This is a genomic window from Acidovorax sp. FW305-C-20-28 (genome assembly GCF_058783375.1).
In genome coordinates this window covers 56227-113897 of sequence record NZ_JBYSYM010000022.1, presented here as the reverse complement: position 1 = coordinate 113897, position 57671 = coordinate 56227, and the positions used below count along the sequence as shown (strand labels likewise).

Below are 57671 nucleotides of genomic sequence, written 5' to 3'. Positions count from 1 at the left end.
CGAGGCCGGCGACCTGCTGAGCCTGCGCATGCTGGCCACCGTGGCGGCGCTGGCCGCGCCACCCCTGCTGTGGCTGCTGCGCACGCCGGTGCGGCGCCTGCCACCGCTGCGCCAGGCGGTGCACAACGGGCTGCTGCTGCTGGCGGCCATCGCGGTCATCGTGGGCAGCCTGCTGGCGGTGTTCCAGGATTTCTCGTCCACCATGCGCAACCACACCAAGCTGCGCTATCTGATCAACCCGCTCAACAGCGTGTACGCGCTGGGCAACGTGGCCACCAAGCCTTTGCGCATGGACCAGCGCACCCTGGTGCCCGTGGGCCGCGACGCCCACCTGGGCGCCAGCTATGCGGGCCAGGCCAAGCCGCCGCTCTTGGTGCTGGTGCTGGGTGAGACGGGGCGCAGCGGCAACTTCGGGCTCAACGGCTATGCGCGCGACACCACGCCGCTGCTGTCGGCCCGCGCCAAGGAGCTGGTGAGCGCGGGCAACGCCTGGTCGTGCGGCACGAGCACGGCGGCATCGGTGCCGTGCATGTTCTCGCACCTGGGCAAGAGCGGCTACGAGGGCCGGTCGGCCAACTTCGAGAGCCTGGTCGATGTGCTGCACCACGCCGGCCTGGCCGTGCTGTGGCTGGACAACCAATCGGGCTGCAAGGGCGTGTGCGACCGCCTGGGCGATACCAACACCGCCAACCTGAAAGACCCTGCGCTGTGCGCCCACAAGGGCGAATGCCTGGACCGCATCATGCTCAAGGACCTGGACGCGCGCATCGCCGCCCTGCCCGCCGAGCAACGCCAGCGCGGCACGGTGGTGGTGATGCACCAGCTGGGCAGCCATGGGCCGGCGTACTACAAGCGCTCGGCCCCGGATGCCAAGAAGTTTGGACCCGAGTGCACATCCACCGCGCTGCAGGAGTGCAGCCGCCAGCAGGTGGTGAACGCGTATGACAACAGCATCGTGGAGACCGACCGTTTTCTGGACGGCGTGATCCAGTGGCTGGGCACGCAGAACGCGAGCGCCCAGACGGCGATGGTGTACGTGGCCGACCACGGCGAGTCGCTGGGGGAGAACAACATTTACCTGCACGGCCTGCCCTATTCGATTGCGTCCGATGTGCAAAAGCACGTGCCCTGGATCACCTGGCTGTCGCCCGCGATGCAGGCGCGTGTGGGGGCGAGCACGGGCTGCCTGCAGAAGGACCTGCGCGAGCGGCGCATCACGCATGACTACTACTTCCACTCGGTGCTGGGGCTGATGGATGTGCAGACGGGGGCTTACCAGCCGGAGCAGGATGTGTTCACGCCGTGCAGGGATGCGGGGGCGGCGCAGGCGAAGGCAGATGGGCCGGTGGCGGCGCCGCGCAAGTCCTGATGGTTGCGCGGCACGGGCTGGCTGACACCGATGTAGAGAGCCATCAGTTCTGAAGTTGGGAAGCATGCCGCATGCCTCTGCCAAGGGCGGGAGCCGGGATGTGCGCCCGGCGGCGCAGTAACTTTCTCTTGGCCCGCCAAGAGAAAGTCACCAAAGAGAAGGCGTCCCCGCTGCCCGTGTCCCCCTCGCACTTCGTACGAGGGGGCAGCCTGCGATGCTCGGTCCTGGGGTGTGCCGCAGAACTCGCTGCGTTCTTCGAACTCCGCTCAAACAGCTGCGGCAAGCTTGACAACGAGGCGCGTGTCCTTCGGCACGCGCTCACCCCAGGCCCTGCGCTTCTCGGCACGGTCAGAAGGGGGTGGATACCAACACGGGCCATTGCTTCGCTCGGCCCGATCTGCCTCGCTGCGCTTGGCCTGGACTGGGCCGCCGTGCCAGTTGCGTCGGCAGCGCGCAGCGCGTAACCGACACCCGGCGCAGCTGCCATAGCAGCAGCCGCGTGGAGCCCGCTCCCCACCCCTTCTGGCTGCGCCGAGAAGCGCAGGGGCTGGGGTGGGCGTGTGTGCCGAAGGACACACACGCTTCGTCGTCTAGCTCGTCGATGCTGTTTGAGCGGAGTTCGAAGAACGAAGCGAGTTCATCGACGCCCACCCCAGCTCCGAGCACCGCAGGTTGCCCGCAGCGAAGCGAAGGGACGCAGACTGCGGGGCGCTGTTTCTTTGCCTACTTTCTTTTTGCGCAAAAAGAAAGTAGGTGCGCCGCCGGGCGCACATCCCGGCCTCCGCCCTCAAAAAAAGAACAGTAGCCACAACAGCCAAAAAAATCTAAAACAAGCACCCCTGATTCCGGGCATACGCAGCCCGGTACTGCGTCAAATCCAACTCCGTCCGCTGCCGATTGAGCCCCAACCTCCGGCAGGTCGCCGCAAACCGCTGCCGCAGCAGATCAGCCCACAACCCCGAGCCCTTCATGCGCGTGGCGAAGTCGCTGCCATAGACCTTGCCCGCAGCCCGCTGCGCAGGGTCGAGGTTGTGCAAGTCCTGCACGCGCGCCAGCACACGGGCCGCGCGTTGGGGATAGTGCAGCTCCAGCCACTCGCGGAACAGCGCATTGAGCTCCCACGGCAAGCGCAGCACCGTGTAGAAGGCACTCCTCGCGCCAGCCTCGTGCGCGGCGTGCAGCACCTGTTCCATGTCTTCGGTGATGAAGGGGATCTGCGGCGCCACGCTCACGCCCACGGGGATGCCTGCCTCGGCCAGGGTGCGGATGGTGCGCAGGCGCCGGTGGGGGGCTGCGGCGCGCGGCTCCATGCGGCGGGCCAGGGTGGGGTCGAGCGTGGTGATGGTGACGTAGACGGCGGTGAGCCGCTGTGCGGCCAGCGGTGCCAGCAGGTCCAGGTCGCGCTCCACCCCCGCGGACTTGGTGATGATGGAGAAGGGGTGGCGCATGTCACGCATCACCTCGATCAGGCCGCGCGTGAGTTTCAATTCGCGCTCCACGGGCTGATAACAGTCGGTGGCCGAGCCGATGTTGATCAGCTGCGGCACATGGCTGGGCCGGCCCAATTCGCCCCGCAGCAGTTGGGCGATGTTGTGCTTGGCGATGATCTGCGTTTCGAAATCGAGCCCCGGCGACAGGTTGAGATAACTGTGCGTGGGCCGCGCATAGCAGTACACGCAGCCGGTCCTTAACTTGATGGATGAAACTGCACAGCAATGTGTGGAAATCGCTTACGACCTCGCCAAGCTATGACACGGACTTGGTCTCTAGCACTTGAGCATAGATGTTCCCGGGGAGGCGCTACACATGGAACGGGGGCGCTTGTTTCTTTAGTCCACTCGAGATGCTTCATGACTGGGGCAAAAATCCCGGGAATGGCTAGTTGGCTGCATTCCCCACCCCTGCTGACCAAGCGTGTCATGGCCGGGTCCGCATAACCCTGTTCTGCATGCCAGCGCGCCAGGGCCGATAGCCGTTACCTCAAAGTGCTGACCTTGTGCGTGCTCGCGTAGGCCACGAGGTAGCGGGCAACAGTATCGCTGGTGGCCGACAGCAGGCCTTTCCAGTTTTAGTCGAGGTGCTTGATCGCTGCAGTACAGCTCCGAACCGTGGTTTCAGGGTAGGCAGCCTGCGGACAATTCACCCACCACTCCTCCTTTCGGGCCTGGTGTTAGCCGCATCTCAACGAAAACAAAGCCGCCTGCAGCCACTATAGGCGTTCAAGCCACTTGCACAACAACCCGCGGGCCGGATTTTGCCTTGTCGCGCAGGCTTGTTACTGGGCCTCTCGGGTCTGCAACGCCGGCTACCAAAAAGCCCGCTTGTCAATACGCGAGAGAAGCGACGCGAGCACAACCAGCGATTGGCCGTCAATGTTCGTCGGTGTGCTGCCCGGCCCCATCGGCACAGAGCCATTGGAGTGTTCCATCGCTCGCCCCATCACTTGATCAACCAAACTGATCCTGGGGACCAGCACATATCGCACGTCGCAGTTCAACCCATCTGCAATCTTGGCCAGCGTGTTGAGGGAAATCGAGCCCTCGGCTTCCGACTGCTCCAGTCTCCTGACCCCCTGCTGAGAGATGCCGATGCGACGGCCCAAGGTCTCAGAGTTCATGCCCAGCGCCAGGCGCACAGTCTTCACCCAGCCGCTCCTGGGCGTGCCTGCGCCTTGCTGCTTCGCCAGTTCGCGAAGCTGGCTGTCGAGTTCAACCAAGCGGGAAAGATCCAATCGACTCGTCAAGGGCGGGTGGCTGAGAAGGTTCAAGACAACGCGTTGGTTGCGCACACGTCACTGCAAGGCAACCGGGAACTTTCCATTTGCACATGACCGGTTTCAAACGGCATTTGCGCGTAGAAAGTTCAGCTATCTTCGCACGCTCAGTCCCAAATGGGACCAACTAGTCCCACAAATATTTGACGAGCATGTTGCAGTTAGACAGAGAACAGATTGGCCATTTCAGTGAGATGGACCTCGCAGGAATTCTTGACGCCGGTGGCTGGAGCGCAATCCTTCCGAAGAGCCTCAGCGACAGCCAGTTGGTCTGCGTTTCCGATCAGCTTCGGGCCATGTTGTGGGGTGAAGGCACCCAAGGGCCTGATGGCACACCTAATGCTGCGATTGCCATGGCATTGCTGCTGATGGCAAAGAGCCATCCCTCGCCCCCAGCAAATGGCGAGCTTTTTGAAGGCAGCATGCAGCAGCTGCGCGACGTGATGATGGTCTTGAGCGTGGCTGCAGACAGAGAGATAGTGAACCGGCTGCTCAATCGTCCGAACGACGAAGAGTCGCTGACTATGTTGACAGGCATCGAAGCCATCATGGACGAAGCAAGCCACCCACAGCGGGCAAAGAAGTCTAGGACGCGTCCTCGGGCAGCAGCGTAGAGAGGTCGGCTCTCACGGACTTCAGCACTTTTTCAACCGATGCTGCATCGAATCGGCGTGCATATGCAACCGCCAAGAGAGTCATTGGATGGACCTGCAGGCCTTCAGCGAGGTGTTCCACCATACCAATGCTGGGAAGCTGTTCGCCTTGCTCTAGACGCCCAATATGCCGTCGGCTGATCGCCGGTATCAGATCCTCCTGCGTGAAGCCACGTGTGGTACGCAACTCCCTGAGCGCGCGACCGACGGCAGCTTTTGGCGGATCTGACTTTCGAGTTGGCATTCACTCGATTTCCGCCGATAGGGACTAAAAAGACCACGTCTAACTAGTCGCATTTTGGTGGAAATCTGATGCATTCCACTTTGAATGAAGGCCGCAGAGCCTTCGAACCCGCGCCTGTTCAGCCTTGAACTGATCCCCGATCCATACAAGACTCACATCTGCATCCCGCCGCAGCAAACCCAACGAAACGGGTGCCTCAGCCTGTTCGCCCATCTGATCAAAACAAGGTCTTGCATCGTGCAGATCCAATTTCTCAACGAGCGTCCCGCCCCGGATGTTGAAGTGCAGCCCGAGGTCCAACTGAACCATTGGCGAATCCTTCAACGTAGAACCGGCACGCTGCATATCGTCGCGATGCTGGGTCCTTTGACACTCCGGGTCACTTCGCCATTGGCAGCGATCGATCTCGCGCGAGCAAGGGTCAAGACGGAATCAAGGCGCTGCTATCACCTTGCGATGCCGCCCGAAGAGGACGAGGACCTGGGGATGTTGATGGAGCTTCACGGCAAGCGTTCCATGGGGACGATCTCAGCCGATGTGAGCGATGTCGTCTGGCAGGCAGTGTCTGGCGGCGCCTGGCCAGACCATGGCGCCAGCTTGCTGCCTCCTTCGCAGTAGTTTCACTTCCTCGATACGCACTATGGATTTCAGCAACGCCCAGACCCTACTTCAGCCAATGCCGACTGCAGAGAGGGATGTAGCCAGGCCTGACGCCAAGTTTGCGAGCGACAACCCTGCGAACATAGCCCCTCCGTTTCGGTCGCGCTTGAGCTACCACGGCCACCTGCATCGCGACGGGTTGCCCCCCACAGAGGGTGCCCTTTCTGCGAACGTGGGCTGTGATGCGCCGCGGGGAATGCTATGCCTCTGAACCCTCAATCCGTCAGGAAGCGATCCGAGCCCGAGCGCAGGGTGCAAATCGACAGTCGCAACCGCATCCCTTTGCCGTCTTGGACGGGGTGGAAGGTGGGGGCCCGCGTGTACTTCTCGCTTGCCCGAAGTCGCAGTGATGAGCACGGGGCACGAGAGTTTGTGATCACGACTGAACCAGGGAGACTGATGAAAGGGAGATTCGTTTCAGGCCGCATTCAACGCGCTGGCTTCGCTCCGCTGGTCAGGATGCGAAAGAGGCCTCGCCGCAGTTGGCCATGAGTCCTCGCTACGCCTCCAACGGAGCCTCCATGAAACGGCTCGTGAGCTTGGACCTGCACCTGTCTCCCTTCAAGCTGCGGATCAAGGTCACTCGGCCGCCGGAGATGCACTGGCAGGAACGTAGCCACCATGTGGAGTTGGCGATGGCCGGGCATCGCTCCAGCTCCAGACAGTTCAAATAGTGGCTCCTTGGCGAGCCGCATGCCAGACATCTAGATGTTGGTCCTATTCCTTGATTTCGACGGGGTGCTGCACCCCGAATTCTGTAGAGAGTCAAAGCACTTTGTATGCGAGCCATATCTCGTATCCGCCCTTGAAGGGATGGACGTAGAAATTGTGGTGAGCAGTACTTGGCGAACTCTTCGGCCGCCAGATGAGATCATGGCCCTGCTGTCCGCATCAGTTGCAACCCGCATAGTCGGGACCACGGCTCGATTCTCACAGCTGTCAGACGTTCCCAGTAGGCTTGCCCTCTATGAGAGGGAGGCTGAGTGTGTGGCCTGGCTAAAGGCCAATCGGCCCGCATGGACCCGCTGGTTGGCAGTCGACGACCGTCCCTGGCTGTTCACGCCGTTCTGTGCGAACCTGTTCCTCGTAGACGGGAAGCAAGGGTTGACGGAGGGCTCTTCCTCGCTGTTGCGCGCAAAGCTGAATGATCTTGCCCGATAGCGAGTGGCCTCCCCAATTTCAATATGGCCGCTAGCCTTTGACGGAGGGTTCTAAGGCGCTTATTTGGTCTTTTGCTTGCCGGGAGGGTTGTAGTGCTGCTCATATGCTCTGAGCACGCTGAGGCCGGAAGCCTTCCACACCAGTTCGCCCTCGCATCGCTCCATCATCTTCATATAGCGCCGCAATGATGCGAGATCTTCATCGCTGACCTTCGCGGATTCAAAATAATAATACTTTTTCTCATACGCTGGATCGGCATCACACTTTGAAACTCGGGTTTGAGACCATGGCGATGAATGTACCCCAATCGCCTCAATATCCTGCTGATTAAGCATGTACAGTTCTTTCGAGGTCCGCGACATCATTTTTTCGATGAGATATTGATTCACGCCAAAGCCCGCCAAGGTCTGCTTCACCCTCCCAGCATCCGTGGTCATGGCTCGCTCCAACTCAGCTGCAGACTTGGATTGTGCATACTCCTTTGCATAGTATGGGTTGTGAAGACCGACCTGTCCCAGGGTTAATCGGGTGACGCCAGCGGCATAAATTAAGAAGCATGCGCTATGGCAGTCTTTTATAACTGTTACCTTGAAGTAGGCCTCCCGAATGAGGTTGGCAATTTTGGTTGCCTCCTCAATGGATCCGCCTGGCGAAGTGATGGTTATGCTGCGTCCCTCCCTGATCCACTTCCCATCGTTGCTGTTGGCATCCATAACCAACGCATAGAGCAACTTGCCGTAGTCTCCATTCTCTATGGTTCCGTCGATAACCATGGTTCCCGCCAATTCGGGGGATTTTCTACTCATCCAGATGTCTGCTGCAATAGACGAGCCAAAGGAAGCTGCCAGGATCATTGTGCAAATTACTTTTTTCATTGACTCGAATGGTGGAAAAATAATGCAAACGCCCGCTCCACTTGCTGGAGTTTGACGCCCTCTCGTAACCCAAAGATACACCATACGTTCCGCGATAGAAAGTGGCTTGTTAGGGAGGGTCTGCAAAACCCCTGAAATTCCGGAAAAAGGCCTTGTTAGACGTTGATTTCGTTGGGCTTGGATTTCGGAAAATGAGGTTTTGCAGAGGACCCTTAGCTGGCAAGGCTCCGCCCCTGATTTCGGAGGCCATCGATTCAATCGCTACAATTGAGGGAAGACGGTTCGAAAGCGAGTGAGTAGACGGACCAGCTGCCTGTCCATCAGGTCCTGCATACCAGCAGGGGCAACAGAACCTCGCATGGATCTTCCTATGGGGTGATCCGGAGAAGGGCCTTCGGGCCATTTTTTCTTTTGTGGGCCTGCCTAGCTGGCGGATTTGGGACAATCTTCCATCCCGACCGCCCACCGATGAAGCACTTCCAATTCAAATGGGTCCTGCGCGACCAGCAGTACGAGTTCACCGGCCTAGCCCAAACCAGCCGCGCCCAGCAATCCGAAGTCGAAGCCGAACTCGTTGAGATCTGGGCCTGGCTGCAGCGCCAGAAGCTGCGCCCCGGCAAGTTCGGCTGGGAAGCAACCCGCAAAACCGCGACCACCAAGGTCGATACCCTCACCGTGAACTATGGCGCGGTGCAGAGCGACGGCGAGACGATCTTTCATCCCCAGGAAACCCGCCTGGTGTTGACGCTGCCAGACACAGCTGCGGTCAATTTCCGGTTCGAGTTCAACGTGGTGGACGACAGGCGGTGACACTACAGGCATGGATTCGGTTTCCCCCTCACCCAGAAACTTCTGCGGCGTCTGCGGCGCAACCAGCTACCGCAAGGTGATCGCGCGCGACGAAAGCGGCGTAATGCGCCCCACGAGTCGCCTACGCTGCATTGGCTGCGAGCGTGAGTTTCTTGACGTGCAATCGTGGCGCCGAGGTGTTCCTTGGGTGCCCGACCTACCCGAGGCGGGCCCATGAGCGGCACCTATCTCACTCATCGTTTCGCGACAAAGACCGGGTCAAGGCGCTGGGGGGCTGTTGGGATCCAGCGAGCGGCAGTGGTATGTCCCGGATGGCCTGGCGCTCCCCCCCTTCTCTGAGTGGCTGCCCGCTGACGGAGTGGAGCCGCCTTCACCGTCTACTGAACTTATCACCGCTGAGCTGGACCTTGGCGGCTCCAGGAGCCTGTCCGCTGCCCCTCGTGGCACTCCCCTCTCAAATGCTGGGAGGCGTCGCTGCGACTGTTTCCAGGCCTTCTGTGTCGGCGCATGGACCCTCGTCGAGGTGGTGGACACCAGAGTACACAACGGTCACGGCCACTTGCCAAGTCGCCAAGTCGCACCGTGGCTGGATTGCTCAGGTTCCACGACAGCTGCAGGCAATGGATACACATCGTGATCTCGATGGCGTACGAGGGCGATCATCAGTGGGTGCACGCCCTGTGAGACACACCCTGTAGGCGAACGCCTACCGAAACAGTGCTGGCGGTCTTGCAAATCCATATTGCAGTGCAGCACAACATGGAGGCCAACACTCTCTCGCCATGAACGCCGCCGCGCACTCAATATCCCTTGTAGCCTCTGCGGCGGCGGCCTCGTCTCACTTCGCGCAACACGAAGTGCTTGGGGCGCACATCGTCCCTTCTGGCACCAGCTTCACCGTGTGGGCGCCCAACGCCCGGCAGGTGCAGGTCATCGGTAGTTTCAGCGACTGGACGCCCCGTGCCATGCTGAACATGGACGATGGATCGGGGCGCTGGACTACCACGGTAGAACGTGCTGGCCATGGCGACCTGTACAAGTACAGGATCGAAGACGCCGAGGGCCACTGGATTGAAAAGGCCGACCCCTACGCCACTCGGCAGGAACCCCCGCCGGGCACGGCTTCGCAGATCTGGAAGCTCGACTACGAATGGAACGACCGTGCCTGGATGGCGGAGCGTGGCGAGCGCCAGGCGCTGGCGGCGCCCATGTCCATCTACGAGGTGCACCTGGGTTCCTGGCAGCGCCAGGAAGACGGCCGCGTGCTGAACTACCGCGACATCGCCCAGCGCTTGGCCGCGCACTGCAATGCGCTGGGTTTCACCCATGTGGAGCTGATGCCGGTGGCCGAGCACCCGTTCTACGGTTCCTGGGGCTACCAGAGCACCGGCTACTTTGCCCCCACGGCCCGCTACGGCAACCCGCAAGACCTGATGGCCCTGGTGGACACGCTGCACCAGCACGGCATCGGCGTGCTGCTGGACTGGGTGGCCTCGCATTTTCCCGCGGATGCACATGGCCTGGCGCGCTTCGACGGCACAGCGCTTTACGAGCACGAAGACCTGCGCAAGGGCTTCCACCCTGAGTGGAACAGCCTGATCTTCAACTACGGCCGCTATGAGGTGCGTGATTTCCTCATCAGCAATGCGCTGTTCTGGTTGGGCAAGTACCACTTCGACGGTATCCGCGTGGATGCGGTGTCGTCCATGCTCTACCTGGACTTCGCGCGCAAGCCGGGCGAATGGGTGCCCAACCCCGATGGCGGGCACCAGAACTGGGAGGCCGTGCGCTTTCTGCAGGACCTCAACTGCGCCGTGTATGCCGAGTTCCCGGACGTGCATGTGATCGCCGAGGAGTCCACGGCCTGGGCTGGGGTGTCGCGCCCGGTGCATGCGAACGGCCTGGGCTTCGGCATGAAGTGGAACATGGGCTGGATGAACGACGCGCTGCGCTACATGCGGCGTGACCACGTGCACCGCCAATGGCACGAGGGCGACCTCCGCTTCTCCATGGTCTACGCCTTCCACGAGAACTTCGTGCTGGCGCTCTCGCACGACGAGGTGGTCTATGGCAAGCGCAGCCTGCTATCGCGCCAGCCGGGCGATGCCTGGCAGCGCTTTGCCGGCCTGCGCACCCTGTACGGAATGATGTGGTCGCACCCGGGCAAGAAGCTCTTGTTCATGGGCGGCGAGTTCGCCCAGGTCGAGGAATGGCACCACGAGCGCACGCTGGACTGGCACCTGTGGGCCAAGGCGCGGCACAGCGGCATGGCGCGTTGGGTGACCGACCTGAACCGCACCTACCGCGAACGCCCGGAGCTGCACGTGCACGATTTTGATGCCGAGGGCTTCGCCTGGATGCCGGTGGAGCCGCACCAGACCACGGTGCTAGCCTTCATCCGCCGCGCGGGCGACGACTTCGTGCTGGCCGTGCACAACCTCACACCGCAGCCGATTGCGGCACTGCGCGTGGGTGTGCCCGCCGCCGGCCACTGGTTCGAACTGCTCAACAGCGATGCCGAAGCCTATGGCGGCAGCGGCATGGGCAACCTCGGCGGCGTGGATGCCACGCCCGCCCCGCTGGACGGCCAACCGGCCCACCTGCACCTCACGGTGCCGCCCCTTTCCACCCTTCTGCTTTCCAACCGCCCATCCCGGGCCTGATCCTCTGGAGCTACTGCTATGTCACGCACTGCAAACGTATTGGCGATCGTGATGGCCGGAGGTGAAGGCTCGCGCCTGCACCCCCTGACAGCCGAACGCTGCAAACCCGCCGTCCCGTTCAACGGCAAGCACCGCATCGTGGATTTCGTGCTGTCCAACCTGGTCAACTCGGAGATCTATTCCATCTACCTGCTGGTGCAATACAAGTCGCAGTCGCTGATCGAGCACATCCGCAGTTCATGGACGATGACGCGCTTCATCCCCCAGCACTTCGTGACCGTGGTGCCGCCGCAGATGCGCAACGGCCCCGAGTGGTTCCAGGGCACAGCCGACTCGGTGTACCAGAACATCCACCTGATCGAGTCCTTCCAGCCCGACATCGTGGCCGTGTTCGGCGCCGACCACATCTACCGCATGGACGTGCGACAGATGGTGGACTTCCACCGTGCCAGCCAAGCCCATGTGAGTGTGGCCACCCTGCCTGTGCCCTTGCAGCAATGCAACCAGTTCGGCATCGTGGAGGTGGACGCCCAGCACCGCATCGCCAACTTCGTGGAAAAGCCCAAGGCGATACCCAATCCCATGCCGGGGAGCAGCACCCACGCCCTGGCGTCCATGGGCAACTACCTGTTCAACGCCGACGTGCTGCTGGAAGCCCTGAAAAAGGCCCACGCCACAGGCCACAGCGACTTCGGCCGCGACATCCTGCCCACCATGCTGCAATCGCACCGCCTGATGGCCTACGATTTCACGGCCAACGAGATCCCTGGCACGGCGCCCTACGAAGAGCACGCCTACTGGCGCGACGTGGGTACCATCGACGCGTATTTCGACGCGCACTTCGACACGCTGGGCGCCACGCCGCGCTTTCGCATGACCAACCGCGAGTGGCCGATCTATGCCAGCCCCGACCAGGCCGAGTCGGCCCAGATCGAGAATGGGCTGATCCACCGCTCGGTGGTGGGCTCGGGCAGCATCGTCGACGGTGCCGCCCTCGACCACGCCATGCTGCGCCGCTCCGTGATGGTGGAGCGCGAGGCCCGGCTGGAGCACTGCATCGTGATGGAGCGCTCGCGCATCGGCCAGGGTGCGCACATCCGCCGCGCCATCATCGACCAGGACAATGACATCCCGCCGGGCGAGCGCATCGGCTTCGACCTGGAGCAGGACCGCAAGCGCTTCCATGTGACGGAAAGCGGCATCGTGGTGGTGCCACGCCAGTTTTTTCCCGCGCGCGGCAGCGTGGTGAGCAGCAGCCTCAAGGTGGACCGGGTGCGCCCGCCGGTGGCGCTGGCGGTGGATGACTTCCGCGCCGCCGCATGAAGCCGGCCGTCCATTCCGCAGGCCCCCTGCCCGCCCTCACCCGCCCGCGCGCACAGACAAGGCCCATGAAGCAGGTCGGCAACGGCCGCCCTTGGCCCCTGGGGGCTACGGTGGACAAGCTCGGCGTGAACTTCGCGGTGTATTCGTCCGTGGCCACGCGGGTGGAGGTGTGCCTGTACTCGGAGAACGACCGCGAACTCGACCGTATCGCCCTGCCCTGCCTGACCGACAATGTCTGGCATGGCCATGTGGTCGGCGTGAAAGCCGGCCAGAAGTACGGCCTGCGCGTGCACGGCCCCTACGAACCCGAACAGGGGCTGCGCTGCAACAGTGCCAAGCTGCTGCTGGACCCCTATGCCAGGGCGCTGGATCGGCCGGTGCGTGGGGCGCCCGACCAGTTCGGCTACGAACTGGACCAGCCCGAGCAGGACTTGGTGCCCGGCACCCGCGACAACGGCCGCACGGCGGTGAAGGCGCGCGTGGTGCGCTCGCGCTTCGATTGGGGCGACGATGCGCCGCCCCGCATCCCGGCGCGTGACACGGTGTTCTACGAGGTGCATGCCAAGGGCTTCACGCAGACCCACCCTGGGATCCCGGAGCACCAGCGCGGTACCTATGCCGGCCTGGCCTCGCCGGCCGCCATCGCCCACTTCAAGCAACTGGGCGTGACCAGCATCGAGCTGCTGCCCGTGCAGGCCTTCATCGACGACCACAGGCTGGTGGAGATGCAGCTGGCCAACTACTGGGGCTACAACACCGTGGCCTTCTTCGCCCCGGAGCCGCGCTACGCGGCGCGTGCTGGCCATGACGGAGGCGTGGATGAGTTCAAAGCCATGGTCAAGGCGCTGCACGCGGCGGGGCTGGAGGTGATCCTGGATGTGGTCTACAACCACACGGGCGAAGGCAACCACCTGGGGCCTACGCTCAGCCTCAAGGGCATAGACCACGCCGCCTACTACCGGCTGGCTGAAGATCGGCGCATGTGCATGGACTACACCGGTACCGGCAACACCGTGGACACCAGCAGCCCGCCCGCGCTGCAGCTGGTGATGGACAGCCTGCGCTACTGGGTGCAGGAGATGCACGTGGACGGCTTTCGCTTCGACCTGGCCTCGGCGCTCGGGCGCGACGCCGCGGGCGCCTACACCCTGCGCGCACCATTCTTTGCCGCGCTGGCGCAGGACCCGGTGCTCGCGCGCACCAAGCTGATCGCCGAGCCCTGGGACCTGGGGCCCTACGGCTACCAGCTGGGCGGCTTTCCAGTGGGCTGGATGGAGTGGAATGGTCGCTACCGCGATGCCGTGCGCGACTACTGGGCCAATGCCGACGGCAGTCTGCAGGCCTTTGCGGCCTGCCTGTGCGGCTCGGCCGACATGTACCAACCGCGCCGGCGCCGGCCCACGGCCAGCGTGAATATGGTCACGGTGCACGACGGTTTCACCCTGGCAGACCTGGTGGCATACACCGAAAAGCACAACGAGGCCAACGGCGAAGGCGGGCAGGACGGCGAGCCGCACAACCGCAGCTGGAACTGCGGCGCCGAAGGCGATACCGACGATGCCGGCGTGCTGGCGCTGCGCGCTCGGCAGGTGCGCAACTTTCTGACCACCCTGTTCATGTCGCACGGCACGCCGCTGCTGCTGGGCGGCGACGAGCTCGGGCGCACCCAGCAAGGCAACAACAACGGCTACTGCCAGGACAATGCCCTGTCGTGGTACGACTGGCAGCGCGCCGAAGAACACGCCGAACTGCAGGCCTACACGCAGGCGCTGCTGGCCCTGCGCCAGGCACTGCCCGTGGTGCGCCCCCACGTGTGGCCGGTGGATGAAGCCGGACTTGCGCACCACGTCACCGTGGCCTGGCACAGCGTCTGGGGCATGGACATGACCGCAGAAGAATGGAACGACCCGGCCGTGCGCTGCGTGGCCGCGGTCATGGAGGGCGTGGCCGAGTCCGAACTGTCGGTGATGCTGCTGTTCAATGCGAGCGATGCCGATGCGATTTTCACCCTGCCCGCGCAGGAAGCCGGCAGGACCTGGACGCTGCGCGTGGACACGCGCGACGCGCACGTGGTGGCCGTGGGCGGTGAAGCAGGTGCGACCACCGTGGAGGCCGGGGGGCAACACACGCTGCTGCCACGGTCGATGGCGATACTGACTGCGCCATTCGCCGCCACCCCACCGGCGGCCGCCGCCTGATGCGCTCGCACACCATGCCCTTCGGCGCACGGCTGCTGGCCGGCGGCGGCGCGCGCTTCTCATTGTGGGCGCCCCTGGCACAGGAAGCCTCCCTGTGGTACCGGCCTGCCCCCAAGGCCGCCGCCCGCACCCTGCCTGCGACCCGTTCCGACAGCGGCTGGTGGCAGGCGAGCGCGGCCGACGCCGGAGCGGGAACGCCGTACCGCTGGGTCATCGACGGCAAGCTCACGGTGCCCGACCCCGCCTCGCGCAGCAATCCCTGGGGGCCGCACGAGCCCAGCGTGCTCACCGACCCGGGCGCCTATGCCTGGAAGACGCCGGACTGGCGAGGTCGGCCCTGGAACGAACTGGTGTTCTACGAGCTGCATCTGGGCAGCTTCACACCATCGGGCACCTGTGACTGCGCCATCCGCAGGCTGCCCGAGCTGGCTGCCCTGGGCTTCACGGCCATCGAGCTGATGCCGCTGGCCAGCTTTGGCGGGCAGTGGGGCTGGGGCTACGATGGCGTGCTGCCGTTTGCGCCGCACGCCGCCTACGGCAGCCCCGAGGAACTCAAGCGCTTCATCGATGAGGCGCATGCCCTGGGACTGTGCGTGTTCCTCGATGTGGTCTACAACCATTTCGGACCCGACGGCAACTACCTGCACGCCTATGCGCCCCAGTTCTTTTCGAGCAACCACGCCAGCCCCTGGGGCGCGGCCATCAACTTCGACCAAGAGGGCAGCGCGACGGTGCGCGAGTTCTTCGTGCACAACGCGCTGTACTGGATCGAGGAGTTCGGCCTGGACGGCCTGCGCCTGGATGCCGTGCACGCCATTGCCGACGACAGCCGGCCCGACATACTGCAGGAGCTCAGTGCGCGCGTGCGCACACTGGCCGCGGCAGAGGGTCGCCAGGTCCACCTGGTGCTGGAGAACGAACGCAACCAGCCTGCGCGCCTGTCCCCGTCCCCCGAACCCGGCCTGTACGACGCCCAGTGGAACGACGATTTCCACCATGCGGTGCACGTGGCGCTGACGGACGAATCCCAGGGCTACTACGCCAAGTTCGCGCGCCACCCGCTGGCCCTGCTGGCGCGGGTGCTGACCCATGGCTTCGCCTTTCCCGGGGCAACCAGCGTGGCCGGGGGCGAGCCAGTGCCGCTGACGTGCATGGTCAACTTCATCGGCAACCACGACCAGATCGGCAACCGCGCCTTCGGCGAACGGCTGGGGCAGCTGGCGCCGGCCGAGGGGGCGGAGCTGGCGCTGCTGCTGGCGCTCCTGACCCCGGCGACGCCCATGGTCTTCATGGGCGATGAATTTGCCGCATCCACGCCATTCCTGTACTTTGCCAACTGGGATGGCAGTTTGCGCGATGCCGTGCGCGACGGGCGGGCACGCGAGTTCGGCCATGCCGTGACCGGTGAGGCGGTGCTTCCCGACCCCTGCGACGTGGCCACCCTGCAGGCCAGCCAGCTGCAATGGGATGAATCGGCCACTGCCACCGGCCAGGCGCGCAAGGCCTTGCTGCAGCATGCCCTGGCGGCACGGCGCACCTGGCTGCAGCCCCGGGCGCAGAAACTGGCTGCCCATGGGCATGTGGCGGAATTCGTGGGGGAAAGCGGATTGCGGGTGGCCTGGCATTACCAGGGCGGAACGACGCTGGGGATGGAAATGAACCTGGGACCGGACGCTGTGGAGGCCACGCCTTCGGCTGCCGCCGTGGAGGTGTTCAGCCACCGCTGGGCGGGTGATGCGCGGCTGTGGGCCCCCTGGTCGGCGCGCTGGACCTGCAGCGAGGGTGCGCCATGAGCCAGGGCACCCCTGCCCCGGACCTGCTCGGCGCGGACGAATTGCACCGCCGCGCCGAACGCGCCGGCATTGCCACCGAATACGCCAGCTTCTGGGGCGAGCGCCTTACGGTGCCGCCCGAAGTGCTGGCCAAGGCGCTCAGCGCCATGGGCGAGCATGCCGATGGTGGCGCGCCGCCACCCATCGTCGTGGAGCACGCCCAGCCGGCGCAGGTGCGACTGGACAATGACGGTGCCTGGCGCCTGCTGCCCGAGGATGCGGGCGCAGCCCCGCTGCTGGAAGGGCATGGTGCCATCGTCGAGCTTCCGGCCACCCTGGCCAGCGGCTACTACCTGCTGCAGACGCCCGAGGCCGAGCGCCTGCTCATCGTCGCACCGCGGCGCTGCTGGCTGCCAAAGGGCCTGCAGGCCGGCGAGCGCTGGTGGGGCATCACGGCACAGATGTACGCGCTGCGTTCCGAGCGCAACTGGGGCATCGGCGACTTCACCGACCTGTGCGCCCTGGTGCAGCTGGCAGCGGCGCGCGGTGCGGCCTTCGTGGGCGTGAGCCCGTTGCACGCGCTGCGCACGGAGCACCCCGAGCAGGCCAGCCCCTACAGCCCGAGCAGCCGGCTGGCGCTGAACGTGATGCACATCGACGCCACGGCGGTGCCCGAATATGCGCACTGCGCAGCGGCGCAGGCCCTGGTGGCGGACAACAGTTTTCAGCAGCGCCTGCACGGGGTGCGGGCCAGCGCCACCGTGCGCTATGGCGAGGTGGCCGCGCTCAAGGAGCCGGTGCTGGCCCTGCTCTGGCAGGACTTCGCCGCCCGGCATTGGCGCGCCAACACCGAACGGGGCCGGGCCTTCGATGCCTTCATGGCCGAGCACCAGGCCACCCTGGGCCAGCACGCCCGCTATGAAGCCATCCAGCTGGCGCTGGGCGCCAGCGACCCCTCGATCTGGGGCTGGCCTGCCTGGCCCGAGGAACTGCAGGACCCGCAGGGCGCCGCGGCCCAGGCCTTTGCCCGCGAGCATGCCGATGCCGTGGCCTACCGCTACTGGCTGCAGTGGCTGGCCCATGGCCAACTGGCCGGCGCCTTCGAGCAGGCGCGCGGCTGCATGGCGCTGGGGCTGTACTGCGACCTGGCCGTGGGTGCGAGCGATGGCGGCTCCGAGACCTGGATGTCGCCGGGCCTGTATGCCCGCGGCATGAACGTGGGTGCCCCGCCCGACCCGCTGAGCACCCAGGGCCAGGACTGGGGCCTGCCGCCGGTCAACCCGCTGGCCCTGACCGCGGCACGCTTCACGCCCTTTCGGCAACTGCTGGCGAGCGTGATGCGCCATGCCGGAGCGCTGCGCATGGACCACGCCATGGCGCTCATGCGCCTGTACTGGAACAGCCCCGCCGGCGGCACCTATGTGCGCTACCCGCTGGAAGCCCTGGTCGCGGTGATGGCCATCGAGAGCCACCGACACCAGTGCATGGTGATCGGCGAGGACCTGGGCAACGTGGCGCCGCGCATGCGCAAGGCCATGGCCGAGCATGCGCTGCTGTCGTACAAGCCGCTGATCTTCGAGCGCCTGGAGGGCGGCGCCTTCCGCCCGCCGGCCGATTGGCAACCCCAGGCGCTGGCCGTGGTCAGCACGCACGACCTGCCCACGCTCAAGGGCTTCTGGAGCGGCGACGACATTGCCATCCAGCAGGCATTGGGCTGGCTTGGGGATACCGATGCCCTGGTGCGTGCCCAGCTGGCACGCGCGCAGGACCGCACCCATCTGCTGGCTGCGCTCGACGCCGAGCAGTTGCTGCCACCGGGCGTCACGCTGGACGCCCAGACCGCCCCTGAGATGACGCCTGCGCTGGCTGCCGCCGTGCATGCCTTCCTGGCGCGCACGCCCTGCTGGTTGCTGGGCGTGCAGCTCGAAGACCTGGTCGGGCAGCGCGAGCAGCTCAACGTGCCGGGCACCACCGAGGACCGCTACCCCAATTGGCGCCAGCGCATGGCCGTGCCGCTGGAGGATCTGGCCGGCGATCCCTGCTTCGAGGCCATCGGCCAGGCGGTGGGGGGCGTGCGCCGCCCGGCGCTGGCGGCCCGGTCCGCCGAGCTGCCCCCGCTGGCGTCGGCCGACGTGCCGGGCGCCACCTACCGGATGCAGCTCAACAAGGGCTTCACCTTCGCGCAAGCCACCGCGGTCGTGCCCTACCTGCACGAACTGGGCGTGAGCCACCTGTACACCTCGCCCTACCTCAAGGCCGCCGCCGGCAGCATGCATGGCTACGACGTGGTGGACCCGACGCTGCTCAACCCGGAAATCGGCAGCGAGGCAGAGCATGCCGCGCTGTGCCAGGCGCTGACCGAGCGCGGCATGGGCCACATGCTGGACATCGTGCCCAACCACATGGGCGTGGAAGACCCGGCCAACCGCTGGTGGCAGGACATGCTGGAACACGGCGAGGCCTCGCCGCATGCCGCCACCTTCGACATCGAATGGCAGCCCGCCAACCCGCAGACCGGCCGGCGCGTGCTGCTGCCGGTGCTGGGCGACCACTACGGCAAGCTGCTGGAGGCCGGCGAGTTGCAACTGCGCTTCGACGCCGCGCAGGGCCGCCTGCAGGTGGGCTACTGGGACCATGTGTTTCCGCTCGATCCGCGCAGCTATGCCCAGGTGCTGGGGGCTGTGGCCATGCCGGCGGCCGCACCGGCCGGCGAGCTGGCCGAAATGGCCTCGCTCGTGGACGCCCTGGGCCAGTTGCCGCCCCAGGGCAGCGACGACCCGCAGCAGCGCGCCGCGCGCCTGCGCGATGCCCCCCTGTACCAGCGCCGGCTGGCCGACCTGGCGCAGGCCCACCCCTGGGTGCCCGACTGGGTGCAGGCCTGCCTGGCCCGCGCCAATGGGCACAAGGGGGATGCGGCGAGCTTCGACCTGCTCGACGCCGTGCTCCAGGCCCAGGCCTACCGGCTGGCCGACTGGCGCGTGGCGGGCGACGACATCAACTACCGGCGCTTCTTCGACATCAACGCGCTGGCAGCCATCCGCATGGAGGAGCCCGAGGTCTTCGAGGCCGTGCACGCCCTGCCCCTGCGCTGGCTGGCCGAGGGCAAGGTCACGGGCCTGCGCATCGACCACCCCGATGGCCTGGCCGACCCGGCCCGGTACTTCGAACGCCTGCAGCAGCGCCATGCCGCGCAGCGCCAGGCCCGGGGCCAGCCGCCGCAGGCGCTGTACCTCGTGGTCGAGAAGATCATGGCCGACCACGAGCCCCTGCCCGCCGACTGGCAGGTGCATGGCGGCACGGGCTACCGCTTCAGCACCCTGGTCAACGGCCTGTTCATCGCGGCGGACGCGCAGGAGCGCTTCGACGCCATCTACGGCGAATTCACCGGGGACACCCAGCCCTTCGAGGAGGCCACCTACGAGTGCAAGCGCCTGATCATCGAGACGGCGCTGTTTTCCGACATGGCCTGGCTGGTGGCCACGCTGAGCAAGATCACGCGGGCCGACCGCGCGGTGTGCGACTTCACGCGCAACCAGTTGCGCGTGGCCCTGGTGGAGGTGGCCGCCCAGTTCCCCGTGTACCGCACCTACGTCGTGCCTGGCGGAGCCCCGCCCAGCGAGGCCGACCGGCAGCACATCGCCTGGGCCATCAGCGCTGCGCGCCGGCGTCTGGGTTCGGCCGAAGGCGGCGTGCTGGCCTACCTGCAGGCGGTGCTGCAGGGCGAGCCCGGGGCCGAGCCCGGGCTGCGCGCGCGCTTCATCCGGCGCTGGCAGCAGTTCACGGCGCCGGTGATGGCCAAGTCGGTGGAGGACACGCTGTTCTACCGCTATGTGCGGCTGGTTTCGCTCAACGACGTGGGGGCGGAGCCGCGGCGCTTCGGCGTCTCGGTCGCAGCCTTTCACCAGGCCAACCTGCAGCGCGCGCGGCATCTGCCGCACGAACTGCTGGCCACGTCCACACACGACAGCAAGCGCTCGGAAGACGTGCGTGCCCGGCTCAACGTGCTTTCCGAGATGCCTGATGCCTGGCAGGAGACGGTCCAGGCCCTGCAGGCGGCCGGCCAACGCTTCGAGGTGGAGGTCGACGGCCAGGTGGTGCCGCTGCCGCACGACCTGTGGGGCCTGTACCAGGCCATGGTCGGCATCTGGCCAGCCCATGCCACGGATGCGCAGGAGCGCCAGGAGCTGGTGCAGCGCATCCAGCGCTACAAGGAAAAGGCCATGCGCGAGGCCAAGCTGGTGAGCAACTGGCTGTTCCCGAACGAGGCCTACGAGGCCGCCGTGCGCGACTACATCGACAAGGCCCTGTCCACGGAACGCTTCGTTGCCGTGCTCGAGGACTTCGTGCAGCGCATCGCGCCGCATGGCTTTCGCAACAGCCTGGGCCAGCTCGCGCTCAAGCTCACCACGCCGGGCGTGCCGGACATCTACCAGGGCTGCGAGGTCTGGAACTTTGCGCTGGTCGACCCGGACAACCGCCGCCCGGTGGACCTGGCGGAACTGGCCGCTGCGCTGCAACCCTTGCGGGCGCTGTACCAGGGTGAGGGGCAGTTCCCCGGCGCTGCCGACTGGCGTGCGCTGCTGGGCGATGGCCCGGCCATGCATCCCGGTGCCAAGCAATTGGTCACCTGGCGCCTGCTGCAGCTGCGTGGGCAGATGGCTGCGCTGTTCCGCGATGCGCTGTACCTGCCTCTGGCCGTGGAGGGCCCGGCCGAGGCCCATGCGCTGGCCTTCGCCCGCATCGGCGGCGACCAAGCCGTCGTGGTGGTCTGTGCGCGCCTTCTGGTGGGCCTGGGCGAGATCGGCTGGGGCGGCACACGCATGGCCCTGGCCTCGGCCCACCCGGCCTTGGCGCGCCCGGGCCGCTGGCTGGACTGGTTAACCGGCTGCACGGTGGCCAATGCCGCGCAGCTACCGCTGGACCAGGTGCTGGGTGAGACAGGCCATAACCAAGCCCGCCTGCCCTTTGCTGTCCTGGTCGCACAAGAGAGTCCCCTTCCATGAAGATCCTGTTCGCCACGCCGGAATGTGCGCCCCTGGTCAAGACCGGGGGCCTCGGCGACGTCAGCGCAGCCCTGCCACGCGCCCTGCGCAAACGCGGTCACGAGGTGACCATCCTCATGCCGGCGTATGGCGGCATGGCCGCAGAGGGCAGCCTGCAGGCCATCGTGCCCCTGCCCGCTCAGGGACACTGGCCCGCAGCCCAGCTGTTGCAGATGACAGCGCCGGATGGCATGCCATTCTTGCTGCTGTCGTGTCCAGCCCTCTATGCCAGCGCCGGCACACCGTATGGCCACCCCGCTTACACGCCCATGCACGAACAGGCACTGCGCTTTGGCCTGCTCAGCCGGGTCGCCGCTTCGCTGGGTACCGAACAAAGTCCCTCAGGTTGGCGCGCCGACATCGTGCATGCCAACGATTGGCCCTGCGGCTTGGCGCCCCTTTACCTGCACCAGGCAAGGGCTGCCGGACAACAAGGCGTGGCGCGGAGCCTGATCACCATCCACAACCTGGCGTTCCAGGGGCTGTTCCCTATGGATGCCTGCGAGGTGTTGGACATTCCGCCGGCCTGCCGTGGCATGGAAGGGGTGGAATACTGGGGCCAGTTGTCGATGCTCAAGGCCGGCCTGCAGTTCGCAGATGCCATCACCACGGTAAGCCCGACCTACGCGCGCGAGATCCAGCAGCCGGCGCTGGGCTTCGGACTCGACGGCGTTCTGCGCGCACGATCCGGACGGCTGCATGGTCTGCTCAACGGCATCGACACGGCGGTCTGGAACCCGGCCACCGATCCCTTGATTGCAGCTCCCTACGACGCCGACCGGCTGGGCGCGAAGGCTCTCAACAAGGCCGCATTGCGCCAGCGCTGCGGGCTGGCCGAGGCCTCTGGGCCGCTGCTTGGGCTGGTGGGACGGCTCACCTCCCAAAAAGGGGTGGACTTGGTGCTCTCGGGTGTTCCGGCCCTGCTCGCGCGCGGCGTCCAACTGGTGGTTCTGGGCCGGGGCGAGGAACCGCTGGAGGCTGGCCTGCGCGCGCTGGCAAAGTCACACCCTGGCCAGGTCCACGCCACGCTGGACTTCGACGAATCCCTGGCCCACCAGATCGAGGCGGGGGCCGACTGCTTTCTGATGCCTTCACGCTTCGAGCCTTGCGGCCTCAATCAGATGTACAGCCAGGCCTACGGTACGCTGCCCGTCGTAACGGCAACCGGCGGACTGGCCGACACCGTCGTGGACGCAGGCAATGCTGCACAGGGAACTGGGTTTGTCATGGCGGCACCGACCCAGGCGGAATTCGATCGGACCATGCAGCGTGTCCTGCAGGTCTGGCTGGAGCCGGCACGCTGGCACAAGATTCAGTTGCAGGCAATGCGCCAGGACTTTGGCTGGGACAAGGCCGCATCGCAGTATGAACACGTAATGGCCGAACTTGGACAATGAGATCGCGTTGCGCCCAGGCTATGCGGGCGTTCACCGCTCGCTTCAACCACGCCAGGTCCCGACCGAGGAGATTCCAGGGCTGCAGCCGGTCTCGGCACCGGTCACCCGTGCAGAGAATGGACCCGGCGTGCAAACAGATCTGGGTCAGCAAGTATTTCCGATGCATCCACAGTGCCCGCGCAGACGTGCTCGTACCACACGAGGAAGTAGCGGACATCTTCGATGGACTGGCTCGAACACTCTTTCAGGACAGCGCCCAGATTTTTACCCGCGAATTTCCACACGGTATCCCTCCCCAGGGAGACCACCGCTTCATAAAGGTCGGAGCGTGGTCGTTCAATGGACAGTGTAAAAACCATGGATGCGTCTCCGTTGAAAATTCCCCCGGATGGAGGGCATGCTTGCACTTGGTGTGCAGTGCTGCGGGCCACCCGCAGCCGGCAGCGCAAGCCTGCGTCGGCGGTGCACAGACTGGTGTAGGACTTCAGGCTGACCGCCGTCCCGGCTTGCAACGTTGGACGCGGCGAAGTTGAAGGGCAGGATGCGGCGCTCCAACTGCGAGGCACCGGAAATACCAAGTAAATCGGATGAACGGACTACCCGGCGACGGTAGATCCACCGTGCCGGGGTTGGAGCGTGCTCCGCAGTCCGACAGACAACTACGCCCACAGCCTGCCGTGCCATGCCAAGGCACTGGCCATCATGGGGCCATTCTTGCTGCTCCGTCTGACTGCACCCTCGCACCTCCATGCCGCCCCATCCCACCACCTCTTTTACCGCACCGTCCCGCAAAGCTGCGGAACAACTGCTGCGCAAGATCTTTGGCTTCAAGCACCTGCGTCCCGGCCAATGGGACGTGGTGCAGCGCGTGCTGCAAGGCCACAACACACTGGCCGTAATGCCCACGGGCGCCGGCAAGTCCCTGTGCTACCAGCTGCCTGCGCTGATGCTGCCGGGCACCACCATCGTGGTCTCGCCCCTGGTGGCCCTGATGAAAGACCAGTGCGACGCACTGCGCGCCCGGGGCATTGCTGCCGTGCAGTTCAACAGCGCCATCGATCGCGACGAACTCACGGCTGCGCGCGAAGCCATCGACCAGGGAAACGCCCGCATCGTGCTCACCACCCCCGAGCAGATGGCTGACCCGGTCCTTCAGCAGGCCCTGGCGCGCCACCCGGTGAGCATGTTGGTGGTTGACGAGGCGCATTGCCTTTCGCACTGGGGCCATGACTTTCGCCCGGCCTTTCTGGAGATCGCACCTGCTGTTCGCGCGCTGGGCTCGCCGCCGGTGCTGGCCCTGACGGCCACCGCGAAGCCGGCGGTGATGAAAGAGATCACCGCGGGCTTTGGCATTGCTGCCGGCAACGTGGTCACAACAGGCGCCTACCGGTCCAACCTCGATCTGCGCGCGGAGCAACTGGCTCGCACAGCTGACCGCCTGCCGCGCACGCTGGAGCTGGTGGCGGCCAGCAGTGGCACGGGCATCGTCTATACCGCCACAGTGAAATGTGCCGAGGAGCTGCACGCCAAGCTGCTTGCCGCAGGGGAAAGCGTGGGCCTGTACCACGGTCGGCTGCCGGCGGAAGGCCGCATGCAAGCGCAAGACGCCTTCATGCAAGGCCGGGCGCGCGTCATGGTGGCGACCAATGCCTTCGGACTTGGCATCGACAAGCCGGACATCCGCTTTGTGCTGCACTACCAGCTCCCCTCCAGCGTGGATGCCTACTACCAGGAGGCGGGCCGGGCCGGCCGCGATGGCCAGCCCGCCTGCTGCACCCTGCTCTACGTGCGACGCGACCGGGCGCTGCAGCAATTCTTCATGGCGGGCCGATACCCCGGGCTGGGCGACCTGCAGGCCTTGCAGGGGTTGCTGCACCAACCCGCGCCCCAAGGCGGGTGGACGGTGGACACGCTCCTGCAGGCCACGGACCGCCCCCGCGCCAAGGCCCTGGTGGCCTTGAGCGTGCTGCGCAGCCGCAAGGCCGTGCGCCGCGATCGCGCAGGGCGCCTCGCCCTGGTTCGCGACTTGGACGACGATGCCCTCAGCGCCCTGCTCCAGGGCTATCAGCAGCGCCGGGAGCAGGACGGTGCCACGCTGGAAGCCATGGTGGCCTATGCCCAGGGCGGGCGATGCCGCTGGCATGGCGTGCTATCGGCGCTGGGCGAGCGACCCACCTCCGACACCTGCGGCCACTGCGACAACTGCCGGCGTATCGCAGCGCTTGAGCGCGTCGCGCCCGCCGTCGCCAGGCCCGAGGAACCCATCGAAGTGCGATGCGACCAGACTCCAACAGCTGGAAAGCCCCGCTTCATGGGCGGTGAAGCGGTGCGCGCCAAGCGCTATGGCGCAGGTCAGGTCGTACGTGCCGACGCGCATTCCGTCACGGTGCAGTTTCCCAACGGGGCCGAACGCACCTTCCTGCCTGAATATGTGCGCATGGCGCGGCAGCGGGCGCAGGCGTGCGATGCATCTAGTCCCGCCCCACACGCTTGAGGCAGCCCCTCTTCTGCATCAGAAAGCGTCTCGCCGGCCATTGGGCTTGCGTGTCGGCATTCCAGGCATACGAAAGCGGCACGCAAGCCTGCGAGAAAGTCAGGCGCACTTCCTACACAGGGCCCCATGTGCAAGGCAGATAGTGCAGCCACGCAACGCGCCAACGAAAGCCGACCGTGAGCCATGTGAACGACCACATCTCCAGCATCACTCGCGAGAACATCGAGGAAATCCTGTGTGCGGAGGCTCGGCGACGTGCACTCAACCCATGGCGCTACCGTGCCATCGCAATGATCACCCGGGCGTGCGGCACGGTGGGCTTCCTCGTGGCCAACGTACTGTTTTTCGCTTTGTGGGTGGTGACCAATGAGCTGGTGGTCGAGTTCGATCCCTACCCGTATACCTTCCTGCTGTTCGGCGTGTCGCTCGAAGCCATCTTCCTGTCCATCTTCATCCTGATCAGCCAGAACATGGACGCGGCCGAAAGTGAGCGCCGCCACCATCTGGACCTGCAGGTGAACCTGCTGGCCGAGCGTGAAATCACGGCGTTGATGCGCTTGGTCGTGGAGATGGCGGAAAAGGCCGGCCTGTCCGAAGACAAAACCGAAGAAGTGCGAGCATTCGCGCACCGGACCGATCCCTCTGACGTGCTACAGGAAATCGTCGAGGCCGAGCACAAGCACCACCTCGAAAGCGCCGGCCAGAGGGCCTGAGCCACGGCGTCCAAGCCCGCCCCGATGTTGGTGGACACCGCCGCACCAAGCAGTCGTGTGCTGCGCCACTCGCCCGAGCCCGCCTCGTATTCTGGGGAGGCATTGTCTTACGAAGTTCCCCCGCATTCGAGCGAAGAATGGCTCGGTAACTCGACCATGCCACAGGAGCACACCATGACGACCACACCCCGTGGGCTGACAACCGACAGCCATCCCTCCTGGCCATTCCCCGCGGCCAGCCACCTCCGCAACACCGCCGCGGCACCGCCCGCGCCGGCCCCCGAGAAGGAGGACCCAGATCGCTTTGAAGGAATTGATCCCGTAGAGCAGGAATTGGTGGAGGAGCAAAGGGAGCGCGACCGCAAGGCCTCGGATGCGGTGGACCCCAACAGAAGAAGCAGCCCCGAACGCTGAGGCAAGCAATGCAGGGGCGGAATGCTCCAGCCGTGTCCCCCTGATGGACCCATAGGGGAGGCGCACGAAGCGGGGATGCGGGCCATCGCGCAGTCGACCGAAACGCCACCCACGCGACGAGCAGCCGTCACCCGACCGCAACTGCCCTACCGTGCCGTGCGCGCTGCCACCAATACCTCGGCGGTAGCAGCCCATGCCCAGCGACGACGGGTACGCAAGCAGTCGCGACCAGCGCGACGTGCCGCTGGTGCGCGCCGCAAACCGCGGTGGCATGGTGGACGCCGGAGGCACAAGGTCTTGGCGCAAACCCTCGACCTCGCGGACGACCTTCCGTGCACACGCGCACTGTTCTCAAGGCGCACGCAGGACGCTCTTCCTACACCACAGGCTTGGGCTTGCCTACTTCGCTTTTCACGGCGCAGGCGAAACATCGAGTCTTCCAACAACCCCCAGGAGCCCACGATGCCCACCCCAAAACGTGAAAGAGACGCCTGCGACCTGCTGGACGCAGACCATCGCGCAGTGAAGAAGATGTTCAAGGAGTACGAGGAACTCACCTCGTCGCAAGCACGTACGGTCAAGGAAAAGCGGCGACAACTGGCTTTGCAAATCTGCAAGGAACTCACTGTCCATGCACAGATCGAGGAGGAGATCTTCTACCCGGCCCTGCGCGCCGCCATCAAGGAAACCGACCTGCTGGCCGAGGCGGAGGTAGAGCATCAATCGGCCAAGGACCTCATTGCACAGATCGAGGGCGCATCCGAGGTCAATGAGGAGTTCGACGCCAAGGTCATCGTGCTGGGCGAGTACATCGACCACCACGTGAAGGAGGAACGCAATGAGATGTTTCCCAAGGCACGGGCGGCCAGGAAGATCGATCTGGTGGCCATGCGCGAGAACCTTGAGGCACGCAAGGCCGAACTGATGGAAACAGATATGGCCATGGTCTGAAGTGACACGCACGCGACTTGCCAAGCCCGCACCCAGGCTCCCGAGCCCTTGTGCGGGCTGGCTGCGGGCGAGTAACCTCAGTGGGTGACCGACGCCTCGGAATCACCCGTGCCGACATGCGAGCAGAATGCCAGGAAGCTCTCAAGCTCGCGGGACTTGTCGAACAGCGCGACAGCCCCAAGGGCCCGGCAACGCTCGCGAATATCGGCCGTTGCATAGTTCGTGAGCACGATGACGGGTAGTCCAATGTGCTCGCGTGCCACCTCGCAAAGCACCCCAATACCGGACCCCTCGGCAAGAAACAAGTCCAGTATCACCATGTCGGCCAAGGCTTCGTTGCGGCACAGCCATTTGACCGCCTCGCGCTGTCCTTCGGCCGTGGCCACTACCTCCACATCGGCGATTTCCGCCAACGTGGGAATCAGGTTCTCCCGGATGGTGGGGTTGTCTTCAACCAAAAATGCGTGTCGCGCAGGCATGCCAGCTCCATTTCGACACGACCAGCCGCGTCCAATTTTCAAAGCTTGCCATTTGCGCCATCGGTCCCCTGTGGGATATCGCCTACTGTGGCGTCGATGCACCACCCGCGCTCCATCCGATGTCTCGCCGACCATGCGCATTCGGCGCAGCAGCGGGGCGCAGAGTCGCCAGCTTTCGCGTGCAGCTTGCTTCACCATGGTTGGGCTGGCATCAACCTCGAGCCGAAGCCATCGATTGAGTGGGACAACGGCATTGCGACCATCCTGGGACCGCAGTACCTCAGCCAGGCTGAGGATGAAGGTAAGACAAAGCTCACGCCAGATAGCGGAGAAATGCGGGCACCGCGACTTGGATCGGTTCCGCAAGATCACCAGCAATCCCAATGGAGTTCTGGCATGTCTGCATTTCTCTCTTCACCTACGCGTCCTCCGTCCTACGTCTTGCTGGCTGCCGAGCCCGTGCGAGCAGCCCTCGAATATGCCGCCTATCAGGTGATGAGTGAGCAGGCCCTGCCTCGCGGAGACCGGCACGCGGTGGTCATCTTTCCGGGTCTGGCAACCAACGGGCACGTCACCCGCCCGCTGCAGTCGTTTTGCGAGCGGCTGGGCTATGACTGCTTCGACTGGGGCATGGGTGTGAACGTAGGACCGCAGGGCGATGTACAGCAATGGCTCGACACCTTGACCAAGCGTGTGCTGGAGCTCACGCAGGGTCATGCGGCTTCCGTGAGCCTTGTGGGCTGGAGCCTGGGCGGTATCTATGCACGCGAAGTGGCCAAGCGCGTGCCCACGCGGGTGCGCCAGGTGGTTACCATCGGTTCGCCATTCGCGGGCTCCGCCGAGCATACGAACGTGGGCTGGCTCTACCGTCTGCTCAATGGCGGCGTGCCGCCTACCGACCCGGACCTGTGCGCTTTGCTCAGCGCCCCGCCGCCCGTTCCTACCACCTCGATCTACAGCCGCAGCGATGGCGTGGTGGCTTGGCAGGCTTGCGTTGACGATGGCCGCAACCGCCGCCGCGTGGAGAACATAGAGGTTGAAGGCAGCCATTGCGGCATGCCCTGGAACCCGGCCGTATTGCGCGTCCTGGCCGATCGCCTCGCCCAGCGGCCTGGCGAATGGCGAGCGTATGCGGGCCAGAAAGATTCCGCGGCAGCACCGCCACGGTGGGCAGTCGCATGACCCTTGGGTGACGCGACCGGACCCAGCAGGTACGCCTTTGTTCACAGGAGTTCGATGGCTACTTCCTGAGGTAAGCCACACGCCCTTAGACCACCCGCACTCTCACCGCACCTTTCCGAGCTTTCGTGCTGTGGTCTTCTACACGCGCGAGGGCACGCCCGAGTCTGAAATTGCGGAGCTTTGATTTGCCATTGCGTGCCATATGCCTATGCTCCGCGCCGACCATTGAAGCGTTCAATTTCGAGAGCGAGGCAGCGTTCCTGCAACACGACCCGGGCGCGAGTACATGACGCCCTCTATGCTGCCGCCGTGCTCTTGCCCATAATGGACGCTCGATCGAACAACAGCCCTCGCCTGGCTCTCGGGGAGATATGAAGGGGCGCGTGCACCATCCACCAAAAGGAATTTGCGTAGCCACGCGTTGTTGACTTTAGAAGTCTCTCAGCGGCTGGCCGGCGCTGCGCCTCGGTCGGCTCGTTTCGCGCCGACGGTGCGACGGCCCTGAGCGGCTAGCCTGTCGATTGGGGCCCTTCACGGATCAACGTCCCTGCAAAGCCAGCGGTTTTAGCACCCTCAGTAACCATATGTGGAAACCTCCAACCGTTCCAGAGACAGGCCGATTGAAAGCTGCAGACTCGGTGCGATGGCTGCGCCTGCTGGCCCTTCTCAGCATCGTCGTACCGCTTTTCATCTACCTGGTCGTGGGAGCGGCTCAGTACAGTTCTGCGCGAGAGGACGCAAATGTACGCGTCGGCCGTTCGCTCCGAGTCTCCCATGAACACGCTTCAAAGGTAATTGCGGCCTCGGAAGCCCTGCAGGAGAAGGTTCAGGCCTTGGTCAACGGACGCGATGCGGCCGAGCTGCGGGCTATCGAACTTGCGCTCCACGAAGCCCTGCGCGCCAGGACCGTGGATCAGCCACAGGTCCAGTCCGTCCTGATCCTCGACGCAACGGGCCAGACGGTCGCAAGCAGCCGTTTGGCGCCATTTCCAATCCGGGACTTTTCGGATGGCGAGTATTTCCGCGTGCACCAGCAAGGATTTACCGGGCCGTATCTGTCGAGGCCACTTGTGACCAGAACCTCGAACGAGCGCGTTCTCAATCTGAGCCTGCCCTTTCGCGACCGCAAGGGCAACTTTGGAGGGGTCATTAACGTCACGCTTCTCGCTTCGTACTTCGGTGAATACTATGGCGATCTTGTCGCCGACGAACCAGGCCTCACAGTGAGTTTGTTCCACGACGAAGGCCAGATCTACTCGCGCTGGCCGTCTCTCAACAAGGTGGACCGACTGGCGGGCGACGGGCCCGTCCTCGCCCGTATCCATGCAGGAGAGACGGCGGCACATGTCCGCGGCATCTCGTCGATCACCGGGGAGGACAGCTTCATCGCATACCGCAGGGTCGGCAATTACCCTTTGTATGTTGGTGCAGCGATTAGCCTTGCGGCCCTGCGCGATGACGTGCTGCATGACTTGGGTGTTCTCGCCGCCATGGGCGCGCTGCCGGTAGCGGCATTGTTTGCCTCAGCGGCCATCGCCTTGCGCAATGCACGCACCGCGCTGCTGACGATGCAGCACCTGGAAAAGGAGATCGAAACCCGGCAAAGAGCGGAGGAGGCACTGCTGCAGGCACAGAAACTGGAGGCCATGGGCCGACTTACCGGTGGTGTGGCGCATGACTTCAATAACGCGTTGATGGTGATCAGCAACAATCTTCACCTGCTCAAGCGCACCGCGCCAGGCGTAGGCACCAAGCAGATCGAGTCGATAGGCCGGGCTGTCAAATCCGCCACCAACCTGACCCGACAGTTGCTGGCGTTCTCGCGACGCCAGCCATTGGTCCCGGAGCATGTCGTGCTGCAGGAGAAGTTGCCGTCCATTCAGGATCTTCTCGCTCCGGCCCTGGGCAGCCAGATCATGCTGAAGGTGAAGGTGGACCAGGCCACGGCCCCGGTCAAACTGGATCTTGCTGAGCTTGAGCTATCGCTCCTGAACCTGGCCATCAACGCTCGGGATGCCATGCCCAGAGGTGGATTTCTCACTGTGCACGCCCGTCCCGCCAACGAGACCGAAGCAGGCCCTGGCGGACCTGAAATGGTGGCGATTGAGGTCATGGATACGGGCTCCGGCATTCCCCCCGACCTGCTGAGCAAAGTGTTCGATCCGTTTTTCACCACCAAAGCCGTTGGCGAGGGGACGGGCCTTGGACTGAGCCAGGTCTACGGCATGTGCCAACGGGCCCAGGGACGCGCAGAAATTCTCAGCGAGGTCGGCGTCGGCACGTGTGTGAAGCTGCTTCTGCCCGGTGCTTCTCCTCAACAGGCTCCAGATCCCGTGGATGAAGCTACCCTGCCGACAATCAACAAGCAACTGCTCCTCGTAGAAGACAACGAAGAGGTCGCGGCCTCCCTGGTCCCCATCCTTGAGTCGCTGGGTTGTCAAGTCCGGCACGTGGACCGGGCAGACAAGGCTCGCGTGCTGCTCGAACAGGGCGAGCGGCCGGACGTGGTCTTGTCGGACGTCGTGATGCCCGGACAGCTCGATGGCGTGGGTCTGGCCCAATACATCCGCCGCAGCTGGCCACAGCAAAGACTGCTGCTGATGACGGGGTATGCGGAACAGCTGGACCACATCCGCAGCTTGGGTTTTGATGTCCTGCCCAAACCATCCAGTCCTCAGATGCTGCATGCGGCCTTGCTCACGGCCACGAGCGCACCGTAGCGAGCGCCCATGGGCCGCAGTCGCCTTTGATGGAGGCGATCGAGCTGAGCGCATGGCCATAACCACCAAGGCGACGACATGGAGGCAGGCCGGAGCTCGCTCCACGCACAGGGTATGAAGTCCTACGCCACGCAGTGCTTGCAGAGCGCAGAGTGGTCCGTGGAGCCCATGTGCCGGGCGTCCATCGCTACTTCCAGGAAGCCCATGCGAGCCCTCATTTATCTAGGCGCCAGGGTGTGCGCGTCGAAACCGCTCCCGACCCCGTGCCGACTGCGAGGCAACCCTGCGGGATACCACTGCGGCGGCAGGAGAGTTCCATGTTCGCGTTGAACGGACCGTGGTGGGAGCTGCCCTTGCGGGCGGTCCTTGTGTACGGAGTGCTTCTGGCGCTCGTACGCGTATCCGGGCATCGCACGGTTGGCCAGTTCACGCCCTTCGATCTTCTCGTGGTGATGCTGCTCAGCGAAGCCGTTTCGAACGGGCTGAGCGGGGAGGAAAAATCGCTCACCGGGGGCCTGCTGTCGGCAGCCACCCTGATCGGCCTGAACCTGCTGGTGGCGTTTGTATCGGCGCGCAGCCACAGGGTGCAGGCTTTGGTCGAAGGCCGGGCTGTGCTGATCGGCCGCAATGGCGAGGTGTTTGACGACGTGCTGCGAAGCCACCACGTTCCCATGTGCGATATGGAGCGGGCGCTGCGCGAAGCGGATTGCGATCAGAAGGACATGCGTTACGCCTTCCTGGAGGCTGACGGGCAGATCAGCATCCTGAAGGAGTCGGGGGATGCCAAATGCGCTACCCGTGATGCGTCCATCATGTGAGGTCCCTCTCTCGTCATCCTTCGTGAACAGGCCGAAGCCTTCGCCGGCAGGACCATACAGCGAGTGGAAGGCAACACATCCATCGAAAAGCAGCGGCTTGTGGGGCAACGCATCGTAGCCCTGCGCTCCTGGGGAAAGCACTTTCTCATTGAGATGCCAAAGTTCTCGTTGCGCATCCACTTTCTGCTCTTTGGAAGCTATCGCATCAACGAACGCAAGGATGCAATGCCCCGCCTGAGCCTGCAGTTCGATGATGGCGAGCTGAACTTCTATACCTGCTCGGTGAAGTTTGTTGAAGACCCGCTGGACAGCGTGTACGACTGGCGGGCCGATGTGATGGCCGACTCCTGGGATGCAGCACTTGCGCGCAAACGCTTGAGGGCGGCCCCTGACCCCTGCCCGGGCCCGCGGCCGCCATTCCGCCCAGACCCCGGCTGTGGCAACGGCGCCTGCTGCGCTGGATCGGTGATATCGATGTCCTTGTTGCTTGCCATGAAGTGCTCCATTAACAGGCCTTACGTTGTCAACGGCTGGTATTGCCAGAGCCGCTACCAGGGGCGATGTTGGAAGATCCAGGGGCACCAGCACTCGGCGCCGAAGACCCGCTGACAGCCTGGGAAGCTGCAGTGCCACCGGGCGCCGTCCCGCCTCCTGGGGCGGTGTCATCGCTGGAGCCGCCAGGAGGGGTAGATGCTGCGCCGCTGGGAATGGTGGTTCCACTCCCGGAAGATGGCGAGGCCGAAGAACCGGCTTGATCTGACTGGGAACCATCCACCGAGCTTGAGGTGCCGTTGGCATCCGCGCCTGCGGTTCCGCTCTGCGGCCCCGTGGTTGACGAACCGGGTGCGCCAGTTCCTGCTCCAGGTGACGGCTCCTGCGATGGCGCGCCGGGCGACGAGCCTGCGGTCGAAGCCCGGTCGCGTCCCTTGCGGTCGCAAGCGGCAAGGACGATCAAAGCGGCCGATACAGCGATCAGGAGGAATGCGGTGCGATGGAAGCTGTCGTGCGGTGTGGTCATTTGTGCTCCAGAGGATGCCGGACAAGAAAATTGCCGGTGGATGGCCAGAGGCTGCAACCGCGGCTTCCAGGCAAGCGTAGGACTTCACCCCGAGCACGCTGAACCGGGGAGTTTTCAGCTTGGTGCCTGCGGTTCCCTTGGGTGCAAAAAATGCCTCTTGAAACCGGATTGGGCGACTCTATTTTTCCTTCCGAGCCGGCGGGGACGGTGTCCAGCCGGTGCTTTCAACCCAACTGGAGGACCCATCATGTATGCATCGCTGTTGACTCATCCGAGCAGCCTGTTCGGTCACTTTGAGCGTCTTCGCCGCGAGCTGGACGACGTCTTTGGAGCAGCCAACAACCTGCCGAACGCCATCCGCTCCGTGGCCGCTGGCACCCTACCTGCACTGAATGTGGGGCGCACGGCATCGAGCGTTGAGGTATACGCCTTCGTACCAGGTCTCGACCCTTCCAAGATCGATGTGGATCTCGACCGTGGGGTCCTGCGAATTTCAGGTGAGCGCGCGGCCAGCATCCCTGCCAGCGATCCTGCCGTGCAGGTCTATGCCCGCGAGCGTGGCCATGGGGCGTTCTCGCGCACAGTATCTCTGCCTGACGACATCGATCCGGAAAAGGTGAGTGCTTCGTACCGCGACGGAGTGCTTCAAGTGAGCATTGCGCGCCGCGAAGCGCCGCAGCCCACCCGCATCGCCATCCAGTGAACCCACCTGCCGAGGAAGCCATCATGACGCAACAACCAACCGCCACGACTGCTGCCAACACCGATCAGAGCAACGCCGGGAATCCCCATCTGCAGCGATCCGTTCTTCCCGCTGTGGATGTGTTCGAGAATCCGCACGGCATCACCTTGCTGGCAGACATGCCAGGCGTGCCGCGCGAGCAGCTTGAAATCAAGGTGGAGGGCGAATCCCTCCTGATCGAAGGAACTGTGCAGACGCAAATGCCCCAGGGACTCGAACCGGTCCACGCGGAGGTGCGCGTACCGCGCTACCGCCGAAGCTTCGTGCTCAGCCGTGAACTCGATACGTCCGGGATCCAGGCCAACCTCAAGGAAGGCGTGCTGTCGCTGCACATACCCAAGAAGGCGCACGCCCAGGCGAGAAAGATCCCTGTGTCGGCGGGGTGAACCAACTTCCTTCAGATCTTGGAGATGAAACATGGCAAACATTGCAGCTGAACTCAAGGACGGTGCAGCCTCAGTGTGGAACGATGTTTCCAAAGCCTGGGCCGGGCTGCTTGGAAGCGTCAGGAACGCGCTTGGCAAGAAGACCGCAGCGCCATCACCAGCACGAACCGATTCGGCGGTCCCGGAGAGCGGTCCGCTGACCAGGCTCAAAGGGTGGGCGTTCATGCCTGCGCACGTGCTCGAAGACACGAGGTCGGTCATCGTGCGCATCGACGCGCCAGGCATGCGGCGCGAGGACTTCACAATCGAGATCTCTGAGCGCTCACTGAAGGTGCGTGGAGTGCGCCGCGCGGAACAGCACGTCCGCGCTGGACGCTGGCAGGTTTCGCGAATGGTCCATGGTTCCTTCTGCCGCTACTTCGTGCTCCCCAGCCATGTGCATCCGGCACAAGGTGCGGCGGTGTACCGCGACGGCGTCCTGCGGATCGAGATCCCGAAGGCCCAACGCCAGGCAGCAACGATCCCTGTGCAATCGCTTTGAGTGGTCTTGTGCCAGGGTCTTGCGGGCCGTGCCCGCGTTCAAGACCCTGGCGCGAAAGCCCGCTTCTTGCCCTGGTTGAACTTGTGAGGCTGTGCTGGGGTTGGGCCGGAAGCGGGAAAGTCCTACAGAAATTTCGTGGGTGGGGGTACAGATTGAGGCTGTCCCGTCAACCCTGCTCAACCGCATCTCTGGAGTTTTTGATGGACCCATCCCCGCGTCCATCCCGTCCCGGCTGCGCGCTTGACCAGGAGTGGTCACCGAGCCCGTGCCAACTGAGGATGTGTGCTGGCGCGTCGGTGAACAGCAGCTCTTGAAACACTATAGGTCGCCCCTATCTCCACCAACATCAAAATTTTCGGAGGAAAAAATGCCACTCGAATTCCTTCGCACGGTCGCCGAACTTGAGCTGCCTCTGGCGGTCACTGACGAGGGCAACATCGACAAGACCAGGGTGCTTGTCGCTGCCGGAATGATCACTGCTTCGCTACCAGAGCCAGGGACAGGAGCGCCTGCCCAAATTCATTCAGTGACAGGTTTGGGACGAGCGACGCTCAAGGTGTACCGTGCAGATCGGCTGCGGCCGGCAGCCGGGCAGCTCCCTGGACTGATGCACGCACGCGTTAAGCATCGCCTTCCCGCTTGATCTTTCGATTTCTACCACGTCAAGGAGTGTGCAATGTCGGACGATCCCACAAAGACCGGCGCTGACCGAAAACTCATCAGCCTGGAACAGTCCCATGAGGTGTGGAACTGGACAAAGTCTCTTCGCTGCACAGAACAGGAGCTGCGAGCGGCCGTGACGGCTGTTGGCAACTCAGCAGACAGGGTGCGAGAGCATCTCGCAAAGCGCAAGTCCTGATCGAGGAAGAAAGGAGCGTGCCGAATGTTCCTCAAATTTCACGTGCACCCACTACCTGACTTCGAGAGCGCCTTGAGCGCTCTTGAGGCAGCGAAGGCGGTTTGTGACAGCGCAGGCGTCCCACCCCTCATCGCCTGGCGTGATCACGTCGCGCTTCAATCCTGGTTTGAAGGGGCGCACTCAGACGACATGGTAAGCGACGATGAAATCGCTGCCGCAGATGTATGGGAGAGTGCTTTGGCTGCGGCCCGGTACGCACTGCGCCTGCCGGCCCATGTTCCCATGGATATCGAAGTTGTCGCGCCCCCGAGTCTGCAACCGCTCATTCACCAGCATGGGCCGACCCGACATACGTGGCGCCGCCATTCAAACTGGGAACTCGAAGAGTGGGCCCGCACCACGTTGACGAAGGTGCACGTCGTGCCTCCCGCGCGTCAGTGACTTTGTCTCGCCAGGGCCGACCCCTGCACAGGAAGGTGACGGAGCTACCCCTGCTCTCCCGAGTTGCCGAAATCGAAAGAGTGCTGGATCTTCTGCCAAAGCGTGCGCGGCTTCTTGCTGTCGGGCGCTTCCTGCAACCCCTTTTCGGGCGTGCCAACCTGCGAACTGCTCTGATCCTCGGACGAGGTAGACCTGGCATCGGTTGCCGCGGAAGATAGTGGAGTGGTGAATGGCATGGCCATGGTGAATCCCATTTTTTAACAAGGCGTGATGAGCGGATGTGCCTTCGAGCAGCGCACGATGTCCTTGGTGGCGTCTGAACGGCACAAGGGCGCATCCTCTGCGTACGGCACAGCACCAGCTCGTCGACTGCGTGGCAGGCGTGGGCTGTGCTCGCGTGCTTTGCCACTAATTGGTAGCTGTGGCGAAGTATCGGAGTCGACCTGGGCGCAAACAGCGCCGCCCTCCTGTAGTAACAGAACTCACCCGCGACGGCTTGCGGGAGTGAGACCTGCACGAAAGCCTGCTCGCCAACGGCAGGCGCAAATGTAGGACGTTGACTGGAGTTGCTGACACAACGAAACCGACCGCGTGCTTGCATCAGCCGGATTTCCTACACGGCCCCGCCGGGCCGGGCCGCAGGATGGCGCTCCCTCAGGAGATGCCATGAACCGAACCTCCCCCCGCTTGGCGGCCCGCAGTGCCCTCGCCTTGACCCTGGCCGCCATCGCGCCGCTGGCAGCGGCGCAGCTCCCGCCAGGCGATGGCCCGGTGTCCGTCACGGTCAACGTGACCGAGCCTTCGCCGACGCGCCTCGATGAAGCGATGGTCCAGCAGCTCAAGGTGCCCTCGGGCTTTCGCATTTCCGTCTTCGCCAAGGACATGGCCAACGTGCGCTGGCTGCAGCCCATGCCCAATGGCGACGTCTACGCCAGCCGGCGCGACCAGGGCGACGTGCTGTTGCTGCGCGATGCCAACCGCGACGGCATCGTGGACGCCAGCGAGCGCAAGATCGTCGCGCAGAACCTGAAGTTCGCGCACGGCCTGGCACACCGCAACGGCCAGCTGTACATCACCTCCGACAAGAAGGTGCTGGTGGCGGACATCCAGTCCGATGGGACGTTGTCCACGCCCCGCGTGATCATCGACGACCTGCCCGATGCGGGCCAGCACCCCAACCGCACCATCGGCTTCGGGCCCGATGGCATGCTCTACATCACCGCCGGGTCCACCTGCAACGACTGCCGCGACGCCAACCCGGAGAGCGCCACCATGCTGCGTGCCCAGCCCGACGGCAGCGCTCGCAGCGTGTTCGCGCGCGGCCTGCGCAACACCATCGGCTTTGGCTGGCACCCGGTGAGCGGCGTGCTCTACGGCTTCGACAACGGCTCGGACTACCACGGCGACGATCTGCCGCCCGAGGAGCTCAATGCCATACAGGCCAACAAGCACTACGGCTGGCCCTACTGCTACGGCAACCGCCAGGTGGATGCGCAGGTTTTCAACGACCCACCCAACGCCACCAAGGCCGACTTTTGCCCCACCACCGAGGGCGCGCTGCTCACCTACACTGCGCACGCCGCGCCCATCGGCTTCACCTTCTATACCGGCAGCCAGTTTCCGTCGGCCTACCGCAACGATGCCTTCGTGGCGTTCCGCGGATCGTGGAACCGTGCACAGCCCAGCGGCTTTCGCGTGGTGCGCGTGCGCTTCGACGCCCAGGGCAAGCCCCTGGCCACCGAGGACTTCGCCACCGGCTGGCTGCTGGCCACGCCCCCATCCGCCCTCACCCAGCCCGGGCCGGCCGCCCCGGCGGCCGAGCAGGCCAAGGCGCGCCGGCCTGCGCAGTTCGGCCGCCTGGCCGGCCTGGCGGTGGCGGCCGACGGGGCGCTGCTGGTGGCCGAGGACCAGAACGGCGTGATCTACCGCATCAGCCACAGCGGCCTGTGAACGCGAAGGAAGCACCATGCCCCATTCCTCCAAGACCCTGATCGCAGCGCTCTCCCCCGCCCTGCTCGGCGCCCTGCTGGCCGGCTGCTCGGCCCCAGCCGGCCTGCCGCCCGCATCCCACGCCCATCCCCGCTCGGCCATGGCCAGCCCGGCCAGTGCCGGCAGTGCCGCGGTGGCCCAGTTGTTCACGCCTGAGGGCCAGGCCGCCGGCCGGGCCGACCTGGCCCAGACCGCTGGCGGCACGGAGATCACCGTGCACGTGCGCGGCCTGGTGCCGGGGGCGCATGGCTTTCATGTGCATGCCAATGGTGCCTGCGACCCCGGGCCCGACGCGTCCACCGGGCAGATCGTGCCCTTCGGCGCAGCGGGCGGGCATTTCGATCCCGGCCATTCGCGCAACCACGGCAGCCCCGGCCAGGCCCCGCACGAGGTGCACGCGGGCGAGCTGCCCAACATCCCCGTGCAGGCCGATGGCACCGGCGCGCTGCGCTACGTCAACCCGCATGTCACGCTGGCACCGGGCAAGACCTCGGTGCTCGGCCGCACCATCGTCGTGCACGAGAGGGCCGACGACTACGAGAGCGACCCCGCCGGCAATTCGGGCGGGCGCCTGCTGTGCGGGCTGATCGAACCCACGGCGCGCGGCGCGGTAGTGGGCCGCACCACCATCGAAGGGGCAAACGCATTCCCCGAAGGCATCGCCATCGACCCGCGCGATGGCAGCACCTATGTAGGATCGAGCAGCGAAGGTCACCTTTGGCGCATCACCCCGGGTGCGAAGCAGGCACAGATGCTGCAGGCCGGAGGCGCCGCCGGGCGCCAGGCTGCCTACGGCATGAAGGTGGACGCCGCAGGCCGGCTGTGGGTGGCCGGCGGCGCCCAGGGCAGCGTGGCCGTGGTGGACCTGGCCAGCGCCAGCACGCTGGCCGTGCTCAAGGGACCGCAGGGCTCGCACACCTTCCTCAACGACCTGGTGCTGTCTGCGGACGGCTATGCCTATGTCACCGACTCGCTGCGGCCCGTGCTGCTGCGCGCACGCCACACGGGCGGCACACCGGGCCCGCTGGAGCCCTGGCTGGACCTGACCGGGACGCCGCTGCGCTACCACCCCAACGAGCTCACCCTCAATGGCATCGTCGCCTCTCCCGACGGACGCTGGCTGCTGGCCATCCAGCTCGTCACCGGCCAGCTGTGGCGCATCGACACCGCCACCCGGGCCGTGGCCGAGGTGCGCCTGGAAGGCGTGCCGCCCGGCGGCCTGCGCAACGGCGACGGCCTGGTGCTGCAGGGCCAGGACCTGTACGTGCTGCGCAACGAGGACAACGAGATCGTGCGCTTGGCACTGGCCGAAGGCTGGGGCAGCGGCCGTGCCGTGCAGCGCATCACCGACCCGCGCCTGCGCTTCCCCACCACCGCGGCTGCCACGGGCGAAGGCCTGCTGGTGGTGAACGGCCAGCTCAAGGAGCCACCGCCGCTGTTACCCTTCGATGTGGTGACGGTGCGGCTCACGCCCTGATCGCCCTGCGCAACCTCCTTTTCCGATCATCCTTGTTTCCATGTCCGCTACTGACCACCGGCAGCTTCTTGACCAGTACGAATCCATTCTGCGCTGCGAGGGGCCTGCCGGTTTGGCCTTCCTGAACGCCAGGGTGCCTCACCGCTATACGGCTGTCTACCGCCTCTCTGGCGGCGTCTTGCACAACCTGCATGTGTTCGACAAGCAGGGAGAGGTGGTCCCCGAGTTCCTGGCAGCGGTGCCATTGGGAGACAGCTTTTGTCAGCTCGTTCTGCGCGACGGCGTTTTCCGCACAGTGGATACGGCGCATGACCAACGCCTCGATGGCCATCGATACCAGGGAGCGATCGGCTCCTATCATGGCCTGCCGCTATTGGACAACTCGGGAGACTTATCGGGCACGATTTGCCATTTCGACGTAGAGGCGCATTCAATGGAAGACCAGGAATTCGCGTTCTTCCGCGAGGCTGCGAAGCTGCTCCCGCGCTACCTCTACAAGTCCCCCCTGCGGCTGCCTTGAGCGCAGTCAGGCGCACATGCGCACACAGTGACGTTCACAGCTTGCGTGACAAGGCGCCGGTGACACGCGCGCTTGCCGCGATCCGGCACTTGAGAACCTGGGACAACTGACGCAAGGCCACCTCCTTGTGCTCCTCGCTTTCGGCAGCCGTGCAATCGCTGGGCACCCAAACCTTGAAGCCGCGCATATAGGCATCCATGGCCGTGAGGTGCACGCACATGTCGGCGGCGAGCCCGACGATGATCAACTCGCGCGCTTTGAGTTGGTGAAGCAGATGCGCTAGTACGGTAGAGTGGAAGGCGGAATGCAGAGGCTTTAACAGGGTCAGGTCACCGTCGGCGGGCGCGAGCATGGTCGCTATCTCGCCCCTGGCCCCAGGCAGCGCTTGGCACGCCGCGATCAGATCTTTAAAGTCCGATCTCCAGATGCCGTAATTGTCATTGGCATAGATGGCTGTGACGCCCTTCATTGCCAGCCGAGCCTTCAGTCGCACGGTGGCCCGGGCCGCTTCAAGCGCGCGGGGAACCAGGTTCTCCGCGCCGGGAAAGCGCATAGGGTTGATGAAGTCCACCAGGAGCAAGACGGTGCAACTGGGAGCAAGGCCAGTGCCCTTGGCGCGTTGGAAGACGGACGCTTGCCTGCTCATGGAGATTCCCTCTCAGCCTTGCCCCTGCGGCTCACACCACTCCGGCCACCAGCCCGAGTTCCATCGCCTGCCGCGCAGTAAGGTACCAGTCCTTGTCGAGGACATGCTTTTCCACCTCCTCTGCGGTCAGCTTTGCCCCTTCCACCAGTTTGGCAAAGCTCTCGCTCTGCAAGCGTTGGCCGGACTCGATCTCGGCCAGCACATCGTTGACCTTGGCACGGCAGGACCGCAGCGCCCCGTCCAGAGTGATGGTCTTCGTCATCTTGCGCTCGTGGATCAGCACCTCGGTGTCCTGGGTGAGAAAGCGTCGATGCCAGGGGATGCTGCCCATGATGGTGACACCAGCGGAGAACACGTAGGTCTTGCCCAGGAAGTAGATCTCACGGTCGGACTCCTGCCACAGGCGCAGCTCTTCTGCGATGCGTCGACCGGCTTCCGCGTCGCCCCCGGATGTGCTCAGTTCAAATACGACTGGTCCTTGCGCCTTGGTTTCGGCTTGCTGCCGGAAGAACTCGGACAGCATGGCTTCGTTGATGTTGCCGAACAGCCGGATGTCGGGCGAAAGGGTCGGAAGTTGAGGCGACGTAGAGGCGTTGGCGATGCCGTTGGAGGCTTGGTTCATAAGGGTGCTTGGTGAAAATGATCTACTGAGCGTACGACCGCTCCACGCCTTCGCTGTAGGACGTGCACCTCAATCCGCATACGCGATGGGCAATTGCACGCAGGCCCGTTGCGGGCAGAATGGAGGTGGTAGGCAGCTTCCGCATGACAGCGCCGACACCCCGTTGCGGTTCAAGGCAGCGGTCACAGCTGTCGTGGTCAACTCCAGCAAGGTGCAATGGCACGCCGACCGGTCCAGTTGCAACCTGTCAGCAGCGACCATGGGCGATGTAGAACGAACAGTGAGCTAGCACCGGCCCAGGAACAGCCGAGTGGCGTGCAGCCCGACAGGCGTCCAATGCAGCGCAGGGGCCATCCCCTGTACCAGCAACTCGCGTTTGCCGGCCGCATCCAGCGTCGGATAGCGCTTCTCAAACAATGCCAAGTCGGTATCGAGCACACTCTCCGGGGGACGGGAAACAGCCGGTGTCGGTACGCCACGCGCTGCCTTGAGACGCTCTGCTACGCGGAAACTCATCTGACGAGGCGTTACACCTTCTGGGGCTGGGACCTCGTAGTGCGCACCGTCCGCGCTGTCCGGCCCGCGGATCCAATCGTGGATCACCTGCAGCTCATAGGGAGAGAACACTCCGAACATCTCGGCCCGCTCGCCCTGCAGCAGCTGCCAAAAGCGACTCTCCCCGGCAGGTCGGTTGCGCTTGATCCAGTTGGCCTGCTCCAGCGCCGTCAGAAAGCCGGACATGTCGCCGGGGTTGGACAGCCAATCGTTCACGCTGCGGCCTGCCACCTTGCAGAAGTCCGAATGGGCACCATGGCCCGAGGGAGACTTGCGCGCCATGATGCGCACCACCTCGCGTTCGATGGTGAAGCCCTGGATCACATCCAGCGTGCTGACGCCTGTGTCGGCCAACTTGGCGCCCGCGCGAACCCTGCGCCAGTAGTCGCCGCCATCGTCGATGCGGGGCGCATTTTCCAGCGCAGCCACGCAGGCACGCAAGGCATGCCCGGTGTCAGCATTGTCCACCGTCACGTGCAAAGTGAAGTAGTAGGGATCGATCCCCAACTCATTGAGCTCGTAGGCCGTGATCAGCAGATGCAGGGGCAGTTGCTCGTAGCCGAGATTGAAACCCACGATTTCGGGCAGAAAGTCCTGCGCGTTCCAGCCCAGGGCCAGTTGCACCAGGCCCTGACGGTACAGCGAATCCGGGAGATCTTCCACAGGGTCCAGTCCGTTGGTGGCCAGCAGCGCGCGGTAGAGCTTCACGTGGTTCTTGTCGGCCAGGCCATCGCCCAGTTCTTCCACATACGTGGTGACCAAATCACTCAGGCGCGGATTGTCGGCATGTGCACACAGCCCGTACAGCCACGCTCCATCGACCAGCTTGGTAGGCGCCACGTTGCGCAAGAAATAGAGTGCGTGCGCCCGGTTCGCGAAATAGCGACGCGGCGCACCCTCCTTGCGCGACTGGAGATAGGTCTGGTACTGGGCATGCACTTTCTCCACGTTGGCCTGCATCCAACTGAGTAGATCCGCCGGGTCGCGCGGCAAGCCGTCCGCAGCGCCGGCCACCTCATCGAGCACGCCGCGCAGAAAGTCGGCAGCGCACAAGCGCTCTTGAGGTGTGGGGATGTGATGGGCCAGTCTGTCGTACAGGGGCTTATGAGCGAACGGAGCGAAGGCGGACTGTACAGCAGAGGCCGCTGGCATTTCGGAACTGGGGCGTTCCATCGGGTGGATGTACATGGGGGGTCAGCAATGATCAACGATGCGCCAAGCGTGCGCCGTGCACCTGATCGCAGCCATCGGGGCATTGCCTCCCCGGGCGTGGTCATCCTCCTACGGCGTTTCCATGCGGCGAAATGCGGCCCAGATACCCCCATCGAATCAAGCGGTCGAGCTGAGGAACAGACACGTTCACACCGATGTCATTGCGGTAGCGAAGGTTGGGGACATAGACCTTTCTGGCAGTTTCCATCGCGTGCTGCCTGGCATCCGCCACGGTGGCAGCACTTGCGGTGACCACGCCCACATAGCCGCAGGTGCCGCTGGTGACGAGCGTGCCGTGGTGCAGCTCCACTTCAGCAAATGCAATGGCCTCACGGTCCACAGGCGAAAGATCGTTGTCCAGCACCACGGGCAAGCCCTTTGAGAGTTCCGCATAGCCATGCTTGTAGGGAAAAGGGGGCACGGTAAGGACCACGCCCACGGCAAAACCAGGCGCCGTCTCGAAGTGCGTGGCCGAACGGCGCAGCATGGTGGTGAAGATCTGCTCCCATGGCGTTCGATGCAGTCGCTCGCAGATGGCGTAGCCGGGGTAGCCGAAACGGCTGGTGAATTCGAGCGGCCACAGGCCTTCTTCATTGGCCATGAGATTGACGTTGACGTAGCCGCAGTAGCCACCGTCGCGCAATACATTTTCCAACGGGCGCAGTACCAGGTCACGCAGCCGCTCGCTTCTGTCGTAGCTGACCACGGTGCCCATCTCGCCCGTAAGTTCGCCCAGGTCGCCAGGGAAGAAGCGCTTGTGCTCGAAGTCGATGCAGGCCGTGTCCAGGAACTGGACGCCGTTGAAGTACCCGCCCACACCGATCTCGATGCCCTCGATGTATTCCATGAGCACGAAGTCCACCGGCTCCTTCTGCACTTCGTGGTTAGAGTGAAACTGCAGCAGCGCGGCCAGGTCGCGGCTGTCGCTGGTTTGCGCGATGTAGTTCTTGGTGCGCGGGCTGTGGGTGCCATTGAACTTGAGCACGTAGCGCCCACGCCTGGCCGCCAGGAAGGCCAGGGCCTCCGGGTAGGAGTTGAACGCATGGCTGCGGGCGGTGCATAGGCCCGCCTGCCGCAGCACGGACTGGCCGTATTCCCGGTCCCCTTCCAGCCGGTCGCCCAGCGCACTGCCACCGATGACCTGAAAACCATCTGCACGCAACTGGTCCTGCACAGCGCCCTGGTCCGCGGTCTCGAAGAGGATGAGGCCTTCGTCCCCCGCCTCTCTAACCCAGTTAAGTTCCCTGCTCCAGTTGCTTGTGCGCGTCAGCATGCCGGCATACACCCCATGGCTGGCCTCGTCGCGCACGAATACCTTGACGTCGTGGCCGCGTGCCTGCATGCCTGCGTACATGACGGCCAGATCGTTGCATTCGCCGATGCCCAGAATCCTCACGCGGCCTGCCTTTCCACCACCAGCCCAATGGCGGCGATGCGGTCCACACCGCGGTAGGCCTCGCGCTCCAGCTCCTCGCCAAAGACATCGGGATCTATCTCGCGCTGAGTGAAGCTACAACCGGCTGCCGCCGCTGCACGGGCAGCCCATGCGGAGAATGGGTCTACCCCGTCCACGATGGCACTGCCGGTGTAGAGGATCAGGCGCCCGCCCGGCGCCAGATGCCCAATGGACTGCTCCAGAATGCGCTGCGAGAGACCTTCGCCATAGTCACCCCCACCGTGGCGATAGGCGCGTTGCCCGGCATCCACCAGGTAGGGCGGGTTGGAAACGATGAGGTCGAACATCCCCGCGACCTGGCCGAACAGGTCCGACTGCACGAAGCTGCAGCGCGGATGCAATAGCGCAATGCGGGCATTGGCCTGGCTCAATGCCAGGGCCTTGGGATTGATGTCCGCCAGCACCAATTCCCGAACAGGCTCCGCGCTGGCGCGCACCGCAGCCATCCCGCCCGGGCCGCCGCCGCAGCCCATATCCAGAATCCGGCCGTTCGCCACCAATGGGCGTGCCGCCAGTTCGCTGTCCACCAGCGCTGCAAATCGGTAGGTGTCGGGACCGAAGAAGACGGATTCCGCCTGTGTCGTGGGGTAGGCCGAGTGGGCATACAGATCGCGGCCCAGCGTGCTGAAACGTACCCGGCTTTGGTAACGGCCGTTCTCCAACCGATCGATCAATCCTGCCAACCGCAATGGCTCGCGCAGGGGCAAAGGGAGAAGCGCGGCATCGAAAGGCAGGTTCCAGCCGAAGGCGTCTCGCAGATCGCGTGCGGGGACTGCACCGCGGTTGCCCAGCACTCTGCTGTGGGTGAGCGGGGTCACGGTGGTGAACTGGTACCTTGTAGACGCCAAATAGCTGCCGAGTTCGACAACGAGGTCAACGTGTTCTGGGGCCATGACGAGATCAGCAGCCCTTGAAGCTATAGGCTTCGAGCCGGCAGCCTACGCTGTCGGCAAATCCTTTGTCGGCCATCTCAGCATCGGCGCCGTCTCCTCACCGCCATCGGTCAACCCGACGGAAGCCGAAGCGCCGTACGCGACCATGGCCAAGCCAGCTCCGATGAAAGACACGGCTCGAGTAGCACCGGAAAGCGGTTGCAGCATGTCGTCTCCTCAAAAGTGACGGCGATATCTTGTGCCCGCGGTCCGAAGATCGCTGTAGGAAAAACGGCAAAAGCAGGCCCTCCAATGTAGGACGTTGACCACCATCGATTGCCGCGCGGGATGACACCTTGCGGCCGAAGCCGAGCCGACGATGCCAATCAACATTCGAATGGAGAACACCGTGGCGCTACAACAAAAGATCAGGAGGCTGAAGCAGTGGGATGACCGGCGTCCGGGCTTTGCTGGTGAACATTGGTTGGTCCTGGGAGCTGGCTTGCTGGCCATGCGGCAGGCGAGACGAAGCAGCAGCTCGCTGGGCCGACTGGTTGGCAGCGCGGTAGGTTCGGCGCTGGTAGCGCGCGCAGCTTCCGGGCGCGATGGCGTTGTGGGAGTGATCGGCAAACTTGCAAGCCGGCCCTCTCTGCTGTCGCGGCTGCTGCCTTTCAGCAGTCGCAGGTAGGAAGCTGGCCATGCAGGCAAAGTGGTCCAATACGCTGTGGATCGTTCGGCATGGGCAGAGCGCAGGCAACGTGGCCCGCGATGCCGCCGAGTCCGCAGGCTTGCCCTTGATCGAACTGTCCTGGCGAGACATCGACGTACCCTTGTCCGAACTGGGTGAGCAGCAATCTGTGGCCTTGGGCGAGTGGTTTGCCCGGCAACCAGCTGACGAGCAACCCGAGGTGGTGCTGTGCTCGCCCTATGTCCGGGCCATGCAGACTGCACGGCTCGTTGTCGAGCATGGCGGCCTGCAGGCCTGCGCCATTCGCCTGGATGAACGGCTGCGCGAGAAGGAATTTGGCATCCTGGACCGGCTGACCAAGTTTGGCATCCAGCAAAAGCACCCAGAGCTCAATGAGCAACGCCTGCACGTGGGCAAGTTCTACTTTCGCCCGCCGGGCGGTGAGAGCTGGTGCGACGTGATCCTGCGCTTGCGCAGTCTGCAGGAGATGGTCACGCGCGAATACGCGGGCCGGCGTGTGCTGGTGGTCGCGCACCAGGTCATCGTCAACTGCATGCGCTACCTCATCGAGCAGATGGACGAGAAGACGATCCTGGACATCGATCGACAGGGTGATGTTCCCAACTGTGCCGCGACCATATACCGCTCACACGCGCCCGACGATCTCGCCCAGAGCACTCCCATGCGTCTGGCGCAGGCGAACTTTCTCGCACCGTTGCGCGAGGCCGCGACGCCGGTAACTGTGGCCGCCGACGTTCCTGCGGCGCCCAAGCCATGAAAGGTAGCCGTTCCACCACGCCCAAGCTACGTCCTCGCGCGCTCACTCCGGCCCTGCTGGCGCGTTGGCCACTGCCCACAACAGCGGTTCATGCCGACAAGGAGGAGCGGGGACACGTACTGGTGGTGGGTGGCTGCAGCGAAATGCCCGGGGCGGTGCTGCTGGCAGCCACGGCCGCCCTGCGGGCCGGCGCAGGCAAGCTGACCATAGCCGCGCCACGCTGCATCGCGCAAGGCCTGGCTCTCGCAATACCGGAAGCCCGCGTTATCGGTCTGGCCGAGACACGCAGCGGTGCGGTTGCTGCCGCAGAAGCACGCAGCCTGGCGCGTCTCGGAGACAAGGTGAGCGCTGTTGTGGCGGGCCCGGGCATGGTGGACGAGCCGCGGACCGTGGCGTTCGTTCAAGCGCTCTTGCCCTATTTCAAGGACAGCGTGGTGGTGCTGGATGCCTATGCCATGTCGGCGGCAAAAGGTGGCCGCTTCGATCAGCCCACCGTGCTCACTCCGCACTGCGGCGAAATGGCGCACCTCACCGGGGACACCAAGGAGCAAGTAGCGGCCGCCCCTCTTCACTACGCGGTATCCATGGCGGCGCGTTGGAACAGTTGCGTGGCGCTCAAAGGCGCCAACACCTTCATCGCGCTGCCTGACGGCAGCGCCCTGCGCTTCCAAGGAGGAACCCCGGGCCTGGCAGTCTCGGGGTCAGGGGACACCTTGGCGGGAATCATCGGCGGGATCGCAGCACGGGGGGCCCCCGTGATGCAAGCTTGTGCGTGGGCTGTGCTCCTGCACGCCATGGCAGGACAGGCGCTGGCGCGCAGCCACGGCCCCTTGGGATTTCTCGCGAGCGAGTTACCGCTCCAGATTCCCCGACTGCTGCATTCACTTGGCACGCGCCGCAACGCTAGTTCGAGTGGCTAACAAGAGGGGCGTGAAGTGTGCACTGCCAGCAACCGCAGGCCGTTGCGAAGTCCGTGGGTCCTGGAGCGGACGACCTCGCGCATGGGCAGCAGAAACGAGGGGTCTATCTCGCGGCTGTTCCACGCCGCTGCGGATCCTTGAACGGCCCTTCTTGGGCTGCGGGGGTCAAGGACGACCATGCGCTTGTAGAAATCGACGCTCACCGGAAAACTGAGCATTAGCCTTGCTCTGCTGCGTCCGGCTCATCTCCTGCAAGAATGGCGTGCCGGAAATACGGCCGCGCTGATGGGTCCAGAATTGCATCGAGCTGCTCGTACGTGGATTGCTCAGGCTGCAACCACGTGTCGATGTCTTTGGGGCGGATCGGCACCACGCACCGGTCATGGCCCACCGCTCGAACCTCGGGCGGCGGATCATCGGTGATGATGGCAAACGAGAGAAGGTCAGGCACCCCTGGTGCTGACCATCGGGCCCAGACGCAAGCGAGCACCAGGTCCTGCTCAGGCTCGGGCCAAAACTCCACGACCACGGTTCCGGGCTTTTCTCCAGGGTGCAGCGACTGCCGGCCTTCGGCAAGGTGCCTGGGCACGTGCTCATAGAAACGGCTGATGACGATGACGCCGTGGGTCTTGCCGTACTGCTGCCTCCAGAAGCCTTTGAGCGAATCCTTGCGGGCGTTGTAGCAACCTGGGAACTCCTTGTCGAAGGACTCGGGCACGTGCGACGGGCGGCAGTGGTAGCGCATCAGCTTGAGCACCCGCTCGCCGTCTTCCATCACCATCACGGGTATATAGGAGCCGGGGAAGATCCGCGAGTCGATGGCACTCAAGCGGGTCTGGTGCAGCCTGGCGATCTTCTCTTCATACCAGGGGATCTTCTTGGTGGCGATGCGCTGGTCGGCGGCCGCCGTCTTCGTGAACTTGACCTGCAGCTTCGCGGTGGCCTTGGCCAGCCTGGCGCGCTGCGTCTCCAGGTCCGCCAACAGTTCCTTTTCTCGGTCGGCAGCGTACTGCGCGATTGCCATCTTGATGTCGCGCTCAGCTTCGGACTGCGGCATTTCGAAGGCAGCTTCGACGCTCTTGGGGATCAGGATGCTGCTGTCGCCCAAGCGCCGGTAGAAGAGCTCGTAGAAGTTCTTGAGGCTCAGCTTGGCCCCGTATTCGCGGACGAACTTCGCGTAGTCAGACCGGACCATTGCGCTGTAGCACATCGGCAACTCCTGAATGACAGATCAGTATGCAGCATGGGCGGAGGCCAGCAACCCACTTGTTTCATGAATGTCTCCGGCGGGCTGGGCTGGCTTCGTCAAGCCAGCAATTTGATTGCGCGTGTGATGGCCTGCCTCTTCTTCCAGTAACCGCTCCAAGGATCTCCCTTCTGGAAGCTCAGGTACTCCCGCGCCGTCGCAATGGTCCACTGTGCCCCACCCTTGAGTTCGCGAAGCTGGTCCCAGGCCACAGGCATCGACACCCCCATCCCAGGTCGCGACCGCGCTGAGAAGGCGCATGCCGTCGTTTGACCATGCCCATTGCGCAGGTAGTCGATGAAGATCTTGCCCACCCGGTTCTTGCTGCCCATGACGGCGACAAACTTGGACGGGATGACCCGGGCCATGTGCTTGACCACGGCCTGCGAGAACGCCTTGACCTCGTCGAACCCCAGCTTCGGGGTGATGGGAACTACCACGTGCAGGCCCTTGCCGCCGCTGGTCTTGAGCCAGCTTTCCAGGCCCAGCTCGGAGAGCATCACGCGCGTGAGCTCCGCAGCCTCCTGCAGCATGGGCCAGGTCACGCCCTCACCAGGGTCCAGGTCGAGCACGAAACGGTCGGGCTGGTTGATGCGCGCAATCTTCGAGTTCCAGGTGTGGAACTCGACCACGTTCATCTGGGCCGCTGACACCAGGGCCTCCACCGAATCGACCGCCAGCAGCGCCGCATGGTCTGGCCACAGGGCCGGGTCCAGCTCTTTCATGCCCGGCATCTTGCTCTCGGGGTGCTTCTGGAAGAACAGCTGCCCTGTGATACCGGTGGGTGCGCGCACCAGGGACACGGGCCGGTTCTTGAGGTGCGGCAGCATCCACTGGGCAATGCTCTCGTAGTAGTGCACCAGGTCGATCTTGCGCATCCCAGTGGAGGGGTCTATGACGCGCTCGGGATTGGATATCTTGACCTGGTGGGTCTCTGCGGGAACCTTGCGCTTCATTGCCGGCGCGGCCACGTGTGCCTTGGGCCGCTCGCGCACGATGGCACTGGCGGGCTTGTCCGTGCGGATGCCACGGAAGACAGCGTGCCTGATGCGTCTGTCGGGTGTCCATTCTCCAAACGCCACCTCGACCACCATGGTCGGCTTGACCCAGCGCTCGCTGCCCGCTCGCCGCTTGGACCAGCGCCCCGGCTTGACCTCTGCCTCGCTGACTGGCGCGTTGTCCACCTCCAGCTTGGCCAGCCTGGTGTGCAGTTCTCGCCCGCCGGCCGAGCCCCAGCCGGTGCCCACAGACCCCGCATGGTGCAGTTCCCCATCCTCGTAGTAGCCCAGCAGCAGACTCCCCACTTCCTTGGCAGCGTTGCTGCGGTCCGTGAAGCCCAGCACCACGAACTCCTGGCGGTGCTGGCATTTGAGCTTGACCCAGGTTTCGGTGCGGCCTGACACATAGGGTGCGTCGGCCCGCTTGGCTATCACACCCTCCAACCCCATCTGGCAGGCTGCCCCCAGCAGTTGGGCAGGCGCCACATCGAAGGCGGGACTGAAGCGGATGATGTCGCTCTGGCGCTTCTCGAACAGTTCCTTGAGAAGCGCCCTCCGTGATGCCAGTGACACGGCGCGCAAGTCCCTGTCACCCAGGAACGGGACGTCGAAGACGAACATCACGATGCCGCCGCTGCGCGCGTTGTCGATGGCGTTCTGCAGCGCGTTGAAATCAGGGATGCCCGCATCGTTGAGCACGACGATCTCGCCGTCGAGCCAGGCGCGGGTCAGGCCCAACTGGGCCAGACCTTCGGCGATGGGTTGGAGCTTGTCAGTCCAGTCGTGGCCGTTGCGCGTGAAGAGGCGCACCCTGTCCTCATCGATGCGCCCCAACACCCGGTAGCCGTCGAACTTTGTCTCGATGACCCAGTCCCCCTCGGGCACGGCAGAAACCAGCGTGGCCAGTTGCGGCTCCAGCTTTGCCGGGAGTTTGGCCTTCCTGGCAGCCTGCAGTCCATTCGATGCGTCAGACGTTCCGCGCCTTGGAGCGGGTGCTGCGCGCGGCTCCCGTGCCTCGATCAGCCCCAGGGGCTTCTCGACCACGCTGTCGGGCAGCGCGGTGATCACGTTGTACTCCGCAAGGGACCTGGCCCAGGCGTCGCCACGCTTCTTGAACAGCATCCACTGGTCCTGTTTCTTCTCCCCCGGCTTGGAGATGCGCACCAGCTCCCACAGCCCCGCCAGCTTCTGGCCGTGCAGTTGAAACATCACCTTGCCTTTGGCCAGCCCTTCGCGCGGGTCGCCCACAGGCTCCCAGGTGCCGCGGTCCCAAATGATGACCGTGCCGCCGCCGTACTCGCCCTTGGGGATCGCGCCTTCAAAGGTGTTGTAGTCGATGGGATGGTCTTCGACGTGGATCGCCATGGATTTCATCTTGGGATCGTAGGACGGGCCTTTGGGGACCGCCCAGCTGACCATCACGCCATCGAGCTCCAGCCGGAAGTCGTAGTGCAGCCTCGACGCCCAGTGCTTCTGCACCACGAACTGCAGTGCACCGGCTGCCGAGTTCTTCGCGGCGCGCTTCGATGGCGTCCCCGCGGGCTCGGCCGTCTTGCTGAAGTCGCGCTTGGCGTTGTACTTTGCCAAAGGCTCGGGAGCCGCAGGCGTCGGTGCGGCACCCCTCCCCTGCTTTTTCTTGGCTGCTGGCTCGGGAGTGAGCGGTGGGGGCTTGCGTTTGGCCGGCACTCGTTTCTTCAGCGCAATCTTGGCCCATACTGGCGCGTGGTCGCTCGCACCTTCGCGGCCCCGCTCATCACGGTCCACGCCCGCATCCTCCACCTTGAAGGCCTGGCCTACCAGGATGTGGTCGATGCGCAGGCCGGCATTGCGCTCCCAGCGTTTGCGCCGGTAGTCCCAGAAGGTGAAGGGCACTGCCTTGCGGTGCACTTTGGCGATGGCATCGGTCCAGCCTTGCTCCAGGATGGAGGCGAAGGCCGCCCGCGCCTCAGGCTGCAGAAGCGCATCGTCGCGCCAGGTATCGGGCTTGTAGATGTCGGCGTCCGTGGGCACCACGTTCCAGTCGCCCAGCAGCACCACGGGGTAGCCAGAATCCCACAGCTCCTGCGTGCGCAGCCTCAACCGCTCGAACCAGCGCAGCTTGTAGTCGAACTTGGGCCCAGGCTGCGGGTTGCCGTTGGGGAGGTACAGGCATGCGAAGAGCACGCCGTTGATGGCGGCTTCCACATACCGCGCCTGGGTGTCGGCAACGTCTCCGGGCAGCGCAGTGACCACCGGCAGTGGGTCATGACCCCGGCACAGCAGGGCCACGCCGTTCCAGGTGCGCTGGCCCACCACAACCGCCCTGTAGCCCAGGGCCTCCAGCGCTTCGGTGGGGAAATCTGCTGTCGGGCTCTTGAGTTCCTGCAACGCCACCACATCGGGCTGGGTGCGCCGCAGCCAATCGGCAAGCAGGTCTATCCGCTTGTTGACGTTGTTGATGTTCCAGGTTGCGACGCGCACGGCGCCACCGTCTTCACATCAGCGGCCGGAGCCCTTCAGGTGCGCTTCCACGGCCTTGGCATCGTAGCCTACCGCCTGCACGGCGGCCTTGAGCTCGTCAGCGCTCACGCCGAACTTGGCGGCCCAATCGCGCACCTCGTAGTCTTCGCTCAGGCTGATGCGGGAGCGGTCCTGGCCGCCGGTCTTGGTCTTGTCGTCTGCCATGGCAGTCTCCTTCGTGGTGGATGGTGTGCGCTCAAGCGGCCTTGCGCTGGGGCGCTGCCTTCTTCGCGGTAGCTTTGGTTGCTGCCTTCTTGGCAGGGGCATTCTTTGCGACCGCCCTCTTGGCTGGCGCCTTGGCGTCGGCCTTTGCGCCGCCTTTCAGGCTGCGCTTGAGCAGTGCAGTCAGGTCGATCACCTCGGCGCCGGATTGAGGTGCCTCTTCCTCTGGCTCCAGCACGGTCTTGCCCTCGCCGGCTTTGGCCTTCTTCTCGACCAGCTTCATGACCTGGATGCGGAACTCGTCCTTGAAGTCCTCGGGCTTCCACGGGCCCGACATTTCTTTCACCAACTGCGCGGCCATCTTGAGTTCGGCCGCGCTCACGTTCTTTTTTCCGGCAGGGGGCAGGTCCAGGGAGTCGAGGGTCTTGACCTCGTCGCCCCAGCGCAGCAGGTTCAGCACCAGTGCGGGCCCCGAAGGCACCAGGGCGGCCAGATGCTGCTTGGTGGCGATGACCACTTTGGCCAGGCCGATTTTGCCGGTGGCGATCAGTGTTTCGCGCAGGAGCGAGTAGACCTTGTCGCTCTTGTTCACCGGCGCGACGAAGTAGGGCCGCTCCAGGAAGATGAAGGGCATCTCGTTGGCGTCGATGAAGCGCTCGATCTCGATGGTCTGGGTGGTCTTGGGAAACACCGCCTCCACCTCGTCGGGGCTGATGATGACGTACTTGCCGTCCTCGTACTCCACGCCTTTGACGATGTTGTCCTTGTCGATCTCCTTGCCCGTGCGCTTGTTCACGCGCTTGTAGCCCACGGGGTCCATGGTGCGCTTGTCCAGCCAGTCGAAATCCACGCCCTCGGACGTGGCGGCCGTGTGCAGGCCCACGGGGATGTGGACCAGGCCGAAGGTGATGGCGCCTTTCCAGAGGGTGCGGCTTCCAGTTGCCATGCTGATGGTTCTCCATGCGCGGGAATCCCGGGTGGCGCAAGTCTGCGGCTTCGTCGGCCTGCACCTTGTAGGCCTTCGCTTACGGGCGCAGTAGGCAAGATGACCTCTCGCAATGGCCAACCAGCTTCTACGCTGTGGCTATGCCTGCGCCACTTCGCTCCATTGCCGTGCATGTCACCGAGCCTGAGACGGGTGCCTTCCAGTGGGCACTGGCCGAATTGTGCGCAGACCACACCTGGACTGAACTGCAAAGCGCGGAGGCCTCATGCTCCACCTACAAGGAAGCCGTGGCCAACGGATTGCTAGCCCTGCAGGCCCTCATCCCCGACCTGGACACGGGCCCGCGCGCTGCATCCGCAGACCAGCATCGGCGATCTGGGCCAAACCGCGGAGCCGGGCGCGTGCGCAGTGAAGAAGACGAAGAGCCGATCCTGGACGATGGCACCAGCCCGTCGCACCAGTCGGTGTTTGGCTTCGGGCTGGCCAACTGAACAGGCCATCAGCCTTGCATTGGAGTTTGTGAATGACCACGGAACCCGCCCCACCCACCCTGACCACCGTGCAGGACGCCCACAAAAACACCCTGAAGCAGGCCAATGCAGCCATCCGGCGGCTCGACTTCGAAGGCTTTCTTGCGCTGTGCACCGAGGACACGGAGTGGACCTTCGTCGGGGACAAGACCCTGCGCGGCAAGGAGGCCGTTCGCCAGTGGATGCCCACGGCGTACCCGGAGCCTCCCGTGTTCGAGGTGCATCACATGGTGGCGGACGACGCGGGATTTCTCACCGCCATCGGCGAAATCACGCTGAAGAACGACTCGGGCCGCCCCGTGCGACATGCCTACTGCGATGTCTGGCGGTTTCGTGATGGCAAGCTGGCGCAATTGCAAGCCTTCGTGATTCCAGTGGGCGAAATCGCCCGCCCCAGCCCTCTCGGCAACGAAGAGGCTGCCGCGCAATGAATTCAAGCGAGCGCTACAAGATGTTGACCCTAAGTCGAACGCTGACTGAGGGGTCGGACCTGGTTTCCCAAAAGAGCAGACTGGCCCGGGGTTGAGGATCTACCCCGCGCCAGCCCTCTGAGGGAGAAGGCCTCTTGTCCGACATATCGAGGACTGGCTCACTCTGATGATGGGGCGATCCAGAGTTCCATAGGTTCCCTCGCCATGCCCCACTCCATCTCCCTCACGGTCAATGACCGCACCCGGGCGCTCGAAGTCGAGTCCTCGGTCACCCTGCTCGACCTACTGCACGACAAGCTGGGTCTCACCGGCGTGAAGAAGGGCTGCGACCACGGCCAATGTGGGGCCTGCACGGTGCTGGTGAATGGCGAGCGCATCAATTCCTGCCTCACCCTGGCAGTGATGCGCAACGGCGCGCGCGTGACCACCGTGGAGGGGCTGGCCAAGGAAGGTGCCCTGCACCCCTTGCAGCATGCCTTCGTGGCGCACGACGCCTTCCAGTGCGGCTATTGCACACCGGGCCAGCTGTGCTCGGCCCAGGGCCTGGTGAACGAGGGGCATGCCCGCACACGCGACGAAGTGCGCGAACTGATGAGCGGCAACCTGTGCCGCTGCGGTGCCTACGTACAGATCCTGGACGCCGTATGCGAGGTCGCACTGCAAGGAAGGGGCCAGCCATGAGCCCCTTCACCTACGAAACGGCGGACAGTACGGCGGCGGCCGTTGCCCACGGAGGCGACGCCGCCTACGTGGCGGGCGGCACCAACCTGCTGGACCTGATGAAGGAGGGCGTGGCCCGTCCCCAGCGATTGGTGGACATCAACGCCCTTCCCCTGGCCGGCATAGCACCCGCGCCCGGCGGCGGGCTGCTGCTGGGTGCGTTGGCACGCAATGCTGCCACCGCCCACCACCCGCTGGTGCGCGATGGCTACCCCCTGCTGGCTGCGGCCATCCTGTCGGGCGCCTCGCCGCAGATCCGCAACATGGCGACCGACGGCGGCAACCTGCTGCAGCGCACGCGCTGCCACTACTTCTATGACACGGGCACGCCCTGCAACAAGCGCGTGCCGGGCAGCGGCTGCTCGGCCATCGGCAACCTGGCGCGCCAGCACGCCATCCTGGGCGCCAGCCCGCACTGCATTGCCACCCACCCGTCGGACATGTGCGTCGCCCTGGCGGCGCTGGAGGCTGTGGTGCACGTGGAATCGCCCGCCGGGCGCCGCCGCATTGCCTTTGCCGACTTCCACCGCCTGCCGGGTGATCGCCCCGATGCCGACAACACGCTGCAGAGCGGCGAGCTGATCACCGAGATCGAGCTGCCGCCCGCGCAGGCGTTTGTAGCGCACAGCGCCTACCTCAAGGTGCGCGAGCGGGCGTCGTACGCGTTCGCCCTGGTGTCGGTGGCCGCCGCGCTGCAATTCGACGCAGACGGCCGCATCGCCCAGGCCCGCATCGCGCTGGGCGGGGTGGCGCACAAACCCTGGCGCCGCACCGAGGCCGAGGCCCTGCTGCACGGCCGCCAGCCAGACCGCACGGCGTTCGCCGCGGCCGCCAGCGCCCTGCTGGCCGGTGCCCAGGCCCAGGGCAGCGGCGCAGGCAGCAATGCCTTCAAGATCCCCATGGCGCAGCGGGCGGTGGTGCGTGCGCTCGAGATGGCCCTGGCGGGCCCCACCAGCCTGCTGCCCGGCAGCACGATGAACGGAGCACCGGCATGACCGCAGCCAACCCCCAGCCCTGGCCCTCCCCGTCCCAACAGCCGATGGCTGAGCCCGGCACGGGCTACGTGCAGATCGGCGACGCCGTGGCGCGCACTGATGGGCGGGCCAAGGTGACCGGGCAGGCCCTGTATGCAGGCGACCATTTCGTGGCCGGCATGCTCTTTGCCGTGGTGGTGAGCAGCACCATCGCGCGCGGGCGCATCGTGCGCTTCGACCTGGACCGCGCCCGGGCCACGCCGCGCGTGCGCGACATCCTCACGCACGAGAACCGGCCCCGCAAGCGGTCCATGGACATCTTCTACAAGGACATGACGGCGCCAGGCGGCTCGCCCTTCAAGCCGCTGCACGGCGATGCGGTGCTGTACAGCGGCCAGCCCATTGCCGTGGTGCTGGCCGAGACCTTCGAGGCTGCGCGCGAGGCCGCCCAGCTGGTGCAGGTGGAATACGAGACAGTGGCGCACGAGACCGAGCTGCTGGCCCACCTGCAGCGCGCGCACGAACCCAAGGGCTTCAAGGCCGGCTATGCGCCGCCCCCCAAGCCCAAGGGCGACGCGGACGCGGCCTTCGCCGCCGCGCCGGTGAAGATCGACGCGCAGTACTACAGCGGCGCCGAGCACCACAACCCGATGGAGATGCACGCGACCACGGTGGTCCGCGGCGAGGACGGCCACCTCACGGTGTACGACAAGACCCAGGGCTCGCAGAACA

At 64.6% G+C, this 57671-nt stretch carries 49 protein-coding genes and 1 pseudogene (2 of these 50 only partly in view); 34 read left to right on the top strand and 16 right to left on the bottom strand.

Annotation, left to right across the window (positions count from 1 at the left end; all coding sequences use genetic code 11):
- Nucleotides 1-1369: the 3' portion of a phosphoethanolamine transferase gene (locus tag AC3WOH_RS23340; RefSeq protein ID WP_492231707.1), read on the top strand. The gene continues 413 nt to the left of window position 1, outside the view; the window shows 1369 of its 1782 coding nt (coding positions 414-1782); its start codon lies off the left edge, out of view; it ends in the stop codon at nt 1367-1369.
- A gap of 824 nt (nt 1370-2193) precedes the next feature.
- On the opposite strand, the pseudogene AC3WOH_RS23335 reads toward AC3WOH_RS23340, so the two are convergent.
- Both AC3WOH_RS23335 and AC3WOH_RS23330 read right to left on the bottom strand, forming a co-directional pair.
- Nucleotides 2194-3051: pseudogene (locus AC3WOH_RS23335) on the bottom strand (radical SAM protein); the annotation flags it as partial.
- Between the two features lie 623 nt (nt 3052-3674).
- On the bottom strand, nt 3675-4085 hold the full coding sequence (locus AC3WOH_RS23330; protein ID WP_492231705.1) for a helix-turn-helix domain-containing protein: 411 nt from the start codon (nt 4083-4085) through the stop codon (nt 3675-3677).
- Between the two features lie 209 nt (nt 4086-4294).
- Here AC3WOH_RS23330 and AC3WOH_RS23325 point away from each other — a divergent pair, with 209 nt between their 5' ends.
- The gene (locus tag AC3WOH_RS23325; protein ID WP_492231704.1) at nt 4295-4756 is read left to right on the top strand and encodes a hypothetical protein; all 462 of its coding nucleotides are present in this window, start codon (nt 4295-4297) and stop codon (nt 4754-4756) included.
- Here AC3WOH_RS23325 and AC3WOH_RS23320 read toward each other — a convergent pair.
- Nucleotides 4728-5039, bottom strand: a complete 312-nt coding sequence (locus tag AC3WOH_RS23320; RefSeq protein ID WP_492231703.1) for a helix-turn-helix domain-containing protein — start codon at nt 5037-5039, stop codon at nt 4728-4730. The genes AC3WOH_RS23325 and AC3WOH_RS23320 overlap by 29 nt on opposite strands.
- A gap of 84 nt (nt 5040-5123) precedes the next feature.
- Between AC3WOH_RS23320 and AC3WOH_RS23315 the strand changes: the two genes are divergently transcribed.
- Nucleotides 5124-5657, top strand: coding sequence for a hypothetical protein (locus AC3WOH_RS23315; protein ID WP_492231702.1), 534 nt, complete (start codon nt 5124-5126; stop codon nt 5655-5657).
- A gap of 750 nt (nt 5658-6407) precedes the next feature.
- Nucleotides 6408-6860 (top strand): HAD domain-containing protein, encoded by a 453-nt coding sequence (locus AC3WOH_RS23310; RefSeq protein WP_492231701.1) that lies wholly within the window; start codon nt 6408-6410, stop codon nt 6858-6860.
- A gap of 59 nt (nt 6861-6919) precedes the next feature.
- Here AC3WOH_RS23310 and AC3WOH_RS23305 read toward each other — a convergent pair whose 3' ends face one another.
- Entirely contained in the window at nt 6920-7735 is an 816-nt protein-coding gene (locus tag AC3WOH_RS23305) for a hypothetical protein (protein WP_492231700.1), read from the bottom strand.
- Between the two features lie 468 nt (nt 7736-8203).
- On the opposite strand from AC3WOH_RS23305, the gene AC3WOH_RS23300 reads away from it, so the two are divergent.
- The 7 genes from AC3WOH_RS23300 (at nt 8204) to glgA (ending at nt 22940) form a co-directional block, all read left to right on the top strand.
- Nucleotides 8204-8545 carry a hypothetical protein gene (locus AC3WOH_RS23300; RefSeq protein ID WP_492231699.1) on the top strand — a complete coding sequence of 114 codons (342 nt, stop codon included), beginning with the start codon at nt 8204-8206 and terminating at the stop codon, nt 8543-8545.
- A 782-nt stretch (nt 8546-9327) separates the two neighbouring features.
- Nucleotides 9328-11208, top strand: a complete 1881-nt coding sequence (gene glgB, locus AC3WOH_RS23295) for a 1,4-alpha-glucan branching protein GlgB (RefSeq protein WP_492231698.1) — start codon at nt 9328-9330, stop codon at nt 11206-11208.
- A gap of 18 nt (nt 11209-11226) precedes the next feature.
- Nucleotides 11227-12531 (top strand): glucose-1-phosphate adenylyltransferase, encoded by a 1305-nt coding sequence (locus AC3WOH_RS23290; RefSeq protein ID WP_492231697.1) that lies wholly within the window; start codon nt 11227-11229, stop codon nt 12529-12531.
- Nucleotides 12532-12596: 65 nt separating this feature from the next.
- A complete protein-coding gene (gene glgX, locus AC3WOH_RS23285; RefSeq protein ID WP_492231696.1) occupies nt 12597-14729 on the top strand; it encodes a glycogen debranching protein GlgX in 2133 nt (710 codons plus the stop codon).
- Complete coding sequence (treZ, locus tag AC3WOH_RS23280; RefSeq protein ID WP_492231695.1) at nt 14729-16522, top strand: malto-oligosyltrehalose trehalohydrolase; 1794 nt, start codon at nt 14729-14731, stop codon at nt 16520-16522. The genes glgX and treZ overlap by 1 nt, the downstream gene beginning before the upstream one ends.
- Nucleotides 16519-21504 carry a malto-oligosyltrehalose synthase gene (treY, locus tag AC3WOH_RS23275; protein WP_492231694.1) on the top strand — a complete coding sequence of 1662 codons (4986 nt, stop codon included), beginning with the start codon at nt 16519-16521 and terminating at the stop codon, nt 21502-21504. Before treZ ends, treY begins: the two co-directional genes overlap by 4 nt.
- The gene (gene glgA, locus AC3WOH_RS23270; protein WP_492231693.1) at nt 21501-22940 is read left to right on the top strand and encodes a glycogen synthase GlgA; all 1440 of its coding nucleotides are present in this window, start codon (nt 21501-21503) and stop codon (nt 22938-22940) included. The genes treY and glgA overlap by 4 nt, the downstream gene beginning before the upstream one ends.
- A 101-nt stretch (nt 22941-23041) precedes the next feature.
- Here the strand turns inward: glgA and AC3WOH_RS23265 are convergent, their stop codons facing one another.
- On the bottom strand, nt 23042-23299 hold the full coding sequence (locus AC3WOH_RS23265; RefSeq protein ID WP_492231692.1) for a hypothetical protein: 258 nt from the start codon (nt 23297-23299) through the stop codon (nt 23042-23044).
- Nucleotides 23300-23688: 389 nt separating this feature from the next.
- Between AC3WOH_RS23265 and AC3WOH_RS23260 the strand changes: the two genes are divergently transcribed.
- From AC3WOH_RS23260 to AC3WOH_RS23245, 4 genes are all read left to right on the top strand, one after another.
- The gene (locus AC3WOH_RS23260) at nt 23689-25434 is read left to right on the top strand and encodes a RecQ family ATP-dependent DNA helicase (RefSeq protein ID WP_492231691.1); all 1746 of its coding nucleotides are present in this window, start codon (nt 23689-23691) and stop codon (nt 25432-25434) included.
- Nucleotides 25435-25610: 176 nt separating this feature from the next.
- Nucleotides 25611-26147 (top strand): DUF1003 domain-containing protein, encoded by a 537-nt coding sequence (locus AC3WOH_RS23255; protein ID WP_492231690.1) that lies wholly within the window; start codon nt 25611-25613, stop codon nt 26145-26147.
- A gap of 174 nt (nt 26148-26321) precedes the next feature.
- Entirely contained in the window at nt 26322-26561 is a 240-nt protein-coding gene (locus AC3WOH_RS23250) for a hypothetical protein (RefSeq protein WP_492231689.1), read from the top strand.
- Between the two features lie 462 nt (nt 26562-27023).
- Nucleotides 27024-27512, top strand: coding sequence for a hemerythrin domain-containing protein (locus AC3WOH_RS23245; RefSeq protein WP_492231688.1), 489 nt, complete (start codon nt 27024-27026; stop codon nt 27510-27512).
- 77 nt (nt 27513-27589) lie between these two features.
- Here the strand turns inward: AC3WOH_RS23245 and AC3WOH_RS23240 are convergent, their stop codons facing one another.
- Complete coding sequence (locus AC3WOH_RS23240; RefSeq protein ID WP_492231687.1) at nt 27590-27991, bottom strand: response regulator; 402 nt, start codon at nt 27989-27991, stop codon at nt 27590-27592.
- 396 nt (nt 27992-28387) lie between these two features.
- Between AC3WOH_RS23240 and AC3WOH_RS23235 the strand changes: the two genes are divergently transcribed.
- The 9 genes from AC3WOH_RS23235 (at nt 28388) to AC3WOH_RS23195 (ending at nt 36698) form a co-directional block, all read left to right on the top strand.
- Nucleotides 28388-29173, top strand: coding sequence for an alpha/beta fold hydrolase (locus AC3WOH_RS23235; protein ID WP_492231686.1), 786 nt, complete (start codon nt 28388-28390; stop codon nt 29171-29173).
- A gap of 620 nt (nt 29174-29793) precedes the next feature.
- A complete protein-coding gene (locus tag AC3WOH_RS23230) occupies nt 29794-31893 on the top strand; it encodes a hybrid sensor histidine kinase/response regulator (protein ID WP_492231685.1) in 2100 nt (699 codons plus the stop codon).
- 317 nt (nt 31894-32210) lie between these two features.
- Nucleotides 32211-32711 carry a DUF421 domain-containing protein gene (locus AC3WOH_RS23225; RefSeq protein ID WP_492231684.1) on the top strand — a complete coding sequence of 167 codons (501 nt, stop codon included), beginning with the start codon at nt 32211-32213 and terminating at the stop codon, nt 32709-32711.
- Between the two features lie 15 nt (nt 32712-32726).
- Nucleotides 32727-33320: a DNA-formamidopyrimidine glycosylase family protein gene (locus AC3WOH_RS23220; protein ID WP_492231733.1), complete on the top strand. Its 594-nt coding sequence runs from the start codon at nt 32727-32729 to the stop codon at nt 33318-33320.
- A 656-nt stretch (nt 33321-33976) separates the two neighbouring features.
- Complete coding sequence (locus AC3WOH_RS23215) at nt 33977-34432, top strand: Hsp20/alpha crystallin family protein (protein WP_492231683.1); 456 nt, start codon at nt 33977-33979, stop codon at nt 34430-34432.
- A 23-nt stretch (nt 34433-34455) separates the two neighbouring features.
- Nucleotides 34456-34857, top strand: a complete 402-nt coding sequence (locus AC3WOH_RS23210) for an Hsp20/alpha crystallin family protein (RefSeq protein WP_492231682.1) — start codon at nt 34456-34458, stop codon at nt 34855-34857.
- Between the two features lie 31 nt (nt 34858-34888).
- Complete coding sequence (locus AC3WOH_RS23205) at nt 34889-35398, top strand: Hsp20/alpha crystallin family protein (protein WP_492231681.1); 510 nt, start codon at nt 34889-34891, stop codon at nt 35396-35398.
- A gap of 676 nt (nt 35399-36074) precedes the next feature.
- Nucleotides 36075-36257, top strand: coding sequence for a DUF3606 domain-containing protein (locus AC3WOH_RS23200; RefSeq protein ID WP_492231680.1), 183 nt, complete (start codon nt 36075-36077; stop codon nt 36255-36257).
- Between the two features lie 24 nt (nt 36258-36281).
- Nucleotides 36282-36698, top strand: a complete 417-nt coding sequence (locus AC3WOH_RS23195; RefSeq protein WP_492231679.1) for a hypothetical protein — start codon at nt 36282-36284, stop codon at nt 36696-36698.
- A gap of 44 nt (nt 36699-36742) precedes the next feature.
- On the opposite strand, the gene AC3WOH_RS23190 is transcribed toward AC3WOH_RS23195, so the two are convergent.
- Nucleotides 36743-36940, bottom strand: coding sequence for a hypothetical protein (locus AC3WOH_RS23190; RefSeq protein WP_492231678.1), 198 nt, complete (start codon nt 36938-36940; stop codon nt 36743-36745).
- A gap of 424 nt (nt 36941-37364) precedes the next feature.
- Between AC3WOH_RS23190 and AC3WOH_RS23185 the strand changes: the two genes are divergently transcribed.
- The 3 genes from AC3WOH_RS23185 to AC3WOH_RS23175 are packed head-to-tail and all read left to right on the top strand — an operon-like array spanning nt 37365 to nt 40684.
- On the top strand, nt 37365-38648 hold the full coding sequence (locus AC3WOH_RS23185) for a PQQ-dependent sugar dehydrogenase (protein WP_492231677.1): 1284 nt from the start codon (nt 37365-37367) through the stop codon (nt 38646-38648).
- 16 nt (nt 38649-38664) lie between these two features.
- The gene (locus tag AC3WOH_RS23180; protein ID WP_492231676.1) at nt 38665-40164 is read left to right on the top strand and encodes a superoxide dismutase family protein; all 1500 of its coding nucleotides are present in this window, start codon (nt 38665-38667) and stop codon (nt 40162-40164) included.
- Between the two features lie 40 nt (nt 40165-40204).
- A complete protein-coding gene (locus tag AC3WOH_RS23175) occupies nt 40205-40684 on the top strand; it encodes a guanylate cyclase (RefSeq protein ID WP_492231675.1) in 480 nt (159 codons plus the stop codon).
- A gap of 34 nt (nt 40685-40718) precedes the next feature.
- On the opposite strand, the gene AC3WOH_RS23170 is transcribed toward AC3WOH_RS23175, so the two are convergent.
- From AC3WOH_RS23170 to AC3WOH_RS23150, 5 genes are all read right to left on the bottom strand, one after another.
- The gene (locus AC3WOH_RS23170) at nt 40719-41330 is read right to left on the bottom strand and encodes a cysteine hydrolase family protein (protein ID WP_492231674.1); all 612 of its coding nucleotides are present in this window, start codon (nt 41328-41330) and stop codon (nt 40719-40721) included.
- A 31-nt stretch (nt 41331-41361) separates the two neighbouring features.
- Entirely contained in the window at nt 41362-41952 is a 591-nt protein-coding gene (locus AC3WOH_RS23165) for an ATP-dependent Clp protease proteolytic subunit (RefSeq protein ID WP_492231673.1), read from the bottom strand.
- A gap of 285 nt (nt 41953-42237) precedes the next feature.
- A complete protein-coding gene (locus AC3WOH_RS23160) occupies nt 42238-43659 on the bottom strand; it encodes an iron-containing redox enzyme family protein (RefSeq protein ID WP_492231731.1) in 1422 nt (473 codons plus the stop codon).
- Nucleotides 43660-43780: 121 nt separating this feature from the next.
- Nucleotides 43781-45115, bottom strand: a complete 1335-nt coding sequence (locus AC3WOH_RS23155) for a phosphoribosylamine--glycine ligase (RefSeq protein WP_492231672.1) — start codon at nt 45113-45115, stop codon at nt 43781-43783.
- Nucleotides 45112-45993 (bottom strand): methyltransferase, encoded by an 882-nt coding sequence (locus AC3WOH_RS23150; protein WP_492231671.1) that lies wholly within the window; start codon nt 45991-45993, stop codon nt 45112-45114. Before AC3WOH_RS23150 ends, AC3WOH_RS23155 begins: the two co-directional genes overlap by 4 nt.
- Nucleotides 45994-46745: 752 nt before the next feature.
- Here AC3WOH_RS23150 and AC3WOH_RS23145 point away from each other — a divergent pair.
- Together AC3WOH_RS23145 and AC3WOH_RS23140 are read left to right on the top strand one after the other, a co-directional pair.
- The gene (locus AC3WOH_RS23145) at nt 46746-47513 is read left to right on the top strand and encodes a histidine phosphatase family protein (protein ID WP_492231670.1); all 768 of its coding nucleotides are present in this window, start codon (nt 46746-46748) and stop codon (nt 47511-47513) included.
- Nucleotides 47510-48433 carry an NAD(P)H-hydrate dehydratase gene (locus tag AC3WOH_RS23140; RefSeq protein WP_492231669.1) on the top strand — a complete coding sequence of 308 codons (924 nt, stop codon included), beginning with the start codon at nt 47510-47512 and terminating at the stop codon, nt 48431-48433. Before AC3WOH_RS23145 ends, AC3WOH_RS23140 begins: the two co-directional genes overlap by 4 nt.
- Nucleotides 48434-48650: 217 nt before the next feature.
- Here AC3WOH_RS23140 and AC3WOH_RS23135 read toward each other — a convergent pair whose 3' ends face one another.
- The 4 genes from AC3WOH_RS23135 to ku form a co-directional block, all read right to left on the bottom strand.
- Entirely contained in the window at nt 48651-49643 is a 993-nt protein-coding gene (locus AC3WOH_RS23135; RefSeq protein WP_492231668.1) for an SOS response-associated peptidase family protein, read from the bottom strand.
- Nucleotides 49644-49738: 95 nt separating this feature from the next.
- Nucleotides 49739-53137 (bottom strand): DNA ligase D, encoded by a 3399-nt coding sequence (ligD, locus tag AC3WOH_RS23130; RefSeq protein ID WP_492231667.1) that lies wholly within the window; start codon nt 53135-53137, stop codon nt 49739-49741.
- 18 nt (nt 53138-53155) lie between these two features.
- Nucleotides 53156-53341, bottom strand: a complete 186-nt coding sequence (locus tag AC3WOH_RS23125; protein ID WP_492231666.1) for a DUF3606 domain-containing protein — start codon at nt 53339-53341, stop codon at nt 53156-53158.
- A 31-nt stretch (nt 53342-53372) separates the two neighbouring features.
- Complete coding sequence (ku, locus tag AC3WOH_RS23120) at nt 53373-54284, bottom strand: non-homologous end joining protein Ku (protein WP_492231665.1); 912 nt, start codon at nt 54282-54284, stop codon at nt 53373-53375.
- 140 nt (nt 54285-54424) lie between these two features.
- Here ku and AC3WOH_RS23115 point away from each other — a divergent pair, with 140 nt between their 5' ends.
- From AC3WOH_RS23115 to AC3WOH_RS23095, 5 genes are all read left to right on the top strand, one after another.
- A complete protein-coding gene (locus AC3WOH_RS23115) occupies nt 54425-54775 on the top strand; it encodes a hypothetical protein (RefSeq protein ID WP_492231664.1) in 351 nt (116 codons plus the stop codon).
- A 68-nt stretch (nt 54776-54843) separates the two neighbouring features.
- Nucleotides 54844-55245: a nuclear transport factor 2 family protein gene (locus AC3WOH_RS23110; RefSeq protein ID WP_492231663.1), complete on the top strand. Its 402-nt coding sequence runs from the start codon at nt 54844-54846 to the stop codon at nt 55243-55245.
- 204 nt (nt 55246-55449) lie between these two features.
- Complete coding sequence (locus AC3WOH_RS23105) at nt 55450-55926, top strand: (2Fe-2S)-binding protein (RefSeq protein ID WP_184856240.1); 477 nt, start codon at nt 55450-55452, stop codon at nt 55924-55926.
- Nucleotides 55923-56960 (top strand): FAD binding domain-containing protein, encoded by a 1038-nt coding sequence (locus tag AC3WOH_RS23100; protein ID WP_492231662.1) that lies wholly within the window; start codon nt 55923-55925, stop codon nt 56958-56960. The genes AC3WOH_RS23105 and AC3WOH_RS23100 overlap by 4 nt, the downstream gene beginning before the upstream one ends.
- Nucleotides 56957-57671 carry the start of a xanthine dehydrogenase family protein molybdopterin-binding subunit gene (locus AC3WOH_RS23095; protein WP_492231661.1) on the top strand. 1655 nt of this gene lie beyond the right edge of the window, so the window shows 715 of its 2370 coding nt (coding positions 1-715); its start codon is at nt 56957-56959; its stop codon lies off the right edge, out of view. The genes AC3WOH_RS23100 and AC3WOH_RS23095 overlap by 4 nt, the downstream gene beginning before the upstream one ends.

Excerpts from the sequence above, each read along its gene's own strand:
- AC3WOH_RS23325 (WP_492231704.1), top strand. The coding sequence starts at position 4,295 with ATGTTGCAGTTAGACAGAGAACAGATTGGCCATTTCAGTGAGATGGAC.
- AC3WOH_RS23320 (WP_492231703.1), bottom strand. The coding sequence starts at position 5,039 with ATGCCAACTCGAAAGTCAGATCCGCCAAAAGCTGCCGTCGGTCGCGCG.
- AC3WOH_RS23315 (WP_492231702.1), top strand. The coding sequence starts at position 5,124 with ATGAAGGCCGCAGAGCCTTCGAACCCGCGCCTGTTCAGCCTTGAACTG.
- AC3WOH_RS23310 (WP_492231701.1), top strand. The coding sequence starts at position 6,408 with ATGTTGGTCCTATTCCTTGATTTCGACGGGGTGCTGCACCCCGAATTC.
- AC3WOH_RS23305 (WP_492231700.1), bottom strand. The coding sequence starts at position 7,735 with ATGAAAAAAGTAATTTGCACAATGATCCTGGCAGCTTCCTTTGGCTCG.
- AC3WOH_RS23300 (WP_492231699.1), top strand. The coding sequence starts at position 8,204 with ATGAAGCACTTCCAATTCAAATGGGTCCTGCGCGACCAGCAGTACGAG.
- glgB (WP_492231698.1), top strand. The coding sequence starts at position 9,328 with ATGAACGCCGCCGCGCACTCAATATCCCTTGTAGCCTCTGCGGCGGCG.
- AC3WOH_RS23290 (WP_492231697.1), top strand. The coding sequence starts at position 11,227 with ATGTCACGCACTGCAAACGTATTGGCGATCGTGATGGCCGGAGGTGAA.
- glgX (WP_492231696.1), top strand. The coding sequence starts at position 12,597 with ATGAAGCAGGTCGGCAACGGCCGCCCTTGGCCCCTGGGGGCTACGGTG.
- treZ (WP_492231695.1), top strand. The coding sequence starts at position 14,729 with ATGCGCTCGCACACCATGCCCTTCGGCGCACGGCTGCTGGCCGGCGGC.
- treY (WP_492231694.1), top strand. The coding sequence starts at position 16,519 with ATGAGCCAGGGCACCCCTGCCCCGGACCTGCTCGGCGCGGACGAATTG.
- glgA (WP_492231693.1), top strand. The coding sequence starts at position 21,501 with ATGAAGATCCTGTTCGCCACGCCGGAATGTGCGCCCCTGGTCAAGACC.
- AC3WOH_RS23265 (WP_492231692.1), bottom strand. The coding sequence starts at position 23,299 with ATGGTTTTTACACTGTCCATTGAACGACCACGCTCCGACCTTTATGAA.
- AC3WOH_RS23260 (WP_492231691.1), top strand. The coding sequence starts at position 23,689 with ATGCCGCCCCATCCCACCACCTCTTTTACCGCACCGTCCCGCAAAGCT.
- AC3WOH_RS23250 (WP_492231689.1), top strand. The coding sequence starts at position 26,322 with ATGACGACCACACCCCGTGGGCTGACAACCGACAGCCATCCCTCCTGG.
- AC3WOH_RS23245 (WP_492231688.1), top strand. The coding sequence starts at position 27,024 with ATGCCCACCCCAAAACGTGAAAGAGACGCCTGCGACCTGCTGGACGCA.
- AC3WOH_RS23240 (WP_492231687.1), bottom strand. The coding sequence starts at position 27,991 with ATGCCTGCGCGACACGCATTTTTGGTTGAAGACAACCCCACCATCCGG.
- AC3WOH_RS23235 (WP_492231686.1), top strand. The coding sequence starts at position 28,388 with ATGTCTGCATTTCTCTCTTCACCTACGCGTCCTCCGTCCTACGTCTTG.
- AC3WOH_RS23225 (WP_492231684.1), top strand. The coding sequence starts at position 32,211 with ATGTTCGCGTTGAACGGACCGTGGTGGGAGCTGCCCTTGCGGGCGGTC.
- AC3WOH_RS23215 (WP_492231683.1), top strand. The coding sequence starts at position 33,977 with ATGTATGCATCGCTGTTGACTCATCCGAGCAGCCTGTTCGGTCACTTT.
- AC3WOH_RS23210 (WP_492231682.1), top strand. The coding sequence starts at position 34,456 with ATGACGCAACAACCAACCGCCACGACTGCTGCCAACACCGATCAGAGC.
- AC3WOH_RS23205 (WP_492231681.1), top strand. The coding sequence starts at position 34,889 with ATGGCAAACATTGCAGCTGAACTCAAGGACGGTGCAGCCTCAGTGTGG.
- AC3WOH_RS23200 (WP_492231680.1), top strand. The coding sequence starts at position 36,075 with ATGTCGGACGATCCCACAAAGACCGGCGCTGACCGAAAACTCATCAGC.
- AC3WOH_RS23195 (WP_492231679.1), top strand. The coding sequence starts at position 36,282 with ATGTTCCTCAAATTTCACGTGCACCCACTACCTGACTTCGAGAGCGCC.
- AC3WOH_RS23190 (WP_492231678.1), bottom strand. The coding sequence starts at position 36,940 with ATGGCCATGCCATTCACCACTCCACTATCTTCCGCGGCAACCGATGCC.
- AC3WOH_RS23185 (WP_492231677.1), top strand. The coding sequence starts at position 37,365 with ATGAACCGAACCTCCCCCCGCTTGGCGGCCCGCAGTGCCCTCGCCTTG.
- AC3WOH_RS23180 (WP_492231676.1), top strand. The coding sequence starts at position 38,665 with ATGCCCCATTCCTCCAAGACCCTGATCGCAGCGCTCTCCCCCGCCCTG.
- AC3WOH_RS23175 (WP_492231675.1), top strand. The coding sequence starts at position 40,205 with ATGTCCGCTACTGACCACCGGCAGCTTCTTGACCAGTACGAATCCATT.
- AC3WOH_RS23170 (WP_492231674.1), bottom strand. The coding sequence starts at position 41,330 with ATGAGCAGGCAAGCGTCCGTCTTCCAACGCGCCAAGGGCACTGGCCTT.
- AC3WOH_RS23165 (WP_492231673.1), bottom strand. The coding sequence starts at position 41,952 with ATGAACCAAGCCTCCAACGGCATCGCCAACGCCTCTACGTCGCCTCAA.
- AC3WOH_RS23160 (WP_492231731.1), bottom strand. The coding sequence starts at position 43,659 with ATGCCAGCGGCCTCTGCTGTACAGTCCGCCTTCGCTCCGTTCGCTCAT.
- AC3WOH_RS23145 (WP_492231670.1), top strand. The coding sequence starts at position 46,746 with ATGCAGGCAAAGTGGTCCAATACGCTGTGGATCGTTCGGCATGGGCAG.
- AC3WOH_RS23140 (WP_492231669.1), top strand. The coding sequence starts at position 47,510 with ATGAAAGGTAGCCGTTCCACCACGCCCAAGCTACGTCCTCGCGCGCTC.
- AC3WOH_RS23135 (WP_492231668.1), bottom strand. The coding sequence starts at position 49,643 with ATGTGCTACAGCGCAATGGTCCGGTCTGACTACGCGAAGTTCGTCCGC.
- AC3WOH_RS23125 (WP_492231666.1), bottom strand. The coding sequence starts at position 53,341 with ATGGCAGACGACAAGACCAAGACCGGCGGCCAGGACCGCTCCCGCATC.
- ku (WP_492231665.1), bottom strand. The coding sequence starts at position 54,284 with ATGGCAACTGGAAGCCGCACCCTCTGGAAAGGCGCCATCACCTTCGGC.
- AC3WOH_RS23115 (WP_492231664.1), top strand. The coding sequence starts at position 54,425 with ATGCCTGCGCCACTTCGCTCCATTGCCGTGCATGTCACCGAGCCTGAG.
- AC3WOH_RS23105 (WP_184856240.1), top strand. The coding sequence starts at position 55,450 with ATGCCCCACTCCATCTCCCTCACGGTCAATGACCGCACCCGGGCGCTC.
- AC3WOH_RS23100 (WP_492231662.1), top strand. The coding sequence starts at position 55,923 with ATGAGCCCCTTCACCTACGAAACGGCGGACAGTACGGCGGCGGCCGTT.